We start from the raw sequence: 57,671 nt of genomic DNA, 5'->3' as shown, positions 1-57,671 counted from the left end.
GTCGTGGGAGATGACGATCATCGAGCCGGGCCAGCCGTCGAGCAGGTCCTCCAGCTGGGTCAGGGTCTCGATGTCGAGGTCGTTGGTGGGCTCGTCGAGGAAGAGGACGTTGGGCTCGTCCATCAGCAGGCGCAGCAGTTGCAGCCGCCGGCGCTCACCGCCGGACAGGTCACCGACCGGCGTCCACTGCTTCTCCTTGCCGAAGCCGAACGTCTCGCACAGCTGCCCGGCGGTCATCTCCCGGCCCTTGCCCAGGTCGACGCGCTCGCGCACCCGCTGCACGGCCTCCAGGACCCGCCAGGTGGGGTCGAGTTCGGCGACCTCCTGGGACAGGTAGGCCAGCTTGACGGTCCGGCCGACGGCGATCCGGCCGCCCGCGGGCTGCGTCTCGCCCCCGGTGCGCGCCGCCTGCTCCATGGCCCGCAGCAGGGAGGTCTTGCCCGCGCCGTTGACCCCGACCAGGCCGATGCGGTCGCCGGGGCCGAGCTGCCAGGTGACGTGCTCCAGCAGCACCTTGGGCCCGGCCTGGACGGTCACGTCCTCCAGGTCGAAGACGGTCTTGCCCAGCCGCGAGGAGGCGAACTTCATCAGCTCGCTCCTGTCCCGGGGCGGGGGGACGTCGGCGATCAGCTCGTTGGCGGCCTCGATGCGGAAGCGGGGCTTGGAGGTCCGGGCGGGGGCGCCGCGCCGCAGCCAGGCCAGCTCCTTGCGGACCAGGTTCTGCCGCTTGGTCTCCTCGGTGGCGGCGATGCGCTCGCGTTCGGCGCGGGCGAAGACGTAGTCGGAGTAGCCGCCCTCGTACTCGTAGACGGTGCCGCGCTGCACGTCCCACATGCGGGTGCAGACCTGGTCGAGGAACCAGCGGTCGTGGGTGACGCAGACGAGCGCGGAGCGGCGCTCGCGCAGGTGCCCGGCGAGCCAGGCGATGCCCTCGACGTCGAGGTGGTTGGTGGGCTCGTCCAGGACGAGCAGGTCCTGCTCCTCGATGAGCAGCTTGGCCAGCGCGATGCGGCGCCGCTCGCCGCCGGAGAGCGGGCCGATCACGGTGTCCAGGCCCTTGGGGAAGCCCGGCAGGTCGAGCCCGCCGAACAGTCCGGTCAGCACGTCGCGGATCTTGGCGTTGCCCGCCCACTCGTGATCGGCCAGGTCACCGATGACCTCGTGGCGGACGGTCGCCTCCGGGTCGAGCGAGTCGTGCTGGGTGAGCACGCCGAGCCGCAGGCCGCCCGAGTGGGTGACCCGCCCGCTGTCGGCCTCCTCCGCCTTGGCCAGCATCCGGATCAGGGTCGTCTTGCCGTCGCCGTTGCGCCCGACGACACCGATCCGGTCACCCTCGGACACGCCGAGCGACACACCGTCGAGCAGGGCACGCGTGCCGTACACCTTGCTGACGTTCTCGACATTGACCAGGTTGACGGCCATTTCACTCCTGCCCGGGGGGATGGATCGGCTTTCAAGCGTAGGGCCTGCGGGAGGGGGGTCCGGGCGTGGGAGTGTCATCACTCCCCGTGATGACGTGATCGGAAAGGCGTGGCTCCAGTGGAGAGGCGGGCGGCGGGATCGCGTCAGCGCGACCGGCGGGCCGCAACACGGCGCCCGCAGCTCACACGACCGCCGCCCCGGCTGCCGGAGCCGCCGCGGTCCGGGCGGCCCGGCACGTCCCCGAGGCCAGCAGTGCCTCGGCCACCCGCGCGCCCGTCTCCTCGTCGGGGACCAGGAACGCCGTCGTCGGCCCCGACCCCGAGACCAGCCCCGCCAGCGCGCCCGCCGCACGCCCCGCCGCGAGGGTGTCCGCCAGGGACGGGCGCAGGGACAGGGCCGCGGGCTGGAGGTCGTTGGTGAGGGTGGCGGCCAGCGCGTGGGCGTCGCCCTTCGCCAGCGCGGCCAGCAGGTCCGCCGAGGCCACCGGGCCGGGAATCTCCCGCCCCCGCGCCAGCCGGTCGAACTCGCCGTACACCGCGGGCGTGGACAGCCCGCCGTCGGCGACCGCGAACACCCAGTGGAAGGTGCCGCCGACCTCCAGCGGCGTCAGCCTCTCGCCGCGTCCGGTGCCCAGCGCCGCACCGCCCACCAGGGAGAACGGCACATCGCTGCCCAGCCCGGCGCAGATCTCCAGCAGTTCGTCACGGGACGCCCCGGTCCCCCACAGCGCGTCGCAGGCCACCAGCGCGCCCGCGCCGTCCGCGCTGCCGCCCGCCATGCCGCCGGCGACGGGGATGTCCTTGGCGATGTGGACGTGCACGGCGGGGGCGCGGCCGTGCCGCTCGGCGAGCGCGAGGACCGCGCGGGCGGCGAGGTTCGTACGGTCCAGGGGGACCTCGGCGGCGTCCGGGCCCTCGCAGGTGACGCGCAGCTCGTCGGCCTCGGTGACGGTGACCTCGTCGTACAGTCCGACGGCGAGGAAGACGTTGGCCAGGTCGTGGAAGCCGTCGGGGCGGGCGGCGCCCACCGCGAGCTGGACGTTGACCTTGGCGGGGACGCGGACGGTGACGCTCACTGGGCTTCGGGCTCCTCGGGTCAGGCGGCGCGGTGCTCGGCGATCCGCGCGAACTCTTCCACGGTCAGCGACTCGCCGCGCGCCTGCGGGGAGACACCGGCGGCCACCAGCGCCGCCTCGGCCGCCGCCGCCGATCCGGCCCAGCCGGACAGCGCGGCCCGCAGGGTCTTGCGGCGCTGGGCGAAGGCCGCGTCGACGACCGCGAAGACCTCGCGCCTGGTGGCGGTGGTCTTCGGCGGCTCGCCGCGGCGGACCAGGGACACCAGGCCGCTGTCGACGTTCGGAGCGGGCCAGAACACGTTGCGGCCGATGGCTCCGGCGCGCTTGACCTCGGCGTACCAGTTCGCCTTGACCGACGGGACGCCGTACACCTTCGAGCCGGGGGCGGCGGCCAGCCGGTCGGCGACCTCCGCCTGCACCATGACGAGGGTGCGCTCGATGCTCGGGAAGGCTTCGAGCATGTGCAGCAGCACCGGGACGGCGACGTTGTACGGCAGGTTCGCCACCAGCGCGGTCGGGGCGGGGCCCGGCAACTCGGTGACGTGCATGGCGTCGGAGTGGACCAGCGCGAACCGGTCGGCGCGCCCGGGCATGCGCGCGGCGATCGTGGCGGGCAGCGCGGCGGCCAGCACGTCGTCGATCTCCACGGCGGTGACCCGGTCGGCGGCCTCCAGCAGGGCGAGGGTGAGGGAGCCGAGCCCCGGCCCGACCTCGACGACCACGTCCTCGGGGGTGACGCCGGCGGTGCGGACGATACGGCGGACCGTGTTCGCGTCGATCACGAAGTTCTGGCCGCGCTGTTTGGTGGGGCGGACGCCGAGGGCCGCCGCCAGCTCGCGGACGTCGGCGGGGCCCAGCAGGGCGTCGGGGATGGGGCTGCTCACGGCACAAGGGTACGGGGCGCCGGCGCCCGCCCCGCCCGAGCGTGCTGTGCCGCCCGCCCCGGCGGGCAGGTCCTGCCGCCCGGCCCGCCGGCGGGGCTTCCCCTGTCCCAGGAGCGCGGGCGGCCGCCTGTCCCAGGAGCGCGGGGACCCGCCTGTCCTATGAGCGCAGGCGGTCGCCGCAGTGCGGCCAGGGAGCGGCGCCCCGGCGGACGTAGAGCTTCTTCGCCCGGTACGTCTGCTCCTCGGCCGGGGCGTCCTGGGGGCGGCCGGTGCCGCCGAGGCTGTGCCAGGTGCCCTGGTCGAACTGGTAGAGGCCGCCGTAGGTGCCGGACGGGTCCTGGGCGTCGGGCCTGCCGCCGGACTCGCACTGCGCCAGCCCCTGCCAGTTCAGGTGGTCGGTGCCGCGCACCGACGGCGGATGCGGCCGGGTGCCGACCTTCACGATCTGCGTGCGGGGCGCGCGCACCACCACGGACTCCACGCGCCGCGGCCGCTGCCGCACGCCGTTGACGGTGCGCAGCGAGTACGTGACCCGGCGCACCCCGGGCCGTCCGGTCTGCTCGACGACCTCGGTACCGCGGAACAGGGTGGGATCGGCGGTGCGCCGGGTGAGGAACGGGATCGCCTCCTCGCGCACCTCGCGGCCCCCGGTGATCCGCAGCACGGTGACCGTCTGCCCGTCGCGCGGGAAGCTGTCCGGCGGGACGGAGGTGGTGTCCTGGCCCCGCAGGGTGACCCCGGCCTGCTCGACCGCCTCCCGCACGGTCGCCGCGTTGGTGCGGACGGTGCGCGGACGGCCGTCCGCCATGACCGTGACGGCGCGCTCGGTGCGGACGTCGAGCGTGAGTCCGGCGCGTCCGATGGGCCGGGAGCGCGCGGTCGAGAGATACGCGCCCTCCGCGCGCACCCCCCACTCCCTGAGCGCTCCCTCCACCGTGCGCGCCGTCGTCCACACCTCGCGCCGGTGCCCGTCGAGTGTGAGCCGTACCGGACGCCCGTAGCGCACCACGACCTCTTCGCCGCTGGTGAGCGCCGCGCCCGGGGCCGGGGCCACCGTGTCGTGCTCCCCGACGCGCACGCCCTCGTCGGCGAGCAGTTCCGAGACGTCGTCGGCGAAGGTGTGCAGGCTGCGCGGACTGCCGTCGACGCTGAGGTCGACCGCCTTGTCGTCGGCGACGAACGCGGTGGTGCCGCCCGCCAGGAAGGCGACCACCAGGGCCTGCGGCAACAGCCGCCGCACGCCCGCCTCCGGCAGGTACGCGGGGCGCGGACCGCGCCGCCGCGCACGCCGGCGCCCGCCCCGGCCGCCCGTCTGCCGCGGCACCACCGGGGCGGCGACGGGCGGCCGGGCTGGGACGGCCGCTGACGGCCGGGCGGCGAGGGACCGAGCGGCGGCTTCGTAGGCGGGCCGGTAGGTGTCCTGGTAGGGAGGTGCCGGCGCGGGGTACGGCCCCGGGAGGTGACCGGGCGGCGGCTCCTGCACCGGCGCGGACGGCTCGTACGCCCCCGCCGCCTCACCGGTCCCCCGCGCCTCGGCCGCGTAGGTCTCGCGCGTCCGGTACGCCGGTCCCTGCGGCTCGTACGCCGTCCCGTGGGGCCCCTGCGGCGGGTACGGCGGAGACGGTGCGTGGCGTTCGTACGGCGTGGGCCGCTCATACGCGCCGTGGCGTTCGTACGCCTCGTACGTCTCGTACGGCGTGCTGCTCAACCGACACACTCCCGGGACCGAGATCAGGGTCCCCAGAACCTAGCGGAGCCGCCGTCACTCTCCAAAGCGGCACCACTACGCTCCGTGTCCACCCGGACCGGACGCCGGCGGTGTCAGTAGCCGAAGGCGCGTGCGGTGTTGGCGGCGAGGGCCGTGGCCAGCGCGTCCTCGCCGATGCCCCGCACCGCGGCCATCGCGCGCACCGTCACCGGCACGAGATAGGGGGCGTTGGGCCGTCCGCGGTAGGGCGCCGGGGTGAGGAAGGGCGCGTCGGTCTCCACCAGGACCAGCTCCAGCGGGGCCACCGCGAGCGCGTCCCGCAGGTTCTGGGCGTTCTTGAAGGTGACGTTGCCGGCGAAGGACATGAAGTAGCCCGCCCGGGCGCACACCTCGGCCATCTCCGCGTCGCCGGAGTAGCAGTGGAACACCGTCCGCTCGGGCGCGCCCTCCTCCTTGAGGACGCGCAGCACGTCGGCGTGGGCGTCGCGGTCGTGGATGACGAGCGCCTTGCCGTGCCGTTTGGCGATCTCGATGTGGGCGCGGAAGGACCGCTCCTGGGCCGCCATGCCCTCCGGCCCGGTGCGGAAGCGGTCGAGGCCGGTCTCGCCCACGCCCTTGACGTGGTCCAGGGCGGCCAGGCGGTCGATCTCGGCGAGCGCGTCGTCCAGGGCCGCGTCCCCGCCCGGCCGCCGGTCGCCCTGCCGCGACCAGCCGTCGGGGTCCCCGAGGACGATGCGCGGCGCCTCGTTGGGGTGCAGGGCGACCGCCGCGTGCACGCTGTCGTGGGCGGCGGCCGTCTCGGCGGCCCACTGCGAGCCGCGCACGTCGCAGCCGACCTGGACGACCGTGGTCACGCCCACCGAGGCGGCCTTGGCGAGGCCCTCCTCCACCGTGCCGGACTGCATGTCGAGGTGGGTGTGGGAGTCGGCGACCGGTATCCGCAGCGGCTCGGGGAGCGGGGGCGCCGCGTTCTTGTCGGCCTTGTCGGCGTTCGAGGGCATGCCCCGATCCTACGGAAGGGGCATGCCCGGCCGGGTCCCGCAGGTTCCCCGGCGCCAGGCTCCCGGCGCCGTCACCCCTCCTTGCGGTGGAACGGGTGCAACAGGTCGGACAGGTGCCAGTGGTGCTCCTCCGGCTTCCGGGCCGCCGCCTCCTCCCCGGGCGCGGACTCGGACAGTGGGTCCGTCACCGGTCCCGCGGGCGCCTGCCGCCGGTGGCGGGCCTGTTCGTGCTCGTGCAGATGGCTCTGCGCCGAGGAGACCCGGCCGGCCCGCATGATGCGCACGACGTGGCCGTCGCAGTTCTTGCAGCTGGGCCTCGACAGCGGCGACGGCACGATGCGGCCGTCCGCCACGTACAGCACGAACTCGTTGCCGTCGGCGTCCGTGTGGTGCTCTATCTCGTAGGACTGCTCCCATCCGTGCCCGCAGCGCATGCAGGCGAAGGAGTACGACTCGTTGACGACGGCGGTGGCCGAACCGCGGAGGGCGGCCTGCCCTGCGATCTCACTCATGCCAGCTCCTCGTGTCCGCTGGACGAAGGGACGGGTGCGTCCCTTCCCCCAGTGGACGCCTCCACCCGGCGTGAACGCACCGGTCCTGCCGAGTGTTGGACCCGATTTGGGCGGCGCTTGCCCAAGCGTCCCCTGAACGGCAGGTGTCGCTTTGCTTTCCCGAAACGTCGCTTTACTCCCGCATGGGGCGCGCGCTCATGGGAGATACGCCCTGCTCAGCGGGGGTGTGAGCGAGGTCTCCCGGCGCGGCGCGGCCCGCCGTCCGTCAAGACGCGTACTGACGGCGTCACCCGGAGTGCGGGGCGGTCGCGCCACCGCCGGCGCGGGGCGAGAGCGCCACGGCCGGCGTGAGGCGAGAGCGTGCCGGCGTGCCCGGGGTGCCGGGGCACGGGCGTGCCCGGCGCGGGGGCCCGAGCGTCCCCAGGGGGCCGGGCGCCGGGTCACCCCGAGTGCTTGGCCGCCACCACCGCGTCGAACACCTCGCGCTTGGGCAGGCCGGCCTCGGCGGCGACCGCCGCGATGGCCTCCTTGCGCCGCTCGCCCGCCTCCTCCCGGACGCGCACCCGCCGCACCAGCTCCTCGGCGCCGATCTCCTCGGGCCCCTTGTCCGGGGCGCCCTCGACCACGACCGTGATCTCGCCGCGCACCCCGTTCGCCTCCGCCCACGCGGCCAGGTCGCCGAGCCCGCCGCGCCTGACCTCCTCGTAGGTCTTGGTCAGCTCGCGGCACACGGCGGCCCGCCGGTCGGCGCCGAACACCGAGGCCATCGCCGCGAGCGTCTCCTCGATGCGGTGCGTGGACTCGAAGAAGACGAGCGTGCGCCGCTCGCCCTCGACCTCCCGCAGCCGCGCGAGCCGCTCGCCGGTCTTGCGGGGCAGGAACCCCTCGAAGCAGAACCGGTCGACCGGCAGCCCGGACAGCGCCAGCGCGGTCAGCACGGCGGACGGCCCGGGGACGGCGGTGACCCGCACGTCCTTCTCGACGGCCGCCGCGACCAGCCGGTAGCCGGGGTCGGACACGGACGGCATGCCCGCGTCCGTGACCAGCAGCACCCGCGCCCCGCCCAGCAGCTCCTCGACCAGCTCCGGGGTGCGGGCGGACTCGTTGCCCTCGAAGTAGGACAGGACGCGCCCGCGCGGGGTGACGCCGAGCGCCTGCGTGAGGCGGCGCAGCCGCCGGGTGTCCTCGGCGGCGATCACGTCCGCGTCCGCCAGCTCGGCGGCGAGCCGGGGCGGCGCGTCCTGGACGTCGCCGATGGGAGTACCTGCCAGAACAAGGGTTCCTGTCACGTCCCCCATCCTCTCAAGCACGGGCGGCGGCGGACGCGCCCCCACCCGGTCACGCCCATGCACGGGACTCGCACAGCGCCGTTCCCTACGATGGCGCGGTGACCAGTACCGCGTCCTCCACGGACTCCCGGCAGGACCCGGCCCCGCACGACCGGCGGCCGGCGTGGCAGCAGCGGCTGCGCCGTTTCGGCCACACGGTGCGGCCCGCGGGGCCCGCGGCCGGCGTGCGCGAGCGCCTGGTGCCGCCGTTCTCGCGGCCGGGCCCGCGGCTGTGGGCGGCCCTGGGCCTTTCGCCGGCCTTCGGCGCGCGCGTGGCCCGCTGGTCGGACTGGGGCGGCCCGCTGCTGGTGACGCTGTTCGCGGGCGTGCTGCGGTTCTGGCACCTGGGCAGCCCGAAGGCGGTGATATTCGACGAGACGTACTACGCCAAGGACGCGTGGGCGATCGTCCACCGCGGTTTCGAGGTCAACTGGGACAAGAACGCCAACGACCTGATCCTCAGCACCGGCGGCCACGTCGCCGTGCCCACCGACGCGTCGTACGTCGTGCACCCGCCGGTCGGCAAGTACGTGATCGGACTGGGCGAGCTGATGTTCGGGTTCGACCCGTTCGGCTGGCGCTTCATGACCGCGCTGCTGGGCACGCTCTCGGTCCTGCTGCTGTGCCGGATCGGCCGCAGGCTCTTCCGGTCCACCTTCCTCGGCTGCCTGGCGGGCACGCTGATGGCGGTGGACGGCCTGCACTTCGTGATGAGCCGCACCTCGCTGCTCGACGGGGTGCTGATGTTCTTCGTCCTCGCGGCCTTCGGCTGCCTGCTGGCCGACCGCGACCGGGCCAGAGCGAGACTCGCCGCCGCCCTGCCCGCCGGCGCGGACGGCCGGATCCGGCCCGACGCGCACACGGCGGACACCCTGCGCCTGGGCCTGCGTCCCTGGCGCTGGGCGGCCGGTCTGATGATGGGCCTGGCGATCGGCACCAAGTGGAACGGCCTGTACATCCTGGTCGCGTTCTGCGTGATGACGGTCCTGTGGGACGTCGGCGCCCGCCGGGTGGCCGGTGCCCGGCGCCCGTACCTGGCGGTGGTCCGCCACGACCTGGGCTGGGCGTTCCTGGCCACGGTCCCGGTCGCCGTCGTCACCTACGTCTGGTCGTGGGCCGGCTGGATCCTCTCCCCCACCGACGGCACCGGCGGCTACTTCCGCAACTGGGCGGCGACGGACGGCCGCGGCAGCTCCTGGTCGTGGCTCTTCCCGGACTGGTGGCGCAGCCTGTGGCACTACGAGTCGGAGGTCTACAAGTTCCACGTCGGCCTGTCCTCGCCGCACACCTACCAGTCCAACCCGTGGAGCTGGATCGTCGACGGCCGCCCGGTGTCGTACTTCTACGAGTCGCCCTCGCCCGGTACGGCGGGCTGTCCGTCCGGCGCCGGTGACAAGTGCGCCCGCGAGGTGCTCGCGCTGGGCACTCCGGTGCTGTGGTGGGCGGCGTGCGCCGCGCTCGTGTACGTGCTGTGGCGCTGGTTCTTCCGCCGCGACTGGCGGGCGGGAGCGATCGCCTGCGGTGTCGCGGCCGGCTACCTGCCCTGGTTCCTGTACCAGGAGCGCACGATCTTCTTCTTCTACGCCGTCGTCTTCGTGCCGTTCCTCTGCCTGGCCGTCACCATGCTGGCCGGCGCCCTGCTCGGCCCGCCCGGCGCCCCGGACACCCGCCGCGTGGCCGGCGCCACCGGCGCGGGGGTCCTGGTCCTGCTGGTCGTCTGGAACTTCATCTACTTCTGGCCCCTGTACACGGGCACCGCCATCCCCATCGACGACTGGCGGGCGCGTATGTGGCTGGATACGTGGGTCTGACACGGATCGGTCGATCTCTCTTCGGACACCATCCGGCAACAGCCGCCACCGGCGCCCCGGTTTCGCCTACAGTGCGAGACACGCAGCGTCTTTGAACGCGTTCAACGAACCCGCGCGGGCGAAGGCACCAGGGAGGGACCGGGGAGGAGCGCGCTGATGCGCAAGGGCACCAAGGCCGCCGTCGTGGGTGGTGTCGTCGTCGTGCTGGCCGGCGGAGCGGTGTACGGCGGGTACAACTTCGTCTCCGCGCTGGAGGGGGACACGACCGCCGGTGCGCCGGCGCCGGCCAGGACCGGGCCGCCGAGCCGGGACGAGGTCGAGGAGACCACGTCGAAGTTCTTCGCGGCCTGGGAGCAGGGGGACGCCGCGAAGGCCGCGACGTACACGAACTTCCCGCAGGACGCGCAGCAGTTGCTGTCCTCCTACGGGCACGAGGCGCACATCACCGGGGTGAAGATCTCCCCCGGGGCCGCCGCCGGCACCACCGTGCCCTTCTCGGTCAGGGCGACCGTCTCCTACGGCGGCAAGTCCGCGCCGCTCGCCTACAGCAGCAGGCTGACCGTGGTGCGCGGGGAGACCAGCCACCGGGCGCTCGTCGACTGGCAGCCGGCCCTCGTGCACCCGCGGCTGAAGAAGGGCGACACGCTCGTCACCGGCGACTCGGCCGCCCCGCCGATCGAGGCCGTCGACCGGCACGGCACCGTCCTGACCAAGGACGAGTACCCCTCCCTCGGCCCGATCCTGGACGAACTGCGCGACAAGTACGGCGACAAGGCGGGCGGCACCCCGTCCGTCGAGCTGAGCGTCCACCACGCGGACGCGGAGGCCGCCGAGACCCCGCTCCTCACCCTCGCCAAGGGCCGCCCCGGCAAGCTCCGTACGACCCTCAGCGCGAGCGCGCAGGCGGCGGCCGAGAAGGCGGTGACCAAGTTCGCCGAGTCCTCCGTCGTGGCCGTCAAGGCCTCCACCGGCGAGGTGCTGGCGGTCGCCAACCACCGCGACGACGCCTTCAACGCGGCGTTCCTGGGCAGACTGGCGCCGGGGTCCACGATGAAGATCATCAGCGCCGCGACGCTCATCGACAACGGCATCACCACCGCCTCCGGCCCGGCGCCCTGCCCCGACAGGGCGGTCTGGCAGAGCCAGACGTTCCACAACCTCCAGGGCATGACGCCGAACGAACACGCCACCCTCTCCGAGAGTTTCGCGCGCTCGTGCAACACGGCGTTCGTGAAGTACGCCGACGAGGTCAAGACGGACTCCCTCACCAAGGAGGCCCAGGACCGGTTCGGGCTGGGCCGGGACAACTGGAAGACCGGCATCCCGTCCTTCGACGGCTCGGTCCCCGCCTCCGGCGGCCCGGACACCGCCGCCAACCTGATCGGCCAGGGCCAGGTGCAGATGAGCCCGCTGAACATGGCCTCGGTGACGGCGACCGCGATGACGGGCGGCTTCCGGCAGCCCGTCCTGGTCCCGGCCGGCCTCGACGACCGCACCCTGGCGACGGCCAAGGGCCTGCCGGCGGGCACCGTCGCCCAGTTGCGGCAGATGATGCACCGCACCGCCACGACCGGCACCGCGGCCGCCGCCATGTCCGGGCTGAGCGGCAGCATCGGCGCGAAGACCGGCTCCGCCGAGGTGGACGGGCAGGCCAAGTCGAACAGCTGGTTCACCGGGTACCGCAACGACGTGGCGGCGGCGGCCATGACCCAGGAGGGCGGCCACGGCGGCGACGCGGCCGGCCCGATCGTGGCGGCGGTACTGCGCGCGGCCGGCTGAGCACGCCGCGCGGGCAGGCACGCGGTGGGCCGGGCGCGGGAGCCGTGAGGACGGGTGCGGCCCGGGGGCGCGGCACGAGGAGCCGAGATGTGGGGCCTTGGCGCATGGCGGGCCGGCGGAGGGCCGCGCCCGTGGATGCCGCGTCGCAAGCCGAGGGGGGCGCGCACGCTCCCGACGACGAGCGCCCCGTGCCGCCGCGCGCCTGCGGGCCGGGGTGTGCAGAGCCCGCGCGCTGCGGGCCGGGGCGTGGGGAGCCTCCGCGTCCGGCGCCCCGGCGGAGGCCCGCGCCCGGCGCCCCGGCGGAGGCCCGCGCCCGCGGGTGCCGCGCCGCGAGCCGCAGGGGGGCGTGCACGCTCCCGACGGCGCGAGTGCCGGCGTGCCGCCCGGCGTGCCCCGGCGCGTGTCCGCCGCCGCGCCCGCCCTTGAGCCACCCGGCCCCGCCGGGCGTGCGCCGTCGCGCCGTTTGTCGCAGGTTGGCTACGGACGGCTCGCGGCGGCCGTCCCCCGGGGGCGTGACCCTAGGGTGGTGGGCGTCGTCGCGTCCGCGCGGCACAAGGGCCGCGCGGGACCGCGCGGGACGCCGGTGCGGACGAGGACGACGGCAGCGGGGGCTCCGGGGGCCCGGAATCGCGGAGGACGGACGGCAGTGGGCAAGAGAAGGCGCGTCGCCGAGCGACGGAGGACGGGTCCCGCCGTGGTCGGCGGGGTGATCGCCGTGGTCGTGGGCGGTGTCGCGGTCGGCGCCTACACGCTGTCCGGCGGCGGTGCCGAGGCCGAGGGCCGGACCGCGGCCGGCGCGCACAAGAAGGTGAAGACCGGCCCGGTGACGGCCCTGGAGACGCAGACCACCGCGGGACGGTTCCTGACGGCCTGGCAGCAGGGCAGGCCGTCCCGGGCCGCGGCCGCCACCAGCGACGCCGCGGCGGCCGGTGCGCTGCTGGCCGGCTACGCCAAGGACGCGCACCTGGAGAACGTCACGCTCACCCAGGGCACCCCGAGCGGCGGCAAGGTCCCCTTCTCCGTGAAGGCGACGGTCGCGTACAAGGGCGTGAGCAAGCCGCTGAGGTACGACAGCGCGCTGACCGTCGTGCGCCGCGCGGCCGACGGCGCCCCGGTCGTCGACTGGCACGCGGCGGTCGTCCACCCCGACCTGAAGGACGGCGACACCCTGGTCACCGGCGAGTCGGGCACCCCGCCGGTCAAGGCTCTCGACCGGGACGGCGGCGCGATCACCACCGCGGCCTACCCGTCGCTGGGCTCGGTCCTGGACGGGCTGCGCGAGAAGTACGGCAGGACGGCCGGCGGCAGGGCGGGCGTCGAGCTGCGGGTGGTGCGCGGCAAGGCGTCGAAGAAGGCCGGGCTCTCGGACAAGACCCTCGCCGAACTGAGCGAGGGCACCCCGGGCACGGTGCGCACGACGCTGAGCCCGTCGCTCCAGTCGGCCGCCGAGCGGGAGGTGTCCCGGCGCGACCGCGCCTCCGTCGTGGTGGTGCGCCCCTCCACCGGGGAGATCCTCGCCGTGGCCAACAGCGGCCACGGCTTCGACACCGCCCTGCAGGGCTCCCTGGCACCCGGCTCCACGATGAAGGTCATCACCGCTTCACTGCTGATCGACAAGGGGCTGGCGTCCGCGGACAAGGAACACCCGTGCCCCAAGACGTTCACCTACGGCGGCTGGAAGTTCCACAACGACGACGACTTCGAGATCAAGGGCGGCACGTTCAAGGCGAGTTTCGCCCGCTCCTGCAACACCGCCTTCATCAGCCAGGCGGGCAAGCTGAAGGACGACGACCTGACCCGGCAGGCCCAGGACGTGTTCGGCCTGGCGCGGGACGACTGGGCGATCGGGGTGCCGTCCTTCGACGGCGCGGTGCCGGTGCAGTCGGCCGCCCAGAAGGCGGCCTCGCTCATCGGCCAGGGCGGGGTCCGGATGAACCCGCTGAACATGGCGTCGGTGGCCGCGACGGTCCGCTCGGGCACCTTCCGCCAGCCGTACCTGGTCTCCCCGGACACCGACCACCGCAAGCGGGCCACGGCCTCGCGCACGCTGTCCGCGTCCACGCTGGCCCAGCTGCGGGAGCTGATGGCGTACACGGCCTCCTCGGGCACCGCCGCCCAGGCCATGGCCGGGCTCGGCCCGGACTACGGCGCGAAGACGGGCTCCGCCGAGGTCGACGGGCAGAAGAAGCCGAACGGCTGGTTCACCGCCTACCGCGGTGATCTCGCGGCGGCGGGCGTCGTGCAGGCGGGCGGCCACGGCGGCGACACCGCGGGCCCGATCGTGGCGGCCCTGCTGAAGAAGGGCGGCTGACCGCCGCGACGGCCGCGGACCCTACCGGTGGACCATCTCCGTCGCCGCCGCGCTGTAGGTCCGCCGCAGGAACCTGAACAGCGTCTTCGTCTCGAACTGCACCACCGAGACGCCGCGCGCCGAGTGGAACTCGACCACGGCCTGCACCCGGCCGCACGGCCACACCCGCACCTCACCGGTGCCCGTCGGCGCGCGCAGCCCCTGTTCGAGCAGCGACCGGGGGAACGTCCACTCATGCGCGCCGGGCAGTGCGATCCGGACCGCGCGCGGGTCGTCCCGCGGGTCGTAGCGCAGGAGGACCGGGACGGCGCAGTGCTCCTCGGACTCGTCGTCCTCGGTGACGATACGGGCTCGCGCGTACTGTTCGACCACAGCCATCGGACGACCCCTCACACTCAGTGACCTCACCAGGAGGCACTTTTCGGTTCCCTTACCAATGTCCCATATATATCGATTTATTCCTTTTTCGTCCGATGCGCCGCCCCCCGGCCGCAGATGCACAGCCCCTCGCTCTTGCAAGAGGTTCGCAACAGGCCACTATCATCGAACGGTGCATGTGCCTGACGGATTCATCAACGCCCCCACCTCCGCCGTCACGGGGGTGATCGCCGCCGGTGCCGTCGCGGTCAGCCTGCGGGGCGCCCGCCGGGAACTCGACGAGCGGACCGCGCCGCTGGCGGGCCTGGTCGCCGCGTTCATCTTCGCGGTGCAGATGCTCAACTTCCCGGTCGCGGCCGGCACCAGCGGCCACCTGCTCGGCGGAGCGCTCGCGGCGATCCTCGTGGGCCCCTTCACGGGGGTCCTGTGCGTCTCGGTCGTCCTGCTCATGCAGGGCATCCTCTTCGCGGACGGCGGGCTGACCGCGCTCGGCGTCAACATCACCGACATGGCGATCGTCACCACGGTCGTGGCGTACGCCGTCTTCCGCGGCCTGGTGAAGGTGCTGCCGCGCCGGCGCCGCACCGTCACCGTCGCCTCCTTCGTGGCCGCGCTGGTCTCGGTCCCGGCCGCCGCCGTCGCCTTCACCCTGATCTACGCCGTGGGCGGCACCACCGACGTGGCGATCGGCAAGGTCGCCACCGCGATGATCGGCGTGCACGTCCTCATCGGCATCGGCGAGGCCGCGATCACCGCGCTCACCGTCGGCGCCGTCATCGCCGTACGCCCGGACCTGGTGTACGGGGCGCGCGGACTGGAGCAGCGCCTGAAGCTGCGGGTGAACGGCGAACTGGTCGACGCCCCGGCCGCCGCGCCGGTCCCGGCCCCCGCCGCCGCGGGGTCCCACCGCAAGCTGTGGATCACCGGCCTGGTCACCTCGCTGGTCCTCGCCGGGTTCGTCAGCTTCTACGCCTCCGCCAGCCCCGACGGCCTGGAGAAGGTCGCCCACGACAAGGGCATCGACAAGAAGGAGGAGCCGCACGCCTCCGCGGACTCCCCGCTCGCCGACTACGGCGTCAAGGACGTCTCGGACGCCCGGCTGTCCGGCGGCCTCGCGGGCGTGATCGGCGTCGGCGTCACCGTCGCCGTCGGCAGCGGCGTCTTCTGGGTCGTCCGCAGGCGCCGTACGTCGGACGCCGAGCCCTCCTCGCGGGCCGCGGCCTGATGGGCGCCGGACACGCCCACCGGCTCTACCGGCCGGGGAACTCGCCGGTGCACGCGCTGCCGCCGCACACCAAGCTCGCCGCCGCCTTCGCGTTCGTGGTCGTCGTGGTGTCGACCCCGCGCGAGGCCCTGTGGGCGTTCGCCCTGTACGCCGTGCTGCTCGGCGCCACCGCCGCCGTGGCCCGCGTGCCCGCCGGTTTCCTGCTCGGCCGGCTGCTGATCGAGGTCCCGTTCGTCGCGTTCGCGGTGCTGATGCCGTTCGTGGCCGAGGGCGAGCGGGTGCACGTCCTCGGGCTCTCGCTGAGCGTGAACGGCCTGTGGGGCGCCTGGAACGTGCTCGCCAAGGGCACCCTCGGCGTCGCCGCGTCCGTCCTGCTGGCGAGCACGACGGAGCTGCGGGAACTGCTGCTGGGCCTGCAACGCCTCAAGCTCCCGCCGCTGCTGGTGCAGATCGCCTCCTTCATGATCCGCTACGGCGACGTGATCACCGACGAGATGCGGCGCATGCGCATCGCCCGCGCCTCCCGCGGCTTCGAGGCGCGCGGCGTGCGGCACTGGGGCGTGCTCGCCAAGTCCGCGGGCGCCCTGTTCATCCGCTCCTACGAGCGCGGCGAGCGCGTCCACCTGGCCATGGTGAGCCGCGGCTACACCGGCTCCATGCCGGTCATCGACGAGGTGACCGCCTCCCGGGCCCAGTGGTCGTCCGCGCTGGCCCTGCCCGCGGCGGCACTCGTCGTCTGCCTGCTGGGATGGATGGTGTGAGATGGACGCCGTGACTGTGAACTCCCCGGCTTCCCCGGCCGCGCCCTCCCTCGAGGTCTGCGGCCTCGCCTTCGCCTACCCCGACGGACACCAGGCCCTGTTCGGCGTGGACTTCTCGATCGCGCGCGGGGAGCGGGTGGCACTGCTCGGCCCGAACGGCGCCGGCAAGACCACGCTCGTGCTGCACCTCAACGGCATCCTGGGCGGCGGCGCCGGCTCGGTGAAGGTGGCCGGGCTGCCCGTCGGCAAGAAGCACATGGCCGAGATCCGGCAGAAGGTCGGGATCGTCTTCCAGGACCCGGACGACCAGTTGTTCATGCCGACCGTGCGCGAGGACGTGGCGTTCGGTCCGGCGGCGGCCGGCCTGAAGGGGCCCGCGCTGGAGCAGCGGGTGCGCACGGCCCTGGAACGGGTCGGCATGGCCGGTTTCGCCGACCGCCCCCCGCACCACCTCTCCTTCGGCCAGCGCCGCCGGGTCGCCGTGGCGACGGTGCTCGCCATGGAACCGGAGATCCTGGTCCTGGACGAGCCGTCCTCCAACCTCGACCCGGCCTCCCGCCGTGAACTGGCCGACGTGCTGCGCTCGTTGGACGTCACCGTCCTCATGGTCACGCACGACCTGCCGTACGCCCTCGAACTGTGCCCGCGCGCGCTGGTCCTCAGCGACGGGGTGATCGCGGCGGACGACGCGACCGGCACCCTGCTCCGCGACGAGGCGCTGATGCGCGCCCACCGCCTGGAACTCCCCTTCGGATTCGACCCGCGCTCGGTGACGACGGACGCCTGACCCCGAGGAATCGCAGGCGTAGCGCCCGTGTTGCACTCACTGTCGCAGGCGGTCGGCGGATACGAGTGATGAGTGACGGGAGTGCGGACGTGGGCGTGGACGTGAGCGGCGCGGTGGCCGAGGGCTTCGAGCCGGTCAGGCGGGCCTTCGCCGAGAACTTCACCGCGCGCGGCGAGCGGGGCGCGGCCCTCGCGGTGTACCGGGACGGGCACAAGGTCGTCGACCTGTGGGCCGGGACCCGGGACGTCGACGCCGCGCCCGGTGCGGGCGAGCCCCCAGCTCCCTGGGAGCAGGGCACCGCGCAGGTCGTGCGCTCGGCCACCAAGGGCATCGCCGCGGCCGTGCTCCTGCTGCTGCACCAGCGCGGGGAGCTGGACCTGGACGCGCCGGTCGGGGCGTACTGGCCCGAGTTCAAGGCGGCGGGCAAGGAGCGCACGCTGGTGTGGCACCTGCTCGCCCACCGGGCGGGCGTACCGGTCCTGGACCGCCCGCTCACGCCCGCCGAGGCCGCCGATCCGGCGCTCGGCGCCCGTGCGGTGGCGGCCCAGGCGCCGGTGTGGGAGCCGGGCACGGACCACGGCTACCACGCGCAGACGTACAGCTGGCTGACCGGCGAGCTGGTGCGGCGGGTGACGGGCGAGCCGATCGGCGCGTGGATAGCGCGCGAGATCGCCGCACCGGCGGGGGCGCGGCTGTGGGTCGGGCTGCCCGGGCACGAGGCCGGACGCGTGGGCCGGGTCGGACCGGTCGAGGCGCCCGAGTCCGCGGGCGGTCCGCGGCTGCGGCCCAAGCCGGCGGTGGCCGAGGCGTACGCCGATCCCAGGTCGCTGACCCGCCGCGCCTTCGCGGCGATCACCCCGCTGCCCGACGAGAACGGCGACGCCTTCCGCGCGGCGCTCCTGCCCGCCTCCAACGGCATCGCCACCGCCGACGGCCTGGCCCGCTTCTACGCGGCGCTGATCGGCGAGGTGGACGGCGGCAGGCGCCTGTTCGCACCGGAGACGACCGAACTGGCCCGCGCCGAACGGTCGGCGGGCCCCGACCGGGTGCTGGTCGTGGGCACCCGGTTCGGCCTCGGGTACATGCTGCACGGCAGCGCGTCCCCGCTGCTCGGCCCCGGCTCCTTCGGTCACCCGGGCCGCGGCGGCGCCCTCGGCTTCGCCGACCCGGACTCGGGCATCGCCTTCGGCTACGTCACCAACGGCTTCCGTACGAGCGTGACGGCGGACCCCCGGGCCCAGGCGCTGGTACGGGCGGTGCGCACGGCGACGGCGCGCCCGGCCTGACCGCCCCGCGCCCGGCCGCCCGGCAGTCCCGCACCCGGCCCGCCCCCGTCAGACGTGGATGGGCGAGGACGTACGACCCGACGCGCTGTCGATCTCTTCGTGCGCCTTGGTGAGCAGTTCCATGGCGAGCTCGTTGAGGGCGCGGGCGCCGGCGATCTCCTCGCCCACGCGCGGCTGGTCGGAGTCGGTGCGGTGCCGGCTGGCCCGGCCGTGCGCCCGGACCTCGCTGCCGTCGGGCAGACGGACCATCGCCACCGCCCGCGTGTGCTGGCCGTCCTCCTCGAACTCCAGCTCCACGTGCCATCCCACGGCCGTCTTCATCATGACCATCACCTCCACGAACACCTCCTTCCAGGGTGCTCCCTTCCCGACCGGCGTGCAGCACCACTCCTGGCGGGGGCGAAGGCCTAACCGGCGTGCAGCACCACTCCTGGCGGGGGCGAAGGCCTAACCGGCGTGCAGCATCAGGCCGATGCCGACGACCAGCAGACCGGCCGCGGCGATCCGCGGCGCGCCGAAGCGCTCCTTGAAGAAGACGGCGCCGATGGCCGCGCCGACCAGGATGGAGGACTCGCGCAGCGCCGAGACGGGTGCCAGGTCGGCACGGGTCTGCGCCCACAGGACCAGGCCGTACGCCGTGACGGACAGGGCGGCGCCGAGCAGGCCGAGGGCGGCGTGGGGGCGCAGCAGGGCGGCGGTCCGGCGGCGCCGGCGGGTGACGGCGTACGCCGGGATCACCACGCCCTGGATCATCATGAGCCAGGCGATGTAGCCGAGGGAGGACCCGGAGGCCCGGACGCCCAGGCCGTCGACGACCGTGTACGCGGCGATGGACAGGCCGGTCGCCAGCGCGGCGCCGACCGCCGTCCAGTCCGGGCGGCGCCCGCGCAGCCCCCACAGCGCGACGCCGGTCAGGCCCGCGCAGGACAGCGCGATGCCCGCGCTCCCCCAGAGGTTCGGCACCTCGTGGGCGAAGACGGCGGCCAGGACCGTGACGACGAGCGGTGCCGTGCCCCGCGCGATGGGGTAGGCCTGTCCGAAGTCACCGAGCCGGAAGGACGTCATCAGCAGCGCGTAGTAGACGATGTGCAGGGCCGCCGACGCGCCGAGGTACGGCCAGGCGGCCGCCGCCGGTACGGCGGTGAACGGCGCGAGCGCGGCGCCGATGAGCAGCCCGCCGCCGGAGATCAGGGTGAAGCCGACGAGCTTGTCGGGGATGCGGTGGGCGAGCGCGTTCCAGCAGGCGTGGGTGACGGCGGCGAGCAGGACGGCCGCGGTGACCAGCGGGGTCACGAAGCGCGCTCGCGCACGTCCACGAGGACGGCCCCGGCCCGCGTCACCAGCGCGCCGGGCTCCATCGGGAAGACGGTGTGCGGGGTGCCGGCGGCGGCCCGGACGACGTCGTGCTCCAGCAGCGAACGGTCGGCCAGGACCCTGGTCCGCGTGCGGTGCCCGAAGGGCGGGACCCCGCCGATGGCGTACCCGGTGGTCTCCCGTACGACGTCGGCCTTCGCGCGGGTGACCTTGTCCGCGCCCAGTTCCTGCCGGACCCGCTCCACGTCGACCCTGGAGGCCCCGTCCACCAGCACGAGCACCGGGGCGCCCGCCCCCGGCTCCCGGCCGGGCCCGGGGAGGGGGGACTCCCGGGCCTGGAAGACCAGCGACTTGCAGATCTGGCTCAGCTCGCAGCCGACGGCGGCGGCCGCCTCGGCGGCGGTCCGGGTGGCGTCGGGGAACCGGCGGATCCCGGTCACCAGCTCGCCGAGCCCCAGTTGACGCAGGGCCTCGGCGAAGCGGGGGTGGGCGGCCGGTCGCCCGGCACCGCCGGGGCCGGCTGTCGTCGTCATGACGAGCACGCTACGACATGGCCCGCGCCCGCTCACCGGGATTTCCCCCGCTCTCGGCCGTCCTGGTGACAGGGCCGGAAGACCGGTGAGGGTGCGCCGTCCCCGCGGGACCCTCACCGGCCGGCCGGCGGGCGGCTCCCGGCCGGGAGCCGCCCGGTCAGGCCAGGGCGGGTTCCCGCTCCTCGTCCGGGTCCGTGCGCCGGGAGTCGTGGGCGCGCAGGCCCTCGCCCTCCACGTCGACGTTGGGCAGGGCGCGGTCCAGCCACCTCGGCAGCCACCAGGCCCTGCGGCCCAGCAGGGCGAGGACGGCCGGCACGATGGCCATGCGCACGATGAACGCGTCGAAGAACACCGCGATCGCCAGCCCGAAACCGATCATCTTGATCATCGATTCGCTGGAGCCGATGAACCCGGAGAAGACGGCGATCATGATGACCGCGGCGGCGGTGACGACCCGTGCGCCGTGCCGGAAGCCGGTGACGACGGCCTGGCTCGGCTTCTCGCCGTGGACGTACGCCTCGCGCATCCGGGTCACCAGGAACACCTCGTAGTCCATCGCGAGGCCGAAGACGACGCCCACCATGAAGATCGGCATCATCGACATGACCGGGCCGGTCTCCTCCACGCCCATCAGGCCGGACAGCCACCCCCACTGGAAGACCGCGACGACCGCGCCGAGCGCCGCCATCACCGACAGCAGGAAGCCGAGCGCCGCCTTCAGCGGGACCAGGACCGAGCGGAACACCACGATCAGCAGCAGGAAGGCCAGGCCGACGACCAGCGCCAGGTAGGGGAACAGGGCGTCGTTCAGCTTCTGCGAGACGTCGATGTTCATCGCCGTGGAGCCGGTGACCAGCACCTCGGCGTCCGTCTTGGCCTTGATGCCGCTGCCCGCGTCGCGGATGGCGTGCACCAGGTCCTCGGTGGTGGTGGAGGACGGCTTGGAGTTCGGGACGACGGTGATGGTCGCGGTGTCACCGGCCTTGTTGGGCTGGGCCGGGGTGACCGTCACGACGTCATCGAGGCCCTTGATCTCGTCGGTCACCTGGCTGAAGGCGGCCTTCGCGTCGTGGCTGCCCTTGGCGTCGACGACGACCATCAGCGGGCCGTTGAAGCCGGGGCCGAAGCCCTCCGAGAGGAGGTCGTAGGCGCGGCGCTGGGTGGTGGAGACGGGCTGGGAGCCGTCGTCCGGGAGGCCCAGTTCGAGGGAGGCGGCCGGTACGGCGGCGGCGCCGAGGCCGACCACGCCGAGCAGCAGCACGGCGACGGGACGGCGGACCACGAAGCTCGCCCAGCGGGTGCCCATGTTCGCCCGGGCCGGCTTCTTCGCGGCCCGCCCGCCGCCCAGCAGCCTGCTCTTCTCCCCGGCCGGCTTCACCCTGCGGCCGGCGTAGCCGAGCAGCGCGGGGATCATCGTCAGGGCGATGAGGACGGCGATGACGACCGTGCCGGCCGCGGCGACGCCCATCTTCGTCAGCATCGGGATGTTGACGACGGACAGGCCGACCAGGGCGATCACGACGGTGAGTCCGGCGAAGACCACCGCGGAGCCCGCGGTGCCGGTGGCCCGGCCCGCCGCCTCCTCACGCGAGTGGCCCTCGGCCAGTTCGCCCCGGTAGCGGGAGACGATGAACAGCGCGTAGTCGATGCCGACGGCGAGGCCGATCATCGAGGCCAGGGTGGAGGTGGTGGTGCCCAGGTCGAGGGCGCCGGCGAGCGCGGTGACGGTGGAGACCCCGATGCCGACGCCGATGATCGCGGTCAGCAGTGGCAGGCCGGCGGCCAGCAGCGAGCCGAAGGTGATGACGAGGACGACGGCGGCGATGGCGATGCCGATGACCTCGGTGGCACCGGTCTCGGGAGCTGCGTTGAGCGCGTCACCGCCGATCTCCACGGTCAGCCCGGCGTCCCGCGCGTGCTGCGCCGCGTCCTCCAGGGCGGTGCGCGAGGAGTCCTCCAGCTCCATGCCGGAGACCTTGTACTTCACCGAGGTGTAGGCGACGGTGCCGTCCTTGCTGACGGCGTGGCCGGTGTAGGGGTCGGCGACGGAGGCGACCTCGGAGCCGTCGGACAGCTCCTTGACGGTCTTCTCGACGGTCGCCTTGTTCCCGGCCTCCGTCATCTTCTGCCCGCCGGGTGCCTTGAAGACCACCCGCGCGGTCGCCCCGTCGGCGCTCGCGCCGGGGAAGCGCTGTTCCAGCAGGTCGAAGGCCTTCTGGGCCTCGGTGCCCGGAATGGAGAAGGAGGTGTTGCCCGCGGGGGGCGCGGAGGCGGCGCCGACACCGGCGAGTGTCAGCAGCGCCACCCATATCAGCGCGACGAAGTGCCGTCGCCTGAAGGCGAGGCGTCCTAGTTTGTACAGGAACGTGGCCACGTGGGCGTACTCCCGGTCAGGTCGTGGGGTGGATCAGGGCAGGGGTCATCAGCCCGACGACGTGAGCGGTGACGTCAGAGGGTGGGCTTGCCGGGGACAGCGGGCCCGCCGGGGAGGCGGGCGCGGGGAGGGGGTGTCAGGAGGTGGTGGGCGCGCCGAGGGCGGGGAGCACCACGGCGTCGATGTACGAACGCAGGAAGGCCTGGGTCGGCGGCTGGTTCTCGATCAGTGCCCGGACGACGAAGCCACCGGCCAGCATGTGCACGACGAAGTCGAGCGCCGGGCAGTCCGGGCGGACCTCGCCCCGGTCCACGGCGCGCTGCACCAGCTTGCGGAACTCGGCCATCTCCGGTTCGACGAGCTGTTCCCGGAAGGCCTGTCTGAGGTCGGGGTTGGAGTGCACCGCCATGGCCAGGCCGCGCATCAGCGCGGAGTTCTGCTCCATGGTGCAGTCGTCCTCACGGCTCATCAGTTCGTGCAGGTCGCCGCGGAGCGATCCGGTGTCGGTGCCCTCCAGTTTCCCGGGTTTGCCGTGCCGGACGGCCCGGACGACCAGTTCGGCCTTGCCGCCCCACTGGCGGTAGAGCGTGGCCTTGCTGGAGCGGGTGCGGGCGGCCACGGCGTCCATGGTGAGGGCGTCGTAACCGACCTCGCGGAGCAGGTCGAGCACGGCCGCGTACAGCTCGGCCTCGCGTTCGGGCGTGATCCGGCTGCGGCGCCCCGGTGCAGGCACCGGTTCCGGCGGAGCGGCTGCCGCCGCGCCCTTGGCCGCCTCGGTCATCCCGTCCGCCTCCCGATCCGCACGACGCGGTCCCGCTGTCCCGCGGTCCCGCCGTCGTTCTCGTACGACACGAATGTAGCGCACCCTCTCATCGAAACGAAACGGTTTCGTACGTGCGCTCGGTCACTCCTGTCGGGTCCGCATAAGCGCTTTCGTCCAGGGCTCCCGGGTGCTCCGGTTGCTGCGGCCGGTCCCCGGGCGAAGCATTGAGGAGGTGAGCTATCTGCGCCTGCCGCACCTCAGCGGCGATCTGCTGTGCTTCGTGGCCGAGGACGACCTCTGGCTCGCGCCGCTCGACGGAGCGGGCCGGGCCTGGCGGCTCACCGTGGACCGCACCAAGACCGGCCACCCGCGCTTCTCCCCCGACGGCCGCCACATCGCCTGCACCAGCTGGCGCAGCCTCGCGCCGGAGATCCACCTCGTCCCGGTGGACGGCGGACCGGGCCGCCAGCTGACGTACTGGGGCAGCTCCGACACGCAGGTGTGCGGCTGGTCCCCGCCCGAGGAGGACGGACACAGCGAGATCCTCGCCGTCACCTCGCACGGCGAACCGTTCTCCTACTTCACCTGGGCCTACAAGGTCGCCACCGACGGCTCCCCGGGCCGCAAACTGCCCTGGGGCCCGGTCTCCGACCTCCAGGCCCGTGAGATCGACGGCGAGCGCAGGAGCCTGCTGCTGACCGGCACCCCGCCGCACGAACCCGCCTCCTGGAAGCGCTACCGGGGCGGTGCCACGGGCAGGCTCTGGCTGCACGGGCAGCGGCTGCTCCCCGACATCGGCGGCCACCTGGCCTGCCCCATGTTCGTCGGCGACCGCATCGCCTTCCTCTCCGACCACGAGGGCGTGGGCAACCTGTACTCCTGTGCGTACGACGGCTCCGGCCTGCGCCGGCACACTGACCACGACGCCTTCTACGCCCGCCACGCCTCCAGCGACGGCGCCCGGGTGGTGTACCAGTGCGCGGGCGACCTGTGGATGGTGGACGACCTGTCCCCGGACTCGGTCCCGCACCGGCTCGACGTCCGGCTCAGCGGGCCGCGCGCGGGCCGCCGCCGCTACCCGGTGCCCGCCGCCCAGAACCTGGACGGCCTCTCGGTCGACGAGACCGGGCGGGCCAGCGCGGTCGTCGTGCGCGGCTCGCTGTACTGGCTCACCCACCGCGACGGCCCCGCGCGCACCCTCACCGACACCCCCGGGGTCCGCGTGCGGCTCCCGGAGATGCTCGGCGAGAGCGGCCGGATCGCCTACGTCACCGACGCCGACGGCGCCGACGCCGTGGAGATCGCCCACCTGCCCCGCGCCTCCGGCGCCCGCCCGCCCCGCCGGCTCGCCACCGGCGAACTGGGCCGGGTGCTGGAGATGGTCTCCGACCCGGAGGGCGAACGGCTCGCCCTGGCCTCGCACGACGGCCGGCTGCTGCTGCTCGACGTCCGGGAGGAGGACGGACCGCAGGAGGCGGCGCCCGCGACGACGGCGGAGCAGACCGAACCGGCCACCGGGGGAACCCCGGGAGAAACCACGCGGGACGCCGGAACCGCGGAGGCCGGAACCCCGGAGGCCGGGCCCCAGGCGGCCGGGACGGCGGACGGGGGAACCCCGGGAGAAACCACCCGGGACGCCGGACCCGCGGAGGGCGGAACCCCGGAGGCCGGGCCCCAGGCGGCCGGGACGGCGGACGGCGGGCCCGCGGAGGCCGGGACCCCAACAGCCGGGACGGCGGACGGCGGGACCCCTGGGGCCGGGACTCCTGGGGCCGGGAGCGCCGCCGGGGCCGCAGGGGCGTCCGCGGGCACCGGCGGCCCCGCCGCCGTGGCCGGGCCGGTCACCGAACTCGTGCGGTCCGCCAACGGACCCGTGCGCGACCTGGCCTTCTCGCCGGACGGCGCCTGGCTGACCTGGTCCCATCCCGGGATCGGCCGGACGCTGCGGCAGATCAAGATGGCCCGGATCAAGGACCGGCTGGTCGTCGACGTCACCAACGGCCGTTTCGAGGACGAGAACCCGGTCTTCACCCGGGACGGCCGCTACCTGGCGTTCCTGTCCTGGCGCGGCTTCGACCCGGTGTACGACGTGCACACCGGCGACCTGTCCTTCCCGCTGGGCTGCAAGCCCTATCTGGTCCCGCTCTCCTCCGCGACCCCCTCCCCCTTCGCGCTCAACCCCGAGGGCCGGCCGGCCGCGGGCGGCCTGGACCCCGTGGAGGACGAGGAGGGCGGCGAGCCCGGCGCCGTCACGGTGGAGGTGGCGGGCCTGGAGAACCGGGTCACGCCGTTCCCGGTCATCGCCTCCAAGTACTCGGCGCTCGCCCCGGTCGCCGGCGGCGGCCTGGTCTGGCTGCGCTGGCCGATCTCCGGCGCGCTCGGGGAGACGTTCGCCAACCCGGACGACATGACGGGCAGGCCCACCCTGGAGTACTTCACCATCAGCAAGGCGAAGAAGTCCGAACTCGTCGGCCACCTCGACTGGTTCGCGGTCAGCGGCGACGGCACCCGGCTCGTCGTGGTCGACGAGGGCGACCTGCGCGCCGTCCCCTCCACCGAGCTGGGCGACAGCGACACCACCACCTGGATCGACGTACGCCGGATCATGCACGTCGTCGACCCGGGCGCGGAGTGGCGCCAGGCGTACGAGGAGGCGGGGCGGCTGATCCGCGCCTACTTCTGGGAGCCGCGGATGTGCGGCATCGACTGGGACGGTGTCCTCGCCCAGTACCGCCCGCTGGTCGAACGGGTCGCCTCCCCCGACGAGTTCGCCGACCTGCTGCGCGAGGTCCTCGGCGAGCTGGGCACCTCCCACGCCTACGTCGCCGCCGCCCGCCGCAACGAGGGCCCCGCGCACTACCAGCGCTGGCAGGGGCTGCTCGGCGCCGACCTGGTGCGCCGCGACGCCGGCTGGGTGGTCCGGCGGATCCTGCCCGGCGACTCCTCCGACTCGCGCGCCCGCTCGCCGCTGGCCGGCACCGGCATCCGCGAGGGCTCCGTGCTGACCCACGTGGACGGCCGCCCGGTCGACCCGGTGACCGGGCCCTACCCGCTGCTGGCCGGGTCCGGCGGCACGACCGTGGAGCTGACCTTCGCGCCCGCGCAGGGCACGGGCCCCGCGCGCCGGGTCGCGCTCGTCCCGCTGATCGACGACCGGCCGCTGCGCTACCAGGACTGGGTGGCCAAACGCCGCGCCGTGACCCGCGAGTTGAGCGACGGCAAGTGCGGCTACCTGCACATCCCGGACCTGGGCGGCTCCGGCTGGGCGCAGTTCAACCGGGACGTGCGCATGGAGATGTCCCGGCCCGCGCTCATCGTCGACGTGCGCGGCAACGCGGGCGGCAACATCAGCGAACTGGTCATCGAGAAGCTGACCCGGACCATCCTGGGCTGGGACCTGACGCGGGACGCCGAGCCGGTGTCGTACACCTCCAACGCGCCGCGGGGCCCCATCGTGGCCCTCGCCGACGAGGCGACCTCCTCCGACGGCGACATGATCACCGCCGCCTTCAAACTGCTCGGACTCGGACCGGTGGTGGGCCAGCGCACCTGGGGCGGCGTGGTCGGCATGACCGGCAGGCACCGCCTCGGCGACGGCACGGTCATCACGGTGCCGATGAACGCGGCCTGGTTCGACGCGTACGGCTGGTCCGTGGAGAACCACGGCGTCACTCCCGACGTCGAGGCCCTGCGCACCCCGCTGGACTGGGCCGAGGGCCGGCACGTCGGGATGGACGACGCCATCGAACTGGCCCTGCGGCTCCTGGACTCCCACCCGGCCGCGACCCCGCCCGACTACGGCGACGTCCCCGACCTGGGCCGTCCGAAGCTGCCCCCGCGCCCCGGCTGACGTACCCGCGGGGCCGTCCGGTCGTCGACGTGGGGTGCCCCGGCACACGGGGCACCCCACGTCTCAGCAACGGCTTCCGGTGGCCCGTCGGCTACCGGTCGTAGTCCTCGTTGAGACGGTCCTCCATCTCGTCGTGCGCGTCCTCGATGCCCTGACGCCCACGCTCACCGCCCTGGCGGCCCTGCTCACGCTGCTGGCCCGCACGCTGGCCGGCCTTCTCGCGGCCCTCCTGCATGCGCTCCTTGCCCTGCTGCTTCCACTGCTCGGGCTGGTCCTGGAACTTGTCCTTCATACCCATGCTGTTTCACTCCCGTGTGAGGGGGATCCCCAAGTGGGTGAGGGGATCGGCCTCGACCAGATTCACACGGGCGGTGACCCTGTGCATGTCGATCAGTGACGGCGTGTGACCGAGGTCGTCCGGTGCTGTTCGTCGGCCGCTCCGCCCGCCCCGACCAGCCCCGTCCGCATGCCTGTGAGCCGGTCGGCGAACCGCCGCATCTCCCGCTGCCCCACGGTCCCGATGACCCCGGGCAGATACCCGCGCACCCCCTGCATCCCGCGCAGCCACCACTGCCCGTACACGTGGCTGGAGCGGCGCTCGATGCCGTCCACGATCCGGTCCACGGCCGGGCCCAGCGGATACGTCTTGTTCGACGGCCACGGCAGCCGCTGCCTCAACTCCCGCATGACGTCGTCCTGGTCGGCGCCGCGCACCATGTCGGTGTCGGTCCACGACAGGTACGCCACGCCCACGCGCACGCCCCGGTGGCCGACTTCGGCGCGCAGGCTGTGCGCGTACGCCTCCACACCGGACTTGGAGGCGCAGTACGCCGTCATCATCGGCGCCGGGGTGATCGCGGCCAGCGAGGCGATCTGGAGCAGATACCCCCGGCTTTCGGTCAGCGCGGGCAGGAACGCCCGCCCGGTGACCGCCGATCCGACGAGGTTGACCTCGATCACGCGGCGCCAGGACTCCGGGTCGGAGTCGGCGAACGGTCCGCCGGTCGCCACACCGGCGTTGGCGACCGCGATGTCGACCCGGCCGAACCGTTCCTTCACCTCGGCCGCGACCCGGGCCATCGCCTCGTGGTCGGTGACGTCGGCGTACCAGTGGGCGCTCTCGCCGTGCAGCCGCTCCGCGACCTGCTTGAGCGCGTCCGGTTCCAGTCCGACGAGCGCGACCTTCGCGCCGCGTGCGGACAGCTTGCGGGCGAGCAGTTCACCGACGCCCCGTGCGGCGCCCGTGACGACCGCGACCTGTCCCTCCAGGCTGACCTTGCTCATGCGCCCTCTCCGATCCGTGCGGCCTCGTTGTCGTCGTCGTTGTCGTGCCCGCGTGCGCGCAGGTGCGCGTCCACGAGGTCCCGGATCGTCGCGGTGACCTGCTCGGGCGCTTCCATGGGGGTCATGTGCCCGATGCCGGGCAGTTCGGTCAGGCCCGCGCACCGCGGCAGCGCGGCGGCCAGCGCCCGCGCGTGCACCGGCGGCGTCAGCCGGTCGGCCGTGCCCACGACGACCGCGGCCGGCACCCTCAACTGCCGTACGCCGTCCCCGAGATCGAGCCCGTCGAAGATCCGCGACCAGGCGTGGCGCACCCGGGCCGGGCAGGCGTGCACGATCCGCGCGCACGCCTGCGTCACGTGGGCCGCCGAACCGGGGCCGAGCGTCCCGTACTTGAGGATCCGCAGGGCGAGCGGTGTGACGGGGCCGAGCGGGGCCCGGGAGCCGAGGATCCCCCGGGTCAGCCGGGTGCGCAGCCGGCCCGGCCGGATCGGGACGACGGTCGCCTCCTCGACCAGCCGTGAACTGCCGGTGCTGCACAGCACGACGGCCGCGGCGTGCTCCCGGAATCCGGGCCGGCCGGCCGCCGCCATGACCGTCATCCCGCCCATGGAGTGGCCCGCGACCACGGCCTTCTCCCCGGGTGCGAGGGTGGCGGCGAGCACGGCCTCCAGATCGTCGGCGAGCGCCCGCGTGGTGCACACCGGGCTCGCCGGGCTGCGTCCGTGGCCGCGCTGGTCGTAGGTGACGACCCGGTGAGCGGCGGCGAGTTCGCGGATCTGGGCGGCCCAGAAGGCGGTGGAGCAGGTCCAGCCGTGGGCGAGGACGACCGCGGGGGCGCCCTCGGCCCCGTGCACCTCGACGTGCAGCCGGGCGCCGTCGGCGGAGACGACGGTGAGTTCACGGTCGGGGACGGGCGGGGCGTAGGGACCGAAGGGGGCGCGCGCGGGACGGCTCACGCGTCCACCTCCGCGGGCCGGGGGGCGGCAGCCGCGGGGGCGGCCGCGGGCCGGGGCTGCCGGACGACCTCGTACTCCGCGAGGTCCACGCGCCGCGTGGCGCGCCGGAACTCGGTGGTCGTGCCCGGCCAGACCGTGGTGTTGCGGCCATGGGCGTCCAGGTACCAGCTGGTGCACCCGCCGGTGTTCCACACGGTGCGCTTCATGCGCTCCTGCACCGTGCGGTTCCAGGAGTCCACGGCGCTCTGCCGGGCGTCCAGGGCGGCCCTGCCGCCGAGGACGTGGAGCTGGCGCAGGTAGTCGGCCATGTAGTTCAGCTGGGACTCGATCATGAGGATCATCGAGGAGTTGCCGAGGCCGGTGTTGGGGCCGATGATCGTCATCCAGTTCGGGAAGCCTGCGGCGGTGGCGCCGCGCAGCGCGGCCATGCCGTCCTTCCAGGTCTCGGCCAGGGTGCGGCCGTCCGCCCCGACGACGCGCTCGGCGATCGGCATGTCCGTGACGTGGAAGCCGGTGCCGAAGATGATCGCGTCGGCCTCGGCCTCGGTGCCGTCGGCGGCGACCAGGGTGGCGCCGCGGATCTCGCTGAGGCCGCCGGCCACCACGTCCACGTTGTCCTGCGCGAGCGCCGGGTAATAGGTGCTGGACAGCAGGATCCGCTTGCAGCCGATGCGGTAGTCAGGGGTGAGCCTGGCGCGCAGCGCCGGGTCCTTGATGGAGCGGGCCATGTTGCGCTTGGCGATCTGCTCGACGAAGCCGAGCTCGTCGGGCCGTTTGGTGAAGGCCTGCACCTGGAGTTCGCGGATGCCCCACAGCAGTCCGCGGCGCAGCCGGGTGGTGACCGGCACCGCCCGGTGCACGGAGCGCTCCAGGCCGCTGATGGCGCGGTCGACGCGGGGCATCACCCAGGGCGGCGTGCGCTGGAAGAGGGTGAGACGGGCCACCTCGGGCTGGATGGCGGGCACGATCTGGATGGCCGAGGCGCCGGTGCCGATCATGGCGACCCGCTTGCCCGCCAGGTCGTAGTCGTGGTCCCAGCGGGCGGAGTGGAAGACCTTGCCGGGGAAGCCGTCCAGGCCCGGGATGTCGGGGATCTTGGGGTCGGACAGCGGGCCGGTCGCGGAGACCACGACGTCGGCGGAGAGGTTCCCGCTGCTGGTCTCGATGTCCCAGCACAGCCGCTCGGTGTTCCAGGCCGCCTTCTTGACCTCGGAGCCGAAGCGCAGGTGCGGGCGCAGGCCGAAGGTGTCGGCGACGTGCTCCAGGTAGGCGCGGATGTGCCGCTGGCCGGAGAAGGTGCGCGGCCACAGCGGGTTCGGGGCGAAGGAGAAGGAGTAGAGGTGGGAGGGCACGTCGCAGGCGCACCCCGGGTAGCTGTTGTCCCGCCAGGTGCCGCCGACGCTGTCGGCGCGCTCCAGCACGACGAAGTCGGTGATCCCCTCCCGGCGCAGTCGCACCGCGGCGCCCAGTCCGCCGAACCCGGACCCGATCACCGCCACCCGCACGTGCTCGTAGTCGGCCATTGAGCGCCCCTCCATGTCTCGCCAGCAATACCGCCAGTGAACACTGGCACAATCGGGAGGGTAGAGGAGAGACGTACCGATCGGTAGGGGTCGGCCCACGAAAGTTACCGGCGGTACAACATAGGCTTCCGGTGTGGCAGAAGACGCTGGACGGCAGGACGGACAGGGCGGCGGCCCGCGCGAGTACCGCATGGAGGAGCTGGCCCGGCTGGCCGGCATCACCGTGCGCACCCTGCGCTTCTACCGCGAGCGCAAGCTGATACCGCCGCCCCGCCGCGAGGGCCGGATCGCCTGGTACGACGACCACCACCTCTCCCGCCTGCGCACCATCTCGGCCCTCCTCGAACGCGGCCACACGCTCAGCGGCATCGCCGAACTCGCCGAGGCCTTCGACCACGGCCGCGACGTGGGCGACCTGCTGGGCCTGGGCGCCCCCACCGAGGAGGTCCCGGTCCGCCTCACCCCGGAGGAACTCGCCGACCGCTTCGCGGGCGAGGTCACCGCCGAGAACCTGGCCGCCGCCATGGAGCTGGGCTACCTCGGCACCGACGGCGACGAGATCGTCCACATCAGCCGCCGGCTGCTGGACGTCTCCGCCGCACTGGTCCGCGAGGGCATCCCGCTCGCCGAGGTGCTGGACGCCGGCCACCGCGTCCGCCGACACGCCGAGGCACTGGCCGGCCTGTTCACCGACCTGATCACCCGCCACGCCTCCGAGGAGGACCTCCAGCGGCTGCGCCCGCTGGCCAGGAGCGTGGTGGACGCGGAGCTGTCGATGGCACTGGACCGGCGGCTGCGCAAGAAGCCGTAGACCCGGCCGGCCGCCGCGGCCGGGCAGACCTGCCGGCCGGACCGCTCTGGGGCGTGTTTCGAAAGTGGCGCCGTCCGCCCGGAGGGCGGGCCCCGCGGCGCCTGGTGCGTGTGATCGCAAGGCGGAGGGTCGTCCTCGTACCGGGCATACGTGGACGATCCCGACAACGCGGCGAGCGCGCGCGCCAGGCGCCGCGGGGCAGGCGGGACTTTCGAAACGCGCCCTAGAGGTCGTACACGACCGTCACGGGCGCGTGGTCCGACCAGCGCTCGGCGTGCGTGGCCGCGCGCTCCACGAAACCCTTGACGGCCCGGCCCGCGAGCCCGGGCGTGGCCACGTGGTAGTCGATGCGCCAGCCCGAGTCGTTGTCGAAGGCCCGCCCCCGGTAGGACCACCAGCTGTACGGCCCCTCGGCGTCCGGGTGCAGGGCGCGCACGACGTCGACGTACCCGCCGTCCGCCGCGTCCAGGACCCAGCTCAGCCACTCCCGCTCCTCGGGCAGGAAGCCGGAGTTCTTCTGGTTGGCGCGCCAGTTCTTCAGGTCGGCCTGCCGGTGGGCGATGTTCCAGTCGCCGCAGACCAGGACCTCGCGCCCGTCCGCGGCGGCGCGCTCGCGCAGCTCCTTCAGATAGGCGTGGAACTCGCCCATGAAGCGGAGCTTCTCGTCCTGCCGCTCGGTGCCCACCTCTCCGGAGGGCAGGTAGAGGGAGGCGACCGTCACGCCCGGCAGGTCGGCCTCGACGTACCGTCCGCTGCCGTCGAACTCCGCCGACCCGAAGCCGACGCGGACCCGGTCCGGCTCCCGGCGGGTGTAGAGGGAGACACCGGCGCGGCCCTTGGCGGCGGCTGGCGCGTGCACGGCGTGCCAGCCGTCCGGCGTGCGCACGTGCTCGGGCAGCTGCTGCGGCTCGGCGCGCACCTCCTGGAGGCACAGCACATCGGCGCCGGTCCCGGCGAGCCACTCGACGAAGCCCTTCCTGGCGGCGGCACGCAGTCCGTTGACGTTGGCGGAGGTCACAGTGAGCACCCGGGCACTTTACCGGCACACTGGACGGGGTCCCGTAAGAGACCCGGTCCAGCCTCTCCGTTCTCACTGCATTGATATACGGTACATAACATGCTTATTCGTCCGGTCGCCTTCGACCACCCCGACGCCGTCAAGCTCAACGACGAGGTCCAGGCCGAGTACCACGTGCGCTACGGCGACGGCGGCGACGCCACCCACCTCGACCCGGCCGACTTCCGGCCGCCGAACGGGGTGTACCTCATCGCCTACGACGAGGACGGCACCCCCGTCGCCACGGGCGGCTGGCGCAGCCAGGACAAGAACGAGGAGGGCAACGAGGACGGCGACGCCGAACTGAAGCGGATGTTCGTCATCGAGCCGATGCGCGGCCGGGGCCTGGCCCGCCGCATCCTCGCCGCCCTGGAGGACGACGCCCGCGCCGCCGGCCGCGTCCGCATGGTCCTGGAGACCGGCGACCAGCAGCCGGAGGCCATCGCCCTGTACACCTCCAGCGGCTACGAGCCGTGCGCCAAGTTCGGCTACTACCGGGAGTACGAGTCGAGCCTGTGCTACGCCAAGCCCCTGCGGTGACGGCGGGACGCCCGGCGGGAGGGAGCCGCTCCGCTTCCCTCCCGCCACGCTCTGAAGGGCTCTCCGGATCTACGGCTCCCTGAGTCTCCGGAGCGACGGATCAGCGGCTCACCGGATGAAGGGCCGACCCTGGAAACGACGAGATCCCGATCCGACGGTGACCGTCTGATCGGGATCTCGTGCTGCGTGGACCTGAGGGGATTTGAACCCCTGGCCCCCTCGATGCGAACGAGGTGCGCTACCGGACTGCGCCACAGGCCCTTGCAACGAGTGAAACTCTAGCATCCTCATCCGGGTGGTTGGAAATCCGTTCCCGGGCTGGTCAGCGGCGGCGGTCCCGCACGGCGTCTGAGAGGGCGTCACGCCGTGCCGGAGCCCGGCTCGCGGGTTACTCGTTGGCCGCGCGCGGCCGGTCGCCGTCCTCGTACTGGTCGAAGAGCGGAGTACGGCCCCGCTCGCGGGACCGGCGGGCCGAGGCGGCGCGGCGGGCGTCGCTGCGGCCGTCGGCGGCGGGACGGTCCTCCGCGTCCGCCGCGGGAGCCTGCGGCTCCTCGGCCGCGGGGGCGGCCTCCTGCTCGGGCACGGCGGCGGACGAACGCGCCGAACTCCAGGTGTCCGGGGCGCCCAGGTCCACGTCGGAGGTGGCCCGCGGGGCGACCGGCGCGGTCACGTACGTCGGCAGCGGCACGGGTACCGGGTCCCAGCTGTCCCCGCGGCCGGGGCGCCGCCGGCGCTCACGCTGCTGCTGGTCCAGCCACTCCGCGTGGTCCGTCTGCTCCACCAGGGCGCGCCGGTCCGCGGCGAGCGCCGACAGGCCGGGGTCCGTCTCCGGCTCGGGGCCCGCGTCGGGCTCCTCCGTGTCCGCCGCCCCGGCCCCGCCCAGGGCCGCGCGCCGGCGCGGCTGGCGGCGGCTCTCCCGCAGCCGCTGCGCCGCGGCCTCGGCGCGGCGGCGGTCCATCTGGTAGGCGAAGCGGCGCCGCTCCTGGGTGCGCAGGTAGCCGATGTACGCGCTGAGCAGCACGGCGGGCACGGCGGGCACCCACAGGAAGGCGAGCCCGCCGACGGCGGCGACGATCGCGCCCAGGGTGAAGGCGAGGAAGAGCACGACGGTGGTGCGCCTGCGGCGCGCGAGCACCTTCGAGCGCCGTGCGCGTGCTGCCGCCGCCTCCGCGCCGGGCGCGCGCCGGGCCGCGGGGATCCGTCCCCGCGCGGGGACGGCCTCGTCGGTCCGGGCGGCCTCCGGCTCGGGGCCGGGTTCCGGCGCGGACTGCGCCACCGGTGCCGTGGTCCGCGCCGGGGACGCCGGCGACGCCGCGGGGCGGGGGGTCCGCCCGGCCTCGGCTCCGGGCGCGGGAACCTCCGCACGGTCCGGGGGCAGGGCGAAGGACCGGACGTCCACCGAATCGGTGACGGCGTCCGGTTCCACGGCGCTGGACTCCCCCTCGTCGGCGGAGCGCGCCCGGAGGTCCCTGGCGTAACGGCGTTCCATGCCCGCCCGTCCGGACAGCAGCCGGATGGCGGTGCTGAAGCGTTCCGTCGGACGGGCCTCGTTCAGCTCGTCCTGCCTACGGAGCCACATCGGCACCAAGTAGGCGGCCCAGGCCCCGACGATGACTGCGTAGATGAGGCCGCTGCTGCTCACGCCTCACACGGTAGAGGGGTTCACGTGAGGCCATCGGCCAATTGGGCCGGTGTGTCGCACGATCTGGCTGATATTTCGAACTTTTTTTGCGACCGATGCGATCAGCGGATCATCAAGCCGGGGAATTCCCCGGCCCGAGCCGGTCCAAGTCCGATCAGTTCCTGAATAAATTCGAACACTTATTCAATTACCTCTGCTCCGCTCGCCCGGGTGCCACGGAACGAGGCGACGGCGGGCGCCGGGGCGCTGCGGCGAGGGCCCGCAGGGGGCAGGGCACTGGGCCGAGAGGCGGGGCGGGGACCGGGCAGGAGGAGGGTCAGGCCGGGTTTCCCCTGGGGGTGCGGTCGGCGCGGGTGCGCCGCCAGCGGCTCAGCAGCCCGTCGGGCACCTCTTCCGCGGTCAGCGCGAAGACCAGGTGGTCCCGCCAGGCCCCGTCGATGTGCAGATATCGCGGCCGCAGCCCCTCCTCGCGGAATCCGAGTTTCTCCACGACCCGGCGGCTCGGCCCGTTCTCGGGGCGAATGCAGACCTCCAGGCGGTGCAGGCCCACGGTGCGGAAACAGTGGTCCGCGACGAGCGCCACGGCCGTCGGCATCACCCCGCGGCCCGCCACCGCCTCGTCCACCCAGTAGCCGACGTGCCCCGAGCACATCGAACCCCAGGTGATCCCGGCCACCGTCAACTGCCCCACCAGCCGCCCCTGGTACTCGATGACGAACGGCAGCATCCGGCCCGCCCTGGCCTCCGCGCGCAGGTGCCGCACCATCTGGCGGTAGGTCGGCCGGTGGGTGACCGGGCCGCTGGGCGTGGGCGGCGGGATGGTCGCCTCCCAGGGCCTGAGCCAGTTCCGGTTGCGCCGGTTCACCTCGCGCCAGAGCCGCTGGTCGCGCAGCTTTATCGGCCGCAGGACGACATCGCCCTCCGCGAGCACCACGGGCCAGGAGGCGGTGTTCAGCTCGCACCCCCGGGGTCTGCCGCTGCTCTGGGATGGTCACCGCCGCGCAGTTGGTCAACGGCGTGCGTCAACAGGGGCTCCAGGACGGCCAGTCCGTCCTTCACCCCGCCGGTGGAGCCCGGCAGGTTGACGATCAGCGTGCGGCCGGCCACTCCGGCCAGTCCCCGCGAGAGCACCGCGGTCGGCACCTTCTCCCGGCCGTACGCCCGGATGGCCTCCGCGATGCCGGGCACCTCGTGGTCGATCACCTCGCGGGTCGCCTCGGGGGTGCGGTCGGTGGGCGAGATGCCGGTGCCGCCGGTGGTGACCACGACGTCGTACCCGGCCTCGACGGCGGCGCGCAGCGCGGCCCGGACCGGGTCGCCGTCGGGGACGACCCGCGGCCCGTCGACGGCGAAACCGAACCGCTCCAGGCCGTCGGCGATCAGCGGGCCGCCCCTGTCCTCGTAGACCCCGGCGGCGGCCCGGTTGGAGGCGGTGACCACGAGCGCGCGGTAGGGCGCGGACGGGGCGCCGCCGGCCGGCGCCTCGGAGGTCATGCCCGGCTCCAGTCGCCGGACTTGCCGCCCGTCTTCTCCTCGATCCTGACGTCCGTGATGACCGCCCCCTTGTCGACAGCCTTGACCATGTCGATCACGGTGAGCGCGGCGACGGAGACCGCGGTGAGCGCCTCCATCTCCACGCCCGTGCGGTCCGTCGTCTTCACGGTGGCCGTGATCTCCACGGCGTCGTCCGCGACCGACAGGTCCAGTTTCACACCCGACACCGACAACGGGTGGCACAGCGGGACGAGGTCCGGGGTGCGCTTGGCACCCATGATCCCGGCGATCCGCGCGGTGGCGAGGGCGTCGCCCTTGGGCACTCCCCCGCCGCGCAGCAGTTCCACCACGCGGGGCGAGACGAGGACGCGGCCACTGGCGCGGGCGGTGCGCGCGGTCACGTCCTTGCCGGACACGTCGACCATCCGGGCGGCGCCCGCGTCGTCGATGTGGGTCAGCCGGTCCTGCGCGCTGTCCTGCGGGTGCCGCGGGTGCTGCGCGTCCTGCACTCGGTCCTGCACGGGTCCGGGGGTCTCCCCCCGGGAAGGTGTGGTCATGCTCTGTGGCGCTCCCGGTCCGGGCCCGGCGCGGTGCGGCGCGCGGGCCTGCTGTGCGCGACACGCTACCGCCAACCGGGGGCGGTCAGCCGAGCAGGACCACCTCGACCTCGGTGCCGGGCTCGACGGACTCGGTGTCCTCGGGGACGACGATCAGGGCGTCGGCCTGCGCGAGCGCCGCGATCAGGTGCGAACCGGTGCCGCCGACGGGGGTCACCTCGCCGTCGGCGTACGTACCGCGCAGGAACTGCCTGCGGCCGCGCGGCGACGTCAGCGCCTTGTCCGCCGCCAGCTTCGCGCGCGCCGTCGGCCGGTGCACGTCCGCCAGGCCCATGAGGGTGCGGATCGCCGGGCGGACGAACAGCTCGAAGGAGACGTAGGAGGAGACCGGGTTGCCGGGCAGCGCCAGCAGCGGGACGTGGTCGGGGCCGACGGTGCCGAAGCCCTGGGGCTTGCCGGGCTGCATGGCCAGCTTGCGGAACTCCACCCCGCCGCCCGGCTCGTCCTCGTCCCCGACGTGCGACAGAGCCTCCTTGACCACGTCGTACGCGCCGACGCTCACCCCGCCGGTGGTGACCATCAGGTCGGCGCGGACGAGCTGGTCCTCGATGGTGGAGCGCAGGGTGTCGGCGTCGTCGGCGACGGCGCCCACCCGGTAGCCGATGGCGCCGGCGTCCCGGGCCGCGGCGGTCAGCGCGAAGCTGTTGGAGTCGTGGATCTGGCCGCCCGCCAGCTGCTCGCCGGGCTGGACGAGTTCACTGCCGGTGGAGAGCACCACCACGCGCGGGCGCGGGCGCACCCGTACCGTGCCGCGGCCGATCGCGGCGAGCAGCCCGATCTGCGGCGGCCCGAGGACCGTACCGGCCTTCAGGGCGCACTCGCCCGCCTGCACGTCGCTGCCCCGCGCGCGCACGTGCGCGCGTGCCTGCGCGGGCCGGTACACGCGCACCTGCCCGGCGGCGCCCTCCGGCGCCAGGCTGCGGGCGCGCATCCCGCTGACCGGTCCCTCACCGAGCCCGCCGTCGGTCCACTCCACGGGGACGACGGTCTCGGCGCCGGGCGGCAGCGGGGCGCCGGTCATGATCCGGGCGGCCTGGCCGGGGCCGATCCTCACCGGGTCGGCCGCGCCCGCGGCGACGTCCCCGACGACCTCCAGGGCTGCCGGGAACTCCTCGCTCGCGCCGGCGACGTCCGCGACCCGGACCGCGTACCCGTCCATGGAGCTGTTGTCGAACGGGGGCAGCGACAGCGGCACCATGACGTCCTCGACCAGGACGCACCCCTGGGCGTCGAGCAGTTGCAGCTCGATGGGTTCGAGCGGGCGGACGGTGGTGAGGACGTCCTCCAGGTGCTCGTCCACCGACCACAGGCGGTCCGGGTCTGCGTTGTGGTGCGCGGCGCTGCTCAACGTCGTTACATCTCCTCGGCTACGTACCGCTGAAGCCAGGCCCTGAAGTCGGGGCCCAGGTCTTCACGTTCGCACGCGAGTCTGACAATGGCACGGAGGTAGTCGCCGCGGTCGCCGGTGTCATAGCGGCGGCCCTTGAAGACCACGCCGTGCACCGGGCCGCCGACGGTCTCCTCCTGGGCGAGGCGCTGCAGGGCGTCGGTGAGCTGGATCTCGCCGCCGCGGCCGGGCTCCGTCTTGCGCAGTATCTCGAAGATGTGCGGGTCGAGGACGTAGCGGCCGATGATCGCGTAGTTGGACGGGGCGTCGGCCGGCTCGGGCTTCTCCACCAGGCCGGTCACCTGGACGACGTCGCTGTCGCCGGTGGCCTCGACGGCGGCGCACCCGTAGAGGTGGATCTGCTCGGGCGCGACCTCCATCAGGGCGACGACGCTGCCGCCGTACTGCGCCTGGACCTCGATCATCCGCTGCAGCAGCGGGTCGCGGGGGTCGATCAGGTCGTCACCGAGCAGCACCGCGAAGGGCTCCTCGCCCACGTGCGGGGCCGCGCAGAGCACCGCGTGCCCCAGGCCCTTCGGGTCGCCCTGGCGGACGTAGTGGATCATCGCCAGGTCGCTGGACTCCTGCACCTTGGCGAGCCGTTCGGTGTCGCCCTTCTTCTCCAGGGCCGACTCCAGCTCGTAGTTGCGGTCGAAGTGGTCCTCCAGCGGGCGCTTGTTGCGGCCCGTCACCATGAGGACGTCGTCGAGACCGGCGGACACGGCCTCCTCGACCACGTACTGGATCGCCGGCTTGTCCACGACCGGCAGCATCTCCTTGGGAGTGGCCTTGGTGGCCGGCAGGAACCGGGTGCCGAGGCCTGCCGCGGGAATGACAGCCTTGCTGATCCTGGGGTGCGCGTGACTCATGGCGGCCACCTTAACCGCTGCGTTTGTAGGGTTCCGCGCCTCCGGTTCATTAGATCGCATATGAGCACATTTACTGTTCGAGGAAGGGCACGGGAGCGACCTTGAGTCACATCGGACGGACAGCGGGGCCCGGCAAGCAGACCCTGCGCCGGGAGGTCCTCGCCGCGCGCGACCGGCTGACCGTGGACGACGTGCGGGAGGCCGCCGACGCGCTGGCCCGGCGCGCGCTGGAGCTGCCCGAGCTGGCGGGGGCGCGCACGGTGGCCGCATACGTCTCCGTGGGCGCCGAGCCGGGCACCCTCGCGCTGCTCGACGCGCTGCGCGCGCGGGGTGCACGGGTCCTGCTGCCCGTACTGCTGCCGGACAACGACCTGGACTGGGGTGCCTACGCCGGTGAGGGCTCCCTCGCGCGCGTGCGCCGCGGCGGGCGGATGGCGCTGTTCGAACCGGTCGGCCGGCGGCTCGGCCCGGACGCCGTGACGGCCGCCGACGTCGTCCTGCTGCCCGGCCTGGCCGCCGACTCGCGCGGAATGCGGCTGGGGCGCGGCGGCGGTTCCTACGACCGTGTCCTGGCGCGTCTGGAGCGGGCGGACGCGCACCCCGCGCTCGTCGTCCTGCTCTACGACCGCGAGGTCGTCTGGCACGTCCCGGCCGAACCGCACGACCGGCCGGTGCAGGCGGTGGTCACGCCGTCGGCGGTCCGGCGCTTCACCTGACCTGCCCCGCCCGTCCTCGAAGGAGAGCCCGGGTACGACGACGGCCCTCCACGCGCGCGTGGAGGGCCGTCGCCCGGTGCGGTGCCGTGCCGCCGGTCAGCGGCTCACGGCTTGAGCACCAGCGTGTCGCTCGTGCTCTTGCCGACGGCGCCGGCCGAGTAGGACCAGGGCAGCAGCTCGCCCTTGGCCCACTTGTCCGTCTGGTCGGTGTAGTGGGCGCTGAAGGCGTGCCCGGAGGCGCCGGTGAGGTTGATCCACTTCGACTTGTCGAGGTCGGCGAGGTTGACCACCATCCGCATGGACGGCACCCACACCACCCCGTAGCCGCCGGCGGCGTTCCACCCGGAGGCGTTGACCGCGGCCTCGCCGCCGCTGAGCTTCCAGGGGCCCCGGTTGAGGACGTACTTCAGGAAGCCGGGTCCCTCGGTGCCCAGGGTCTGGTTCTTCAGGAACAGGCGGTGCAGCCGGCCCCAGTTCCAGGTGTCGATGTCCTTGCCGAGCTTCGAGGTCAGCTCCCAGCGGGCGTCGATCAGGGCCCGCTCGAAGAGCTGGTCGCGGTTGTCGGCCTTGGGGCGGGTGCCGGAGGCCGGCGTCTTCCACCAGTCGCTGTCCGGCTGGTTCACGAGGGTGCGGACCACCTCGAACCAGCGGTCGCCGCCGTCCGGCTGGGCCTGGTCGGCCGACCGCTCGCCGCACTCGCGGACCTTGGTGTTCTCGTCGACCGGCCCGGTGTTGCCGGTCGGCTCCACCCACAGGCACTGGCCCTTGACCCGCAGCTCCTTGGGCAGCTTGTTGCCGAAGGCCAGCTTGAGGATGTTGCGCCACACCGCGTTGAAGTACGCGGCCGCCGCCGAGTCGGCGTCCTGGGTGTAGTCCCAGCCCTCCAGCAGCTTCTGTGCCTGCCGGACGTCCTTGTCGCGGATGTCGATCTTCAGCAGCATGGGCACGAGCAGCTTGGCGATCTCGCTGCTGTTGTCCATCTGCATCTGGCGCATGTCGTCGGTGGAGATCTTGCCGCCGCCGTCGATCTTCGACTGGATCAGGTCGGCGATGCGCTGGCTGCGCGTGCCGTACCCCCAGTCCGTGGTGAGCGTGTACGGGTACTTGTCCGGGGAGACCACGGCCTGGTTGGCGGTGACGATGTAGCCCCGCTTCGGGTTGTACTCGTAGGGCAGCTCGGCCTGCTTGATGTAGCCCTTCCAGTCGTACTTCGAGTCCCAGCCGGGCGCGGGCACCGAGCCGTCGTCGTTCTTCGCGCGCTCGGGGATGCGGCCCGGCAGCGTGTAGCCGATGTTGTTGCCGGTGTCGGCGTAGACCAGGTTCTGCGAGGGCACGTCGAACAGCGCGGCGGCCGAGCGGAAGTCGCTCCAGTCCTTGGCCTTGTCGAGGGCGAAGACGGCGTCCATGGTGGTGCCCGCGTCCAGCGCGGTCCACCGCAGGGCGATGGCGTACCCGTCACCGCGGTCCGGTGCGGCGGTGGTGACCTGGGCCTTCTTGCCCACCTGAACCAGCTCGTCGTCGCGGTCGGACAGCAGCGGCCCGTTCTCGGTCTCGCGCACGACGATCGTCTTGGAGGCGCCCCCGGCGACCTTGATGGTCTCCTGGCGGGTCCGGAACGGCACCGTCTTGTCGTCGCGCAGGTAGCCGTCGCCGCTGAGCTTCTCCAGGTAGAGGTCGGTGACGTCGACGCCGGAGTTGGTCATGCCCCAGGCGATGTCCTGGTTGTGGCCGATGACGACGCCGGGCATGCCCGCGAAGGTGTAGCCGGTGACGTCGTAGGGGCATTTGCCGGACACGGCGCGGCAGTGCAGGCCCATCTGGTACCAGACGGACGGCAGCGCGGCGCCCAGGTGCGGGTCGTTGGCGAGCAGCGGCTTGCCGGTGATGGTGTACTTCCCGGCCACGACCCAGGAGTTGGAACCGATGCCGTCGCCGTTCACGCCGACGGCCGTGGGCAGGTTCTGCATGACGTCGCGCAGGCCCATGAGCTGGCTCTGCACGCCCGACCCGCCGGAGGCACTGTCCGAGCCGCCGCCCGCTGTGGTACCGGCGGTGAGACCGCTCGACGTTCCAGTGCCGGTGCCGGTGCCCGCACCCGTCCCTGTACCGGTGCCCGTCCCTGTGCCGGTTCCGCTGCCGCTGATCCCCGAGGTGCCGGAACCGCCGAGCGGGCTGCCGGAGCCACCGGACGCGCCGGAGCCACCGGACCCGCTCGCACCGCCTTCGAACGCCTGCGCGAGTTCGTCGTACTGGCCCCGCGTGACGATCGGCTTGTTCCGGCTGTACGGGTAGTCCGGGTACAGGTCCTTGATCTGCTTGGGACCCAGACGGCTGGTCATCAGGGCGCGGTCGATCTCGTCCTGCATGTTGCCGCGCAGGTCCCAGGCCATCGCCTTCAGCCAGGAGACCGAGTCGACGGGGGTCCACGGAGCGGGCTTGTAGTCGTTGGTGAAGCCGAGCGCCGCGTACTCCAGGGAGATGTCCTTGGCGTCGCGGCCCTTGAGGTAGGCGTTGACACCCTGGGCGTAGGCCTGGAGGTACTTCTTGGTGGTGGCCGACAGCTTCTTGTCGTACTCCTGCTCGGCGACCCGGTCCCAGCCCAGGGTGCGCAGGAACTCGTCGTTCTGGACCTGCCCCTTGCCGAACATCTCCGACAGGCGCCCGGAGGTCATGTGCCGGCGCACGTCCATCTCGTAGAACCGGTCCTGCGCCTGGACGTAGCCCTGCGCCATGAAGAGGTCCTGCGGGGACGAGGCGTAGACCTGCGGGATGCCGTAGCCGTCCCGCTTCACGTCGACGGGACCCGACAGGCCCTGGAGCGTGACCGAACCCTTGGTCTGCGGGAAGGAGGCGCGGACGGTGCTGACGGACCAGTAGGCCCCGTAGGCGATGCCTCCGATGATGGCCAGCACCAGGACAAGCACGATCAGTCGGGCTTTTCGCCCCTTCTTCCTGCCGGACTTGCCGGGCTTGTCACCCGTTGTGGCGGTGGTGTTGGGGGGCATCGCTGTCCTTGCTGTCCTAACGCGAGCGGCAGGCGGTACTGGAGTGCTGGAGCAACCATAGGCGCAGGACCCTGTGCCCCTTGACGCGGAGTCGGGTCCAGGCAGGCACGGGCGTTCGATCAGGCCGCCGGAAGCGTCAAGAAAGCGTCAAGAGTTAGGTAAGGTAACGAAGTAACCGGAGAACGCGGAGAACTCGGGGAAGGAACCGCCACTGACTGTCCAGCACCTCAACCAGCTCCTGCTCGCCTGCTCCCTCGTCCTGCTCGTCGCGGTCGCGGCGGTACGGATCTCCTCGCGCAGCGGGCTCCCCAGCCTGCTCGTCTACCTGGGGATCGGCATCCTCATGGGGCAGGACGGCCTCGGTCACGTCCACTTCAGCAACGCCGAGATGACCCAGGTCATCGGATACGCGGCCCTCGTCGTGATCCTCGCCGAGGGCGGTCTCGGCACGAAGTGGAAGGAGATCCGGCCGGTTCTCCCGTCCGCCTCCGTGCTGGCTCTGGTCGGGGTCGCGGTCAGCGTCGGCGTCACGGCCGCCGGCGCCCACTACCTGACCGGGCTGGAGTGGCGCCAGGCCCTCATCATCGGTGCGGTCGTCTCCTCGACGGACGCGGCGGCCGTCTTCTCGGTCCTGCGGCGCGTCCCCCTGCCCGCGCGCGTGACGGGCACCCTGGAGGCCGAGTCCGGCTTCAACGACGCCCCGGTCGTCATCCTCGTCGTCGCCTTCTCCACGGCCGGCCCCGTCGAGCACTGGTACGTCCTGGTGGGCGAGATAGCTCTGGAGCTGGCCATCGGCGCCGCGATCGGTCTCGCGGTGGGCTGGCTCGGCTCCTGGGGGCTCAAGCACGTCGCCCTGCCCGCCTCCGGCCTCTACCCGATCGCCGTGATGGCGATCGCGGTCACCGCCTACGCCGCCGGAGCGCTGACCCACGGCAGCGGCTTCCTCGCCGTCTACCTGGCGTCCATGGTCCTCGGCAACGCCAAGCTGCCGCACTGGCCCGCCACCCGCGGCTTCGCCGAGGGGCTCGGCTGGATCGCCCAGATCGGCATGTTCGTCCTGCTGGGTCTTCTGGTCACGCCGCACGAACTGCTCGACGACTTCGTGCCCGCCCTGCTCATCGGCCTGATCCTGACCATGGTCGCGCGGCCGCTGAGCGTGCTGCTGAGCCTGCTGCCGTTCCGGGTGCCCTGGCCGGAGCAGGCCCTGATGTCCTGGGCCGGACTGCGCGGCGCCGTCCCCATCATCCTGGCCACCATCCCCATGGTGAACGGCGTCGACGCCAGCGGCCGCATCTTCAACATCGTCTTCGTGCTCGTCGTGGTCTACACCCTGGTGCAGGGCCCGACGCTGCCCTGGCTGGCCCGCAAGCTCCGGCTCGGCCAGGGCCAGGAGGCCGCCGACCTCGGCATCGAGTCGGCGCCCCTGGAGCGGCTGCGCGGCCACCTGCTGTCCGTCGCCATCCCGGAGGGCTCGCGGATGCACGGCGTGGAGGTGGCCGAGCTGCGGCTGCCCGCCGGATCCGCGGTCACCCTGGTCGTCCGCGAGGGAAAATCGTTTGTCCCGCTGCCGACGACCGTCCTGCGGCGGGGCGACGAACTCCTCGTGGTCGCCACCGACCCGGTCCGCGAGGCGGCGGAACGGCGGCTGCGCGCGGTCGGCCGGGGCGGCAAGCTGGCGAGCTGGCTGGGCGCGAACGGCGCCACGGCGAGCGGGGGGTCGTGAGGGGCCTGGAGGTGCACGGGCCGCAGGGTTCGTGAGAACTCTGGGGCCCGGGGCTCCGGACGCTCTGGAGTTCCTGGGGCCGCCGGGGTGGCGGTGCGCCGGGGTCGTGGGGCCGGGTCCGTGGGGATCCCTCACCCCGGTTCCTCCCCTGTGCCGAACGCAGGGCAGGGCGCCCGTGGTGCTCGCTTTCACAGGGGCACAAGCCTTCCGTCCCTGTAGGATGAAGGCGCACCCTGATCGAACCAACTCTGCCTGACGCAGAGCTGGCGCGACCGTATGGCGGTCGGGACGCTCCGAGTGGGCGCCGGCATCTACCGCAGTCCGCGCAAGAGGACAGCTCTCGGCGCGCCCGCACCCAAGGGCCCGCGCTACCAGGCGGCAGAAAGGCACGGGCCGTGGGATCCGCGGTCACCACCACCGACCCCGCGAAGACCTCGACGGCTACCTCCCGACCCGGATACGGGCAACTGCTGCGCACCCGCGGTGCCTGGACGTTCCTGCTCCCCGGTTTCGCCGCGCGCCAGCCGTTCGCGATGCTCACCATCTCCATCGTGCTGCTCGTGCAGCACACCACCGGCTCCTACGGCGCGGCGGGCGCCACCGCGGCCGTCACCGGCGTCTCCATGGCGCTGTTCGCGCCCTACAGCGGACGCCTCGCCGACCGTTACGGGCAGCGCGCCGTCCTGCTGCCCGGTGTACTGGTCCACACCGCGGCGGGCCTGACGCTGACCGCGCTCGCGCTGGCGCACGCCCCCCTGTGGGCACTGTTCGTGGCAGCCGTGCCGACCGGTGCCTCGGTGCCGCAGGTCGGGCCCATGGTGCGCGCCCGCTGGGGCGTGACGCTCAAGGACTCACCGCTGATGACCACGGCGGCGGCCTTCGAATCGGTCACCGACGAGCTGACCTTCGTCTTCGGCCCGCTGCTCGCCACCGCCCTGTGCACGGCCCTCGCCCCGGCGGCCGGCCTGTTCACGGAGTCCGCGCTGACCCTGGTCGGCGGTCTGCTCTTCGCCGCGCAGAAGCGCACCCAGCCGCCCGTCTCCGGCGGCGGGCACGCGCGCGTGCGGCACGCCTCGGCCCTCAGCATCCCCGGTGTGCGGGTGCTGATCGTGACCTTCCTGGGCATCGGCTCCGTCTTCGGCGGCATGCAGGTCTCGCTGGCCGCCTTCACGGAGTCGATCGGCGAGCCCGGCCTCAACGGCGTCCTGTACGGGACCTTCGCCGCCGGCAACATGCTCTCCGGCATCGTCTGCGGCGCCATCGCCTGGAAGGTGGCCCCGCAGCGCCGCCTGGTCGTCGGCTACACCGCCCTGGCGCTGGCCGCGTCCGCGCTGTGGACCGCGCACTCGGTGCTGCTGCTCGCCGCACTCGGCCTGCTGGTCGGCATGTGCATCGCGCCCGCGCTGATCACCGGCTACACGCTGGTCGAGGGCCTGGTCCCGGCAGGCGCCAGGACCGAGGCGTTCACCTGGCTCACCGGCGCGGTCGCGCTCGGCCAGGCCGCCGCGGTCACCGTGGCCGGACAACTGGAGGACCGCCTGTGGGGCGGCGCCGGATTCCTGGTCCCGATGGCCGGTACGGTGCTCGCGCTGCTGACCCTGGTCACCCTGCGGTCGCGGCTCACCGAGCGGGCCGACAGCCGCCTGGTGGCACGTGGCGTCGGTCACCGCGAACCCGTCGCAGTGGACTGACGCCGAGGAATACGTCACTATGGATCGTCGTTAGCACTCATCGAGTGAGAGTGCCAGGAGGAAGACAGTGCCCACCTATCAGTACCAGTGCACCGAGTGCGGCGAGGGCCTCGAGGCGGTGCAGAAGTTCACCGACGACGCACTCACCGAGTGCCCCAACTGCGGTGGCCGCCTGAAGAAGGTGTTCTCCGCGGTCGGCATTGTCTTCAAGGGGTCCGGCTTCTACCGCAACGACAGCCGCGGCTCCTCGTCGAGCAGCAGCCCCGCGTCGTCGTCGAAGTCGTCGGCCACGTCGTCCTCGGGGTCCTCCGACTCCTCGTCCTCGTCCTCGTCGGGTTCCTCGTCGTCCGGCTCCGGTTCGTCGGCGTCCTCGTCGTCCACGAGTTCCGCGGGCAGCTCCGCCGCCTGACGCACCGCTTCCAGGACCCTGCCGTCACCGGACGGCGGGGTCTTCGGTGTCTCCTCCGCCGCCCCACTGCCGCGGCCGGCTCCCGCGTCTTCGCCCTGGCGGCCGGTGTTCCGGGCGGGCGGCCGGTGTCCCGGGGGGCCGGTGTTCCGGGGGGCCGCTGAGGTCGCGGACAGGTCGCTGAGGTACCGGGCAGGCTACCGAGGTCGCGCCCCGACGGCTGAGGTCACGGGCGGGCGGCCGGTGTTCCGGGCGGGCGGCTAGTGTGCGGTGCATGGTGAACGCAGAGATCGGTGTCATCGGCGGTTCCGGCTTCTACTCGTTCCTGGACGAGGTGACCGAGGTCCGCGTCGACACGCCGTACGGCGCGCCCAGCGACTCCCTCTTCCTCGGCGAGATCGCCGGGCGGCGGGTCGCTTTCCTGCCCCGCCACGGCCGCAGCCACCATCTTCCCCCGCACCGCATCAACTACCGGGCCAACCTGTGGGCGCTGCGCTCCGTCGGCGTGCGCCAGGTGCTCGGCCCGTGCGCGGTGGGCGGTCTGCGCCCGGAGTACGGTCCGGGCACGCTCCTCGTGCCGGACCAGTTCGCCGACCGTACGAAGTCCCGGGAGCAGACGTACTTCGACGGACTGCCGCTGCCCGACGGCACCCTCCCCAACGTGGTGCACGTCTCGCTCGCCGACCCCTACTGCCCCGCGGGCCGGGCCGCCGCGCTGAAGGCGGCGCACGGGCGGAACTGGGAGGCCGTCGACGGCGGCACCCTCGTCGTCGTGGAGGGCCCGCGCTTCTCGACCCGCGCCGAGTCGCTGTGGCACCAGGCGCAGGGCTGGTCGGTGGTGGGCATGACCGGACACCCCGAGGCCGCGCTCGCCCGGGAACTGGAGCTGTGTTACACCTCGCTGACCCTCGTCACGGATCTCGACGCGGGCGCGGCGAGCGGTGAGGGCGTCTCCCACGAGGAGGTGCTGCGGGTGTTCGCCGCCAACGTGGAACGGCTGCGCGGGGTGCTGTTCGACACGGTGGCCGCGCTGCCGCCGACCGGGGAGCGCGACTGCCTGTGCGCGAACGCCCTGGGCGGGATGGACCCGGGCTTCGCGCTGCCGTAGCGAAGGTGTGCACCGCCCCTGCTCCGGACGGCCGCCCCCGTCCGAAGCAGGCGGAACCTCTCCTTCGGGTGAGGGAGTTGTCCACAACCAGCGAGTAACGCACGGGCTGCGGCGGCGCACGGCGCGAGGCCTCATCGTGGCATCGCAAGCCGGTTCCACGCCGGTGTCCCGAGCGCAGGTGGTGACTCCCATGTCCCTCTCGTCCACGCCCTTCCCGGCCTCGTCCGCGTTCCCCTCGTCCGCGTTCCTCTCGTCCTCGTCCGCGTCTCTCTCCTCGACCCGCCCGTCGTCCCTTTCGGCGGCCGCGGACAGCCCGCCGGCCACATACCGCGCTACGGCAGCGGACCCCTCTGCGTCCCCCGCCGTCGGCCGCCCGGCGCCCGAAGACCACGTGACGACCGGTGACCAGCTGGCGACCGCTGACCGATTCGCGGCCGCTGACCGCTTTCCCACCTGCCGGCCGTCCTCCTGCCCGCCCGGCACGGAAGCCCCGGAGCCGTGCGAGGTGCCGCACTTCGCCCCCGTGCGCGTGCGGGGCGGCCGGTACCGGCTGCGCCGGCTGCTGCGGCAGCGCGGACGGGCCGTGGCGGCCGCTCTGGCGGTCACGGCCGCCGCGCTGGTGGCCGCGGGCCCGCGGCTGACACCGGACGCGGACGCCGCACGCGGCGCCCCCGCCCGCGGACACCCACGGCCGTCGGCCGGCCCGGCCGCCTCCGTCCACGGCGCCCGCGCCGCGGACACGGACCGGACGGTGACCGTGCCCGTGCGCGTCGCCGACGCGGCGACGGTCCGGCTGCTGCGCCCCGGCGACCGGGTGGACGTGATCGCCGTCCCCGACCCGGCCGCGGGCGGCCGGGCCCGGGTGGTGGCCTCCGGAGCACGGGTGAGCAGGGCCCCGGAGCCCCTCGGCGGTCCCGGCGCGGCCGGGCACATGGGTTCGGTCATGGGCACCGGCGAGGGGACCGCCGGCGGAAGCGGCACGGACAATGCCCTGGTCACGCTGGCTGTGCCGCGTTCCACGGCGGCGCAACTGGCCGGGGCGGGCGCGACGGCCCGATTGGCGGTGACCCTCTGGTGAGCCATAGGTTGCTGAGCTGTTTGTTGTACAACCTGCATGCCCGAGGAGAGTCCCGAGGTGAGTACGAAGAGGGACCCGAGCGTCTGGCAGGGCTTCAAGGCCTTCCTGATGCGCGGGAACGTCGTCGATCTGGCAGTCGCGGTGGTCGTCGGCGCCGCCTTCAGCAACATCGTCAATTCCGTGGTGAAGGGCGTGATCAACCCGGTCGTCGGGGCGATCGGCACCAAGAACCTCGACCACTACAGCTCGTGCCTGAGTTCCACCTGCAAGGGCGACCAGGGCATCCAGATCATGTGGGGCTCGGTGCTCGGCGCCACCCTGCAGTTCGTGATCACCGCGGCGGTGGTCTACTTCATGATGGTCCTGCCCATGGCCAAGTTCCTGGCCCGCCAGGAGGCCCGGAAGAAGGCCAAGGAGAGCGTGCAGGGGACGCCGGCCATCGAGGTGACCGAGCTGCAGGTCCTCAAGGAGATCCGCGACGAACTGGTCGCGCAGCGCGGCGGCGAGCACGAGCGGGTGTAGCGGTCACGGGCGGACCGGACCGGCGGGATGGACCGCACCGGCCGGATGGCCCGCCCCGGCGGAGCCGACCGGGCCGGTGGAGCCGACCGGGCCGGTGGGGTCTCGGTTCCAGGTGCTTCGGCGGCCCCCGGTGGCGCAGGCGGTGCGGCGGCCCGCGGGATCACAGGTGGTGCGGCGGCTTCTCGTCGAGGAAGCGCTTGAGGTCGGCGGTGGCGTCGCCGTCCGGACGCTCGCCCCAGCCCCGGTCGGTGTCGTCGGTGGACTGCTGGTTCAGCGGATCGTCGAAGACCAGCGCGCTCTTCGGGTCACGCGGCTCGGGGGCAGTGCTCATGCCTCCAGGGTACGGTCCCCGGCGAACGCGCCTCCCGCGGGATTTTCCGGCGGCCGTCTGGTGTGCTGGGTGCCATGACGTCCAGTTCCGCTTCCGCTCGGGGATCCGGCTCCCCGGAACCCGCCCGCATCCCCCGGCCGCTGCGCCCGCTGACCGCGCGCGGGCGACACGAGTCCCACCGGGTCTCCTCACCGCTGGAGCTCTTCTTCGACCTGTGCTTCGTCGTGGCGATCGCGCAGGCGGGCGTCGAGCTGGTCCACGCCGTGGCGGAGGGCCATGCCGGGCAGGGCATCCTGAACTACGCGATGGCGTTCTTCGCCATCTGGTGGGCCTGGATGAACTTCACGTGGTTCGCCTCGGCGTACGACAACGACGACGTGCTCTACCGGGTCGTCACCCTGGTGCAGATCGCGGGTGTGCTGGTGCTGGCGGCGGGCATCTCCCGCGCCTTCTCCCAGCACGACTTCTTCCTGGTGTGGCTCGGCTACGTGATCATGCGGGTGGCGATGGCCTCCCAGTGGCTGCGCGCGGCCCGGTGCGCCGAGGGCGCGGAGCGCCGCATGGCGGTCCGGTACGCGACCGGCGTGCTGCTGTGCCAGATCGGCTGGGCGGGCCTGGTGCTCCTGCCGGAACCGGGCAGGCCGTGGGTGTTCCTGGTGATGGTGTTCGCGGAGCTGTCGGTGCCGGTGTACGCGGAGAGGGCGCACGCCACCTCCTGGCATCCCCACCACATCGCCGAACGGTACGGACTGTTCACGATCATCGTGCTGGGCGAGACGGTCTCGGCGGCCACGGTCGCGGTGAAGTCGGCCGCGGACGAGCACTTCGCGCTGGGCGAGCTGCTGCCGATCGCGGCGGGCGGCCTGCTGATCGTCTTCTCCGCCTGGTGGATCTACTTCGTGGTGCCGATCCACGGCCATCTGCGCTCCAACCACGAGTCGTTCCTGTGGGGATACGGCCACTACCTGATCTTCGCCTCGGCGGCGGCGATCGGCGCGGGACTGGAGGTGGCGGTGGAGCAGGCCGCCGGCAAGAGCCACCTGTCGGCTCTGGAGGCGTCCGCCGCCGTGACCCTGCCGAGTGCGCTGTACCTGATCACCGTCTGGGCGCTGCACGCCCGGCACTTCAAGGTGGGCATCGCCCAGCAGCTCGTCCTGCCGACCACCGCCCTGCTGGTGATCTGCTGCACCTTCCTGGGCCGGTGGGCGGTGCTCGCGGCAGGTCTCGTCTCCGCCCTCGCCGTGACGGCCGGTGTCGTCCTGACCGCGCGGATGACCGCCGGGCCGGGCGGCGCCGGGCCGGGCGGGGACCGGGCGGAGCACCAGGCGGCCTGACGTTCTCGGCGGTCCCCGGGGCTTCGCGCCCGCGACCGGGCCGGGCGCCGGGGAGACTGACGCGCATGACAGTGGACGCTTTGACGGATGTCGCCGGGATGCGGGTGGGCCACGCGACCCGCACGGGCGGCGGGTGGCTCACCGGGACGACGGTCGTGCTGGCCCCGGAGGGCGGTGCCGTCGCCGCCGTGGACGTGCGCGGCGGGGGACCCGGCACCAAGGAGACCGACGCCCTGGACCCCCGCAATCTGGTGCGGACGGTGGAGGCGGTCGTTCTGACCGGCGGCAGCGCGTACGGGCTGGACGCCGCATCGGGGGTGATGGCCTGGCTGGAGGAGCGCGGGCGCGGGGTGCGGGTGGGGCCCGGCCCCTCCCACGTGGTGCCGGTGGTGCCCGCGGCCTGTGTGTTCGACCTGGGGCGGGGAGGCGACTTCCGGGCCCGGCCGGACGCGGCCACCGGACGTGCCGCGGTCGAGGCCGCCGCCGCGAGCGCGCCGGGCTCCCCGGTGGCACAGGGGTGCGTCGGTGCGGGGACAGGAGCGGCCGTGGGGCCGGTCAAGGGCGGGGTGGGCAGCGCGAGCACGGTGCTCGCCTCGGGTGTCACGGTGGCGGCGCTCGTCGTGGCCAACGCGGCGGGATCGGCCGTGGACCCCGAAACCGGGGTGCTGTACGGCGAGTTGTTCCAGGGGCGGGTGGAGTATCCCGACGCGCGGGTGCACGAGGCGGCGCGTCGGCGGCTCGCCGAAGCCGTCGCCCGCAGTGCTCCGCCCCCGCTGAACACGACGCTCGCGGTGGTCGCGACCGACGCCGACCTGACGAAGGCACAGGCGCAGAAACTCGCCGGCACCGCGCACGACGGCATCGCACGCGCCGTCCGGCCGGTGCACCTTCTCAACGACGGGGACACGGTGTTCGCGCTGGCCACCGGCGCGCGCCCGCTCGCCCCTGACCCCGGCTCACCCGAACGCCACTCACCCGGCCCCGGCTCACCCGGCCCCGCCTCGCCCCGTACCGCCCCGCCCGCACCCGGTTCGTCCGGCTCGCTCGTCCGCGGAGGGCCCCTCGCCCTGAACGACGTGCTCGCCGCCGGAGCGGACGTCGTGACCCGCGCGATCGTACGCGCGGTGCGCGCCGCCGAGTCGGTGGACGGACCCGGCGGAACATGGCCGGCCTATCAGGAGTTGTACGGGAGGCAGTGATCCGGGCGCGGTGAGACGGGCCCGGCGACAAGGGGGGACAGTGCGGGACATACAGGGCAACTACGCCTGCCGGGCGGGCCGTCGGGCCGGCCGGAGATCTCATGGGGGCGTCGATTGTCCCGGTTCTGTCACGTGACGGTCTTTCGGCCGGACCAGCGGGAACCCCGCGAGGGGTCGGCCGCCTCTCTATCCACGCACTGCAGCCAACCACTCACTTCACACGACCTGGAGCAGCCCGTGACAACGCCGGACATAGCAGCGCGGCGCATACTGGGGGCCTGTGCCGCCCTGATGGTCGGCACCCTCACCCTCACCGGATGCGGCGGCGACGCCAAGGCCGACGACGACGGCAAGGGCGGCGGCGGCAAGGACACCGTCAAGACGTCCACGGCCAAGATCGACATCTCGGCCAAGGACGGTTCGACCGGAGCGTCGATCAACGCGACCGGCGTGAAGGTCAGCGACGGGAAGCTGACCGAGGTGAAGATGACCGTCGCCGGTTCGGGCAAGGACGTGCCGGGGTCGATCTCGTCCGACGGTTCCACCTGGAAGCCGAAGGAGCAGTTGGACCGCGGGACGAAGTACCGGATCTCGGCGACGGCGAAGGACGACGGCGGCCGCGTCGCCGCCGCGAACTCCATCTTCACGACGGTCACCACGAAGAACAGCTTCATCGGGACGTACACGCCGGACAACGGCACGACGGTGGGCGTCGGCATGCCGGTGTCGTTCAACTTCGACAAGGTGATCACCGACAAGAAGGCCGTGCAGTCGCACATCACGGTGACCTCCAGCAGCGGCCAGCAGGTGGTCGGCCACTGGTTCGGCGCCCAGCGGCTCGACTTCCGCCCCCAGGACTACTGGAAGGCCGGCTCCAAGGTCACGATGAAGATCGACCTGGACGGCGTGCAGGGCGCGAACGGCGTCTACGGCGTGCAGAAGAAGACGGTGAACTTCACGATCGGCCGCTCCCAGGTCTCCACGGTCGACGTCAACACGCAGACCATGACGGTCGTCCGCGACGGACAGACCGTCAAGTCGATCCCGGTCTCCACGGGCAGCCCCGAGCACACCACCTACAACGGGCAGATGGTGATCTCGGAGAAGTTCATCCAGACCCGCATGAACAGCCAGACGGTCGGCCTGGGCGGCGAGTACGACATCCCGGACGTGCCGCACGCGATGCGTCTGACGACGTCCGGCACCTTCATCCACGGCAACTACTGGTACAACCCGGGCAACCCGCCCTTCGGCAACTCCGGCACCAGCCACGGCTGCGTCGGCCTGCGGGACGCGCGAGGCGCGCAGGGCGACACCCCCGCCAAGTGGTTCTACGACAGCTCGCTCATCGGCGACGTCGTGATCGTGAAGCACTCCCCCGACAAGACGGTCGCCCCGGACAACGGCCTCAACGGCTGGAACATGTCGTGGAGCGAGTGGACCGCCGGAAGCGCCGCCTGACCGCTCCCGCCCCGTGACGGGCCCAGCAGGGCCCACCGGACGCTGGTCCGGCAAGGCGCCGCCGAGTGCACCAACGGGCCGCTGAGCAGCGGATTTCGACGAAATGCCGGGCCGTACGGGAACTCCTCGTGCGGCCCGGCCGTTTTTCCGCCGTACGTTTTCTCGGTTCCCGGACATGATGTCCTGCCGAGGGGCTACGGTATGCACCCACAAGGTGACATGCAGCAACGCCGGGAGAAACCTTGAGCGTTCCGTACGAGACGACCGCGTACGAACCACACCGGTCGCCCGAGTCTCCGGAGGAGCAGCTCGCGCGGCTCCTCGGTCGCGCGCTGAACTCCTTCGAGCTGCCCGACGAGACGATCCGCGCACTGGACTGCGCGCTGGCGTACGACGGCTCGCTGCACTCCGCGCACCACAGCGCGGGCCTGCACCGCGAGACGTACCGGCACACCTGGCTGCTCGCCGACGGATCGGCGCTCACCCTCTGGGAGCTGGTGCACAACACCGCCCCCGGCGGCGAGCCGCAGCACGAGGTGTACCTCGACGAGGAGGAGCTGGGCACGGCCACCGGGCGGCTGCCGCTGCCGCCGGACTCCCCGCGGTTCGAGCAGCCGGTGCTGGTGCAGCTCTCGGCCCTGCCCGAGGCCCGGCACGCGTACGCTCCCGGCGACGCGGCCGACCACGCCCGACGGCTCCTGCGGCGCGCGGAGAACGCGGACCGGCCCGGCGAGGAGACCGCCGCACTGCTGGAGACGGCGTGCGGACACCGGATCACGCAGGCCTTCGGCCGTCCCTGCCGCGCGGGGCGTACCGGCCTCGGCTACTCGCTGTACGAACACGCCTTCCTGCTGCGTGACGGCGTGGAGGTCTCGCTGTGGGAGGTGGAGCACACGGCGACGCCCGACGGCCGTCACATGTGCGAGGTGTACACCACGCAGAAAGCGGCGCGGGACGCCATGGAGCGGCGGGCGGCCCAGGTCTCCTGAGCGGCCGGACGGCACGGCCCGGCCGACGGCGGCGGGCCACACGACGCAGACGGCGGCGGGCGGCGCGGACGACGGCGGCGCGGTCGCCCTGGGCGCCACGCGGTCGGCCGGTCGCCGCGCGGTCGGCCGGTCGGCGGCCGTCAGCGGCCGTCGCTGAGCCGGCGTACCAGGCCGGCGAAGGCGTCCCGCTCCGCCGGGGTCAGTTCGACGTACTCCCGGTGGGGGCCGGAGGCTCGCTGGGCGGGCAGGGCGCGCAGAGCGGCCGGGTGCGGTCTGCGGCGGATCTCGAACCGGAGACCGAAGCGGTAACCGGCGAGGCCGACGGCGCACAGGAGGATCAGCACGGCGGGCAGGACCACACCGAACCAGACCAGGAACGGGACGTGCTCAGGCATGTCTCAAGTGAACACCACGGTCCGGGACGTTGGCCCCGGACCGTGACGTATCTCGCAGGTGACGTGAACTACTCACAGCACCTCAAACAGGCAGGATGCGGTCGGTGCGGTCAGGCCGCCACCGGCTGCTTGCCGTGTGCCGACGCGGTCCGCCCGCCCTCGTCGTCGCCGTCCGCCGCGCCCGCACCGCCCTGCCGGGACGCCCCCAGCGTCTTCAGGGCCACCACCAGCGCGGTGGTGGCGCAGACGCCGGCCGCGACGGCGATCAGGTAGAAGAACGGGTTGCCGATCAGCGGGACGACGAAGATGCCGCCGTGCGGGGCGCGCAGCGTGGCGCCGAAGGTCATCGACAGGGCGCCGGTGAGCGCGCCGCCGACCATCGAGGCGGGGATCACGCGCAGCGGGTCGGCCGCCGCGAACGGGATGGCGCCCTCGGAGATGAAGGAGGCGCCCAGCACCCAGGCGGCCTTGCCGTTCTCGCGTTCGGTGTGCGTGAAGAGCCGGCCGCGCACGGTCGTGGCCAGGGCCATCGCCAGCGGCGGCACCATGCCCGCCGCCATCACCGCCGCCATGATCTTCATCGCGGAGTCGCTCGGGTCCGAGACCGCGATCCCGGCGGTGGCGAAGGTGTAGGCGACCTTGTTGACCGGACCGCCGAGGTCGAAGCACATCATCAGGCCCAGCAGCGCGCCGAGCAGGACGGCGTTGCTGCCGGTGAGGCCGTTGAGCCAGTCGGTCATGCCCTTCTGCGCGGTGGCGATGGGTTTGCCGATGACCACGAACATCAGGAACCCGACGACCGCCGAGGAGATCAGCGGGATCACCACCACCGGCATGATGCCGCGCAGCGCCGCCGGGATGCGGACCTTCTGGACGGCCATCACCACGCCGCCCGAGATCAGACCGGCCGCCAGGCCGCCCAGGAAACCCGCGTTGATCGTGAGGGCGATCGAGCCGCCGACGAAGCCCGGGACCAGGCCGGGCCGGTCGGCCATGCCGTAGGCGATGTAGCCGGCCAGGACCGGGACGAGGAAGGCGAAGGCCACCCCTCCGATCTGGAACAGCAGTGCCGCCCAGCTGTCGGACTGGGTCCAGACGAAGTGGTCCATGACCGACGGCGCCTTGTTGATCCTGTACCCGCCGATCGCGAAGCCGAGAGCGATCAGCAGGCCGCCCGCCGCGACGAAGGGGACCATGTAACTGACACCGGACATCAGCCACTTGCGCAGCTTGGTGCCGTAGCCCTCCCCCGCCTCACCGGCCCGCTCGACGGGCGTGCCGCCGGGTGCCGCCGCCGCGCTCACCTCGCCCCGCGCGGCCTTGCCGCGCACCTCCCCGATCAGCTCGCCGGGCCGGTTGATGCCCGCCTTGACGCCGACGTCGACGGTCGGCTTCCCGGCGAAGCGGTGCTTGTCCCGTACGGGGACGTCGTGGGCGAAGATCACGCCGTCGGCCGCCGCGATCACGGCCGGGTCGAGCCGGGTGAACCCGGCCGAGCCCTGCGTCTCGACGACCAGTTCGACGCCTGCCTCGCGGCCGGCGTTCTCCAGCGACTCGGCCGCCATGTAGGTGTGCGCGATACCGGTGGGGCAGGAGGTGACGGCGACGATCCGGAACGGGGGCGCGGACAGGGGCGCGGGTTCCGCCCCGGGGGCGGACGGGCTGGCGGAGGTGCCCGTCGCGGCGCCGGCGGAGGCCGCCGCCGGCGCCGCGACGGAGTCCCTGGTGCCCCCGGAGGTCCCGGAGGTCCCGGGGGTCCCGGAGTGCTGCGGCTTCTCCGAGACCTCCGGCTGCTGCGAGTTCTCCGGGTTCGCCGGGTTCTCCGGGTTCTCCGGGTTCTCCGGGTTCTCCGGGTCGGTGGTACGGCTCTCGGCAGCCGTACGGCTCTGCGCGCTCACGCCTGTCCCGGCGCCGACCGCCGGGCTCTCGTCGCCGCGGATCAGCGCCGCCGCCGTCGCCGCGTCGCCCGCCGACCGCAGCGCGTCGGTGAACCCGGTGTTCATCAGCTGCCGGGCCAGCGAGGACAGGATGGTCAGATGGGCGTCGTCGGCGCCCGCGGGAGCGGCGATCAGGAAGATCAGGTCGGCGGGACCGTCCGGTGCGCCGAAGTCGATCCCGGCGGCGCTGCGTCCGAAGGCGAGCGTCGGCTCGGTGACGTGCGCGCTGCGGCAGTGCGGGATGCCGATGCCGCCGTCGAGGCCGGTCGGCATCTGCGCCTCGCGGGCGGCGACGTCCGCGAGGAAGCCGTCCAGGTCGGTCACCCGGCCCTGGGCCACCATGCGTTCGGCGAGGGCGCGCGCCGCCGCCTCCTTGGTGTCGGCGGACAGGTCGAGGTCGACCAGGTCCGCGGTGATCATGTCACTCATCGCGGGCTCCTTAGCGCGCGTATCGCCCGGGCGGGGGGACGGGGGCGGAGGGAAGTGGGAACGGG

At 73.3% G+C, this 57,671-nt stretch carries 49 protein-coding genes and 1 tRNA gene (1 of these 50 running past the window's edge); 21 read left to right on the top strand and 29 right to left on the bottom strand.

The window, feature by feature from the left end; genetic code table 11:
• The 7 genes from IG64_RS05915 to rsmI form a co-directional block, all read right to left on the bottom strand.
• On the bottom strand, window positions 1-1,422 hold the 5' portion of the coding sequence (locus IG64_RS05915; protein WP_037852757.1) for an ABC-F family ATP-binding cassette domain-containing protein. Its footprint begins 393 nt before the window's first position; only the first 1,422 of its 1,815 coding nucleotides appear in the window; the start codon lies at window positions 1,420-1,422; its stop codon lies beyond the left edge, outside the window.
• A 181-nt stretch (window positions 1,423-1,603) separates the two neighbouring features.
• Window positions 1,604-2,497, bottom strand: coding sequence for a 4-(cytidine 5'-diphospho)-2-C-methyl-D-erythritol kinase (locus IG64_RS05910; protein ID WP_037852755.1), 894 nt, complete (start codon window positions 2,495-2,497; stop codon window positions 1,604-1,606).
• Between the two features lie 20 nt (window positions 2,498-2,517).
• Window positions 2,518-3,381 carry a 16S rRNA (adenine(1518)-N(6)/adenine(1519)-N(6))-dimethyltransferase RsmA gene (gene rsmA, locus IG64_RS05905; RefSeq protein ID WP_037852753.1) on the bottom strand — a complete coding sequence of 288 codons (864 nt, stop codon included), beginning with the start codon at window positions 3,379-3,381 and terminating at the stop codon, window positions 2,518-2,520.
• 157 nt (window positions 3,382-3,538) lie between these two features.
• Complete coding sequence (locus tag IG64_RS05900; protein ID WP_107474170.1) at window positions 3,539-5,089, bottom strand: resuscitation-promoting factor; 1,551 nt, start codon at window positions 5,087-5,089, stop codon at window positions 3,539-3,541.
• A gap of 113 nt (window positions 5,090-5,202) precedes the next feature.
• Window positions 5,203-6,090: a TatD family hydrolase gene (locus IG64_RS05895; protein WP_037852749.1), complete on the bottom strand. Its 888-nt coding sequence runs from the start codon at window positions 6,088-6,090 to the stop codon at window positions 5,203-5,205.
• 71 nt (window positions 6,091-6,161) lie between these two features.
• Window positions 6,162-6,602: a hypothetical protein gene (locus tag IG64_RS05890; protein ID WP_037852747.1), complete on the bottom strand. Its 441-nt coding sequence runs from the start codon at window positions 6,600-6,602 to the stop codon at window positions 6,162-6,164.
• Window positions 6,603-7,042: 440 nt separating this feature from the next.
• Window positions 7,043-7,891: a 16S rRNA (cytidine(1402)-2'-O)-methyltransferase gene (rsmI, locus tag IG64_RS05885; RefSeq protein WP_037852746.1), complete on the bottom strand. Its 849-nt coding sequence runs from the start codon at window positions 7,889-7,891 to the stop codon at window positions 7,043-7,045.
• 98 nt (window positions 7,892-7,989) lie between these two features.
• Between rsmI and IG64_RS05880 the strand changes: the two genes are divergently transcribed.
• The 3 genes from IG64_RS05880 to IG64_RS05870 all read left to right on the top strand — a co-directional run bounded on the left by IG64_RS05880 (window position 7,990) and on the right by IG64_RS05870 (window position 13,831).
• Complete coding sequence (locus IG64_RS05880) at window positions 7,990-9,741, top strand: dolichyl-phosphate-mannose--protein mannosyltransferase (RefSeq protein ID WP_037852744.1); 1,752 nt, start codon at window positions 7,990-7,992, stop codon at window positions 9,739-9,741.
• 156 nt (window positions 9,742-9,897) lie between these two features.
• On the top strand, window positions 9,898-11,520 hold the full coding sequence (locus IG64_RS05875; protein ID WP_037852742.1) for a penicillin-binding transpeptidase domain-containing protein: 1,623 nt from the start codon (window positions 9,898-9,900) through the stop codon (window positions 11,518-11,520).
• Between the two features lie 646 nt (window positions 11,521-12,166).
• Complete coding sequence (locus IG64_RS05870) at window positions 12,167-13,831, top strand: penicillin-binding transpeptidase domain-containing protein (RefSeq protein WP_037852740.1); 1,665 nt, start codon at window positions 12,167-12,169, stop codon at window positions 13,829-13,831.
• A gap of 21 nt (window positions 13,832-13,852) precedes the next feature.
• On the opposite strand, the gene IG64_RS05865 is transcribed toward IG64_RS05870, so the two are convergent.
• Complete coding sequence (locus IG64_RS05865) at window positions 13,853-14,209, bottom strand: SsgA family sporulation/cell division regulator (protein ID WP_037852737.1); 357 nt, start codon at window positions 14,207-14,209, stop codon at window positions 13,853-13,855.
• A gap of 172 nt (window positions 14,210-14,381) precedes the next feature.
• On the opposite strand from IG64_RS05865, the gene IG64_RS05860 reads away from it, so the two are divergent.
• From IG64_RS05860 to IG64_RS05845, 4 genes are all read left to right on the top strand, one after another.
• Window positions 14,382-15,434, top strand: coding sequence for an energy-coupling factor ABC transporter permease (locus IG64_RS05860; protein WP_107474169.1), 1,053 nt, complete (start codon window positions 14,382-14,384; stop codon window positions 15,432-15,434).
• Window positions 15,434-16,195 carry a cobalt ECF transporter T component CbiQ gene (gene cbiQ / locus IG64_RS05855; protein ID WP_037852733.1) on the top strand — a complete coding sequence of 254 codons (762 nt, stop codon included), beginning with the start codon at window positions 15,434-15,436 and terminating at the stop codon, window positions 16,193-16,195. The genes IG64_RS05860 and cbiQ overlap by 1 nt, the downstream gene beginning before the upstream one ends.
• 1 nt (window position 16,196) lies before the next feature.
• Entirely contained in the window at window positions 16,197-16,982 is a 786-nt protein-coding gene (locus IG64_RS05850) for an energy-coupling factor ABC transporter ATP-binding protein (protein ID WP_051812415.1), read from the top strand.
• 68 nt (window positions 16,983-17,050) lie between these two features.
• Window positions 17,051-18,268, top strand: a complete 1,218-nt coding sequence (locus IG64_RS05845; protein WP_107474168.1) for a serine hydrolase domain-containing protein — start codon at window positions 17,051-17,053, stop codon at window positions 18,266-18,268.
• A gap of 48 nt (window positions 18,269-18,316) precedes the next feature.
• Here IG64_RS05845 and IG64_RS05840 read toward each other — a convergent pair whose 3' ends face one another.
• The 5 genes from IG64_RS05840 to IG64_RS05820 all read right to left on the bottom strand — a co-directional run bounded on the left by IG64_RS05840 (window position 18,317) and on the right by IG64_RS05820 (window position 23,270).
• On the bottom strand, window positions 18,317-18,592 hold the full coding sequence (locus IG64_RS05840) for a DUF1876 domain-containing protein (RefSeq protein WP_037852975.1): 276 nt from the start codon (window positions 18,590-18,592) through the stop codon (window positions 18,317-18,319).
• Between the two features lie 123 nt (window positions 18,593-18,715).
• Window positions 18,716-19,561, bottom strand: coding sequence for a DMT family transporter (locus IG64_RS05835; protein WP_037852732.1), 846 nt, complete (start codon window positions 19,559-19,561; stop codon window positions 18,716-18,718).
• Window positions 19,558-20,115, bottom strand: coding sequence for a YbaK/EbsC family protein (locus IG64_RS05830; protein WP_037852974.1), 558 nt, complete (start codon window positions 20,113-20,115; stop codon window positions 19,558-19,560). Before IG64_RS05830 ends, IG64_RS05835 begins: the two co-directional genes overlap by 4 nt.
• A gap of 157 nt (window positions 20,116-20,272) precedes the next feature.
• Window positions 20,273-22,489: an MMPL family transporter gene (locus tag IG64_RS05825; RefSeq protein WP_037852730.1), complete on the bottom strand. Its 2,217-nt coding sequence runs from the start codon at window positions 22,487-22,489 to the stop codon at window positions 20,273-20,275.
• Window positions 22,490-22,625: 136 nt separating this feature from the next.
• A complete protein-coding gene (locus IG64_RS05820; protein ID WP_234438406.1) occupies window positions 22,626-23,270 on the bottom strand; it encodes a TetR/AcrR family transcriptional regulator in 645 nt (214 codons plus the stop codon).
• A 214-nt stretch (window positions 23,271-23,484) separates the two neighbouring features.
• On the opposite strand from IG64_RS05820, the gene IG64_RS05815 reads away from it, so the two are divergent.
• Window positions 23,485-27,102, top strand: coding sequence for a S41 family peptidase (locus tag IG64_RS05815; RefSeq protein ID WP_234438405.1), 3,618 nt, complete (start codon window positions 23,485-23,487; stop codon window positions 27,100-27,102).
• 91 nt (window positions 27,103-27,193) lie between these two features.
• Here the strand turns inward: IG64_RS05815 and IG64_RS05810 are convergent, their stop codons facing one another.
• The 4 genes from IG64_RS05810 to IG64_RS05795 form a co-directional block, all read right to left on the bottom strand.
• Window positions 27,194-27,400 (bottom strand): hypothetical protein, encoded by a 207-nt coding sequence (locus IG64_RS05810; protein WP_037852728.1) that lies wholly within the window; start codon window positions 27,398-27,400, stop codon window positions 27,194-27,196.
• A gap of 92 nt (window positions 27,401-27,492) precedes the next feature.
• The gene (locus IG64_RS05805) at window positions 27,493-28,386 is read right to left on the bottom strand and encodes an SDR family oxidoreductase (protein WP_037852726.1); all 894 of its coding nucleotides are present in this window, start codon (window positions 28,384-28,386) and stop codon (window positions 27,493-27,495) included.
• Window positions 28,383-29,342, bottom strand: a complete 960-nt coding sequence (locus tag IG64_RS05800) for an alpha/beta fold hydrolase (RefSeq protein WP_037852724.1) — start codon at window positions 29,340-29,342, stop codon at window positions 28,383-28,385. Before IG64_RS05800 ends, IG64_RS05805 begins: the two co-directional genes overlap by 4 nt.
• Complete coding sequence (locus tag IG64_RS05795) at window positions 29,339-30,865, bottom strand: flavin-containing monooxygenase (RefSeq protein WP_037852722.1); 1,527 nt, start codon at window positions 30,863-30,865, stop codon at window positions 29,339-29,341. The genes IG64_RS05800 and IG64_RS05795 overlap by 4 nt, the downstream gene beginning before the upstream one ends.
• 190 nt (window positions 30,866-31,055) lie before the next feature.
• On the opposite strand from IG64_RS05795, the gene IG64_RS05790 reads away from it, so the two are divergent.
• A complete protein-coding gene (locus IG64_RS05790) occupies window positions 31,056-31,676 on the top strand; it encodes a MerR family transcriptional regulator (RefSeq protein ID WP_037852720.1) in 621 nt (206 codons plus the stop codon).
• Window positions 31,677-31,899: 223 nt separating this feature from the next.
• Here the strand turns inward: IG64_RS05790 and IG64_RS05780 are convergent, their stop codons facing one another.
• Window positions 31,900-32,703, bottom strand: coding sequence for an exodeoxyribonuclease III (locus IG64_RS05780; protein WP_037852715.1), 804 nt, complete (start codon window positions 32,701-32,703; stop codon window positions 31,900-31,902).
• Window positions 32,704-32,793: 90 nt separating this feature from the next.
• Between IG64_RS05780 and IG64_RS05775 the strand changes: the two genes are divergently transcribed.
• On the top strand, window positions 32,794-33,273 hold the full coding sequence (locus IG64_RS05775; RefSeq protein WP_037852713.1) for a GNAT family N-acetyltransferase: 480 nt from the start codon (window positions 32,794-32,796) through the stop codon (window positions 33,271-33,273).
• A 187-nt stretch (window positions 33,274-33,460) separates the two neighbouring features.
• Here IG64_RS05775 and IG64_RS05770 read toward each other — a convergent pair.
• From IG64_RS05770 to galU, 7 genes are all read right to left on the bottom strand, one after another.
• A tRNA-Ala gene (locus tag IG64_RS05770) sits at window positions 33,461-33,534 on the bottom strand.
• A gap of 127 nt (window positions 33,535-33,661) precedes the next feature.
• A complete protein-coding gene (gene glpR / locus IG64_RS05765) occupies window positions 33,662-34,915 on the bottom strand; it encodes a gephyrin-like molybdotransferase receptor GlpR (RefSeq protein ID WP_037852711.1) in 1,254 nt (417 codons plus the stop codon).
• A gap of 316 nt (window positions 34,916-35,231) precedes the next feature.
• Window positions 35,232-35,846, bottom strand: coding sequence for a GNAT family N-acetyltransferase (locus IG64_RS05760; protein WP_199811522.1), 615 nt, complete (start codon window positions 35,844-35,846; stop codon window positions 35,232-35,234).
• Window positions 35,847-35,866: 20 nt separating this feature from the next.
• Window positions 35,867-36,409, bottom strand: coding sequence for a MogA/MoaB family molybdenum cofactor biosynthesis protein (locus tag IG64_RS05755; RefSeq protein WP_051812413.1), 543 nt, complete (start codon window positions 36,407-36,409; stop codon window positions 35,867-35,869).
• Entirely contained in the window at window positions 36,406-36,966 is a 561-nt protein-coding gene (gene moaC / locus IG64_RS05750) for a cyclic pyranopterin monophosphate synthase MoaC (protein ID WP_078883817.1), read from the bottom strand. Before moaC ends, IG64_RS05755 begins: the two co-directional genes overlap by 4 nt.
• An 85-nt stretch (window positions 36,967-37,051) precedes the next feature.
• Window positions 37,052-38,374, bottom strand: a complete 1,323-nt coding sequence (glp, locus tag IG64_RS05745) for a gephyrin-like molybdotransferase Glp (protein WP_037852706.1) — start codon at window positions 38,372-38,374, stop codon at window positions 37,052-37,054.
• Between the two features lie 5 nt (window positions 38,375-38,379).
• Window positions 38,380-39,282 (bottom strand): UTP--glucose-1-phosphate uridylyltransferase GalU, encoded by a 903-nt coding sequence (gene galU, locus IG64_RS05740; protein ID WP_037852704.1) that lies wholly within the window; start codon window positions 39,280-39,282, stop codon window positions 38,380-38,382.
• Window positions 39,283-39,383: 101 nt separating this feature from the next.
• On the opposite strand from galU, the gene IG64_RS05735 reads away from it, so the two are divergent.
• Window positions 39,384-39,998: a 5-formyltetrahydrofolate cyclo-ligase gene (locus IG64_RS05735; RefSeq protein WP_037852701.1), complete on the top strand. Its 615-nt coding sequence runs from the start codon at window positions 39,384-39,386 to the stop codon at window positions 39,996-39,998.
• A 104-nt stretch (window positions 39,999-40,102) separates the two neighbouring features.
• On the opposite strand, the gene IG64_RS05730 is transcribed toward IG64_RS05735, so the two are convergent.
• Window positions 40,103-43,003, bottom strand: coding sequence for a penicillin acylase family protein (locus IG64_RS05730; RefSeq protein WP_037852700.1), 2,901 nt, complete (start codon window positions 43,001-43,003; stop codon window positions 40,103-40,105).
• 211 nt (window positions 43,004-43,214) lie between these two features.
• On the opposite strand from IG64_RS05730, the gene IG64_RS05720 reads away from it, so the two are divergent.
• From IG64_RS05720 to mscL, 6 genes are all read left to right on the top strand, one after another.
• Window positions 43,215-44,726 carry a potassium/proton antiporter gene (locus tag IG64_RS05720; protein WP_078883816.1) on the top strand — a complete coding sequence of 504 codons (1,512 nt, stop codon included), beginning with the start codon at window positions 43,215-43,217 and terminating at the stop codon, window positions 44,724-44,726.
• A gap of 395 nt (window positions 44,727-45,121) precedes the next feature.
• Complete coding sequence (locus tag IG64_RS05715) at window positions 45,122-46,417, top strand: MFS transporter (protein ID WP_037852695.1); 1,296 nt, start codon at window positions 45,122-45,124, stop codon at window positions 46,415-46,417.
• Between the two features lie 67 nt (window positions 46,418-46,484).
• Window positions 46,485-46,826, top strand: a complete 342-nt coding sequence (locus IG64_RS38370; protein ID WP_078883815.1) for an FmdB family zinc ribbon protein — start codon at window positions 46,485-46,487, stop codon at window positions 46,824-46,826.
• Window positions 46,827-47,097: 271 nt separating this feature from the next.
• Window positions 47,098-47,931, top strand: a complete 834-nt coding sequence (locus IG64_RS05705) for an S-methyl-5'-thioadenosine phosphorylase (protein WP_037852693.1) — start codon at window positions 47,098-47,100, stop codon at window positions 47,929-47,931.
• A 505-nt stretch (window positions 47,932-48,436) separates the two neighbouring features.
• Window positions 48,437-49,009, top strand: coding sequence for an RcpC/CpaB family pilus assembly protein (locus tag IG64_RS41965; protein WP_037852689.1), 573 nt, complete (start codon window positions 48,437-48,439; stop codon window positions 49,007-49,009).
• Window positions 49,010-49,066: 57 nt separating this feature from the next.
• Window positions 49,067-49,531: a large conductance mechanosensitive channel protein MscL gene (gene mscL / locus IG64_RS05695; protein ID WP_199811516.1), complete on the top strand. Its 465-nt coding sequence runs from the start codon at window positions 49,067-49,069 to the stop codon at window positions 49,529-49,531.
• Between the two features lie 160 nt (window positions 49,532-49,691).
• Here the strand turns inward: mscL and IG64_RS41485 are convergent, their stop codons facing one another.
• The gene (locus IG64_RS41485; RefSeq protein WP_199811515.1) at window positions 49,692-49,862 is read right to left on the bottom strand and encodes a hypothetical protein; all 171 of its coding nucleotides are present in this window, start codon (window positions 49,860-49,862) and stop codon (window positions 49,692-49,694) included.
• 74 nt (window positions 49,863-49,936) lie between these two features.
• On the opposite strand from IG64_RS41485, the gene IG64_RS05690 reads away from it, so the two are divergent.
• From IG64_RS05690 to IG64_RS05675, 4 genes are all read left to right on the top strand, one after another.
• The gene (locus tag IG64_RS05690; protein WP_037852685.1) at window positions 49,937-51,196 is read left to right on the top strand and encodes a low temperature requirement protein A; all 1,260 of its coding nucleotides are present in this window, start codon (window positions 49,937-49,939) and stop codon (window positions 51,194-51,196) included.
• A gap of 65 nt (window positions 51,197-51,261) precedes the next feature.
• Window positions 51,262-52,395 carry a P1 family peptidase gene (locus IG64_RS05685; protein ID WP_037852683.1) on the top strand — a complete coding sequence of 378 codons (1,134 nt, stop codon included), beginning with the start codon at window positions 51,262-51,264 and terminating at the stop codon, window positions 52,393-52,395.
• A 237-nt stretch (window positions 52,396-52,632) separates the two neighbouring features.
• Window positions 52,633-53,856, top strand: coding sequence for a L,D-transpeptidase (locus IG64_RS05680; RefSeq protein WP_078883814.1), 1,224 nt, complete (start codon window positions 52,633-52,635; stop codon window positions 53,854-53,856).
• Between the two features lie 242 nt (window positions 53,857-54,098).
• A complete protein-coding gene (locus IG64_RS05675; RefSeq protein WP_037852681.1) occupies window positions 54,099-54,845 on the top strand; it encodes a DUF6227 family protein in 747 nt (248 codons plus the stop codon).
• Between the two features lie 140 nt (window positions 54,846-54,985).
• Here IG64_RS05675 and IG64_RS05670 read toward each other — a convergent pair whose 3' ends face one another.
• Both IG64_RS05670 and IG64_RS05665 read right to left on the bottom strand, forming a co-directional pair.
• A complete protein-coding gene (locus tag IG64_RS05670) occupies window positions 54,986-55,240 on the bottom strand; it encodes a hypothetical protein (protein WP_037852679.1) in 255 nt (84 codons plus the stop codon).
• Window positions 55,241-55,350: 110 nt separating this feature from the next.
• A complete protein-coding gene (locus IG64_RS05665; protein ID WP_037852678.1) occupies window positions 55,351-57,606 on the bottom strand; it encodes a PTS fructose transporter subunit IIABC in 2,256 nt (751 codons plus the stop codon).
• Window positions 57,607-57,671: the final 65 nt, after the last annotated feature.

It is taken from the genome of Streptomyces sp. NRRL S-340, from assembly GCF_000720185.1.
GTDB lineage: Bacteria > Actinomycetota > Actinomycetes > Streptomycetales > Streptomycetaceae > Streptomyces.
Note: the sequence above shows the minus strand (reverse complement) of the source record. Positions and strands in the feature narration are given on the sequence as shown.

Coding starts and splice junctions, on each gene's coding strand:
- moaC (WP_078883817.1), bottom strand. CDS start 36,966: ATGACCACACCTTCCCGGGGGGAGACCCCCGGACCCGTGCAGGACCGA.
- IG64_RS05730 (WP_037852700.1), bottom strand. CDS start 43,003: ATGCCCCCCAACACCACCGCCACAACGGGTGACAAGCCCGGCAAGTCC.
- IG64_RS05805 (WP_037852726.1), bottom strand. CDS start 28,386: ATGAGCAAGGTCAGCCTGGAGGGACAGGTCGCGGTCGTCACGGGCGCC.
- IG64_RS05810 (WP_037852728.1), bottom strand. CDS start 27,400: ATGGGTATGAAGGACAAGTTCCAGGACCAGCCCGAGCAGTGGAAGCAG.
- IG64_RS05845 (WP_107474168.1), top strand. CDS start 17,051: ATGAGTGACGGGAGTGCGGACGTGGGCGTGGACGTGAGCGGCGCGGTG.
- IG64_RS05790 (WP_037852720.1), top strand. CDS start 31,056: ATGGAGGAGCTGGCCCGGCTGGCCGGCATCACCGTGCGCACCCTGCGC.
- IG64_RS05840 (WP_037852975.1), bottom strand. CDS start 18,592: ATGATGAAGACGGCCGTGGGATGGCACGTGGAGCTGGAGTTCGAGGAG.
- IG64_RS05705 (WP_037852693.1), top strand. CDS start 47,098: ATGGTGAACGCAGAGATCGGTGTCATCGGCGGTTCCGGCTTCTACTCG.
- IG64_RS05775 (WP_037852713.1), top strand. CDS start 32,794: ATGCTTATTCGTCCGGTCGCCTTCGACCACCCCGACGCCGTCAAGCTC.
- IG64_RS05670 (WP_037852679.1), bottom strand. CDS start 55,240: ATGCCTGAGCACGTCCCGTTCCTGGTCTGGTTCGGTGTGGTCCTGCCC.
- IG64_RS05895 (WP_037852749.1), bottom strand. CDS start 6,090: ATGCCCTCGAACGCCGACAAGGCCGACAAGAACGCGGCGCCCCCGCTC.
- IG64_RS05890 (WP_037852747.1), bottom strand. CDS start 6,602: ATGAGTGAGATCGCAGGGCAGGCCGCCCTCCGCGGTTCGGCCACCGCC.
- IG64_RS05685 (WP_037852683.1), top strand. CDS start 51,262: ATGACAGTGGACGCTTTGACGGATGTCGCCGGGATGCGGGTGGGCCAC.
- IG64_RS05820 (WP_234438406.1), bottom strand. CDS start 23,270: ATGACCGAGGCGGCCAAGGGCGCGGCGGCAGCCGCTCCGCCGGAACCG.
- IG64_RS05795 (WP_037852722.1), bottom strand. CDS start 30,865: ATGGCCGACTACGAGCACGTGCGGGTGGCGGTGATCGGGTCCGGGTTC.
- IG64_RS05690 (WP_037852685.1), top strand. CDS start 49,937: ATGACGTCCAGTTCCGCTTCCGCTCGGGGATCCGGCTCCCCGGAACCC.
- IG64_RS05665 (WP_037852678.1), bottom strand. CDS start 57,606: ATGAGTGACATGATCACCGCGGACCTGGTCGACCTCGACCTGTCCGCC.
- IG64_RS41485 (WP_199811515.1), bottom strand. CDS start 49,862: ATGAGCACTGCCCCCGAGCCGCGTGACCCGAAGAGCGCGCTGGTCTTC.
- IG64_RS05865 (WP_037852737.1), bottom strand. CDS start 14,209: ATGGCTGTGGTCGAACAGTACGCGCGAGCCCGTATCGTCACCGAGGAC.
- IG64_RS05830 (WP_037852974.1), bottom strand. CDS start 20,115: ATGACGACGACAGCCGGCCCCGGCGGTGCCGGGCGACCGGCCGCCCAC.
- IG64_RS05755 (WP_051812413.1), bottom strand. CDS start 36,409: ATGACCTCCGAGGCGCCGGCCGGCGGCGCCCCGTCCGCGCCCTACCGC.
- galU (WP_037852704.1), bottom strand. CDS start 39,282: ATGAGTCACGCGCACCCCAGGATCAGCAAGGCTGTCATTCCCGCGGCA.
- cbiQ (WP_037852733.1), top strand. CDS start 15,434: ATGGGCGCCGGACACGCCCACCGGCTCTACCGGCCGGGGAACTCGCCG.
- IG64_RS05875 (WP_037852742.1), top strand. CDS start 9,898: ATGCGCAAGGGCACCAAGGCCGCCGTCGTGGGTGGTGTCGTCGTCGTG.
- IG64_RS05850 (WP_051812415.1), top strand. CDS start 16,197: ATGGACGCCGTGACTGTGAACTCCCCGGCTTCCCCGGCCGCGCCCTCC.